Origin of the sequence: Nakamurella sp. (assembly GCF_044224575.1) — a bacterium.
Classification (GTDB): domain Bacteria; phylum Actinomycetota; class Actinomycetes; order Mycobacteriales; family Nakamurellaceae; genus Nakamurella.
The window spans coordinates 113,938-171,608 of the sequence record NZ_JBGAKE010000006.1 but is presented as its reverse complement, the minus strand read 5'-3'; the positions used below and the strand labels follow the sequence as shown (position 1 = coordinate 171,608).

The window sequence follows — 57,671 nt, the reverse complement described above, 5'->3', positions numbered from 1 at the left end:
CCGTGACCCGGTCGTTGTGCGCGACGATCTCGCGCAGACTCGCGCTGATCGACTGGCTGGTGGCCGCGCCGACCACCTTCAGTAGTCCGCCGATCAGGTCGTACGGCTGGTCGACATCGTCGGCCGGCGCCGCCACCTCCAGGTCCGGCGACGGGCCCGCGGACGGCACGACGAACATCAAGACCCGGCGCACCGGCCGGCGCGCCGGCCGCTGGAACACGCGCTGCAGCAACACGTCCAGCGGCTGGTTGTTCAGCACTCCGCCGTCGACCGCCCAGTGGCTCCGGGTGATGTCGGCGTACTCGTGCATGGGCGGCCGCGCCGGAACCTCGCCGATCTTCTTGACCGCCGTGTCGTACGGCACGAAGGACGGCTCGAACGCACCGGGAAACGACGCCGAGCTGCGGGCCGCGAGGGCCAGCGCGGCGCCGGCCTCGGGCCTGCGCAGATCGTCCTGGGTGAAGGTGAACAGCGCGCGCTGGTTGCTGTCCTGGACGACGGTGCCAAGCGCATCGGTGAATCGGCTCGATTCGCCGGTCAGCAGGGTGGTGGTGATGTACAGGGTGGTCGAGGGAGACCGGCTCGGGATCTTCTTCGGAACGAGAGCGCCGATCTGCTCGTTCAAGTGCTTCAACATGCGCCGATCGCCGTACAGCAGCGACGTGACATCCGGGTCGGACGGATCGCGCAGCAGGTCCTGCAGCGAGCCCAGTTCGAGCCACATGTCGCGCAGCGGGCCGAGATCGCCGTCGTGGACGCGGGCATGCGCGAGCAGGGCCGCGTTGATGCCACCGGCGCTCGTCCCGGAGAGCACGTCCTGCTCGACCACCTGGTCGAGCAGATCGAGCAGGCGACGGTACAGCAGCCGGAGCGGCCCGTCGTTCGTACCCTCGCGACCCACCTCGGGCTCCGTGGCGCCGGACCGGCGTCGGTTCGACGCCTGCCGGAGCAGGTCCATCTCCCGCGCCACTCCACCCATCCACACCGCCAGACTGACCCCACCGGTCATGGTGGTTGCCAGTCGAACCTCCTGCGTCTCCGGCGAGACCGCCTGCCAATCAGGCTGGTTCATATCGCGACACCTCCGGCTTTCACGCGCCACGCCCTTCCGTTGAGCAAACTCGTCCGACTGTCGGATGAATGTCGCGTTCGAGCAGATACGTCCGGTTTCGCTGCGGGTCGCCGGCGAGGTGCACGGGCCGCCTCGAGGAGGGCTCGCCCGGCACGCTTGTGCCCGAGGGGGTGCGACGGGATCGCGGCCCCGTCAAGGTTCAGTCGCCGGCGCGGACCGGACCTCGGAACAAGCCCCGCCGCCGGTAGTGCTGCGGGCCAAGGACGGGCTGTCGACATGGCGATCGGCTCGGTCGCCTGAACGGCCAGCGGCGCCGGCTCGATCGTCCCCTGATCACGACGACCGCCGGCGTCGCGATCAGGTCAGATCGAGGTGGCCGGACCGACGATGAACCGGTCCATGCGGGGCGAATGTCAGCCGCGGTTCCGGTCACCGATAGGTCGTCCAGCTCGCCCTCGTTGCGCGATTCGATGATCGTCTGCGATACCCTGAACGGGTGTAAACCACCCGTTTGACCCGTTCGGATGATATCACTCGGACGAGTTGGCCGGCTGTGACTCCACGTAAGCGGGGGCAGGAGATCAGATGACCGGCGACGTGGACGCGCCCACGCAAGCCATCCCGACGAACCCGGCCGGACCGAAGCGGCAACGGGGATCAGACATCCGGGACAAGCCACTACCGCCCGTGGCGCCACCGGCCAGCGACGGGTTGATCGCCATCGGCCGGATCGCGATCATCTTCACGATCCTGGCCTGGCTGGCCTACGTGTTCGGGTACTTCATCACCGGCATCATCAACAGCTCGTACCAGAACAACATCGACTTCCTGGTGGAGACGATCGTCTATGTCGGGATCACCTCGGTGCTGGCGCTGTCCGCGCTGCTGTACCTGGTGGCCCGGCAGGGGGCCCTCTACCGGAGCCGGGCGCATCGCCGGGTTCCGCGGGCCGTCATCGACGGCTTCTTCGACACGACACTGCCGACCATGACCGTGCTCGTGCCGTCCTACCGCGAGGAAATCGCGGTGGTGCGCAAGACGCTGCTGTCCGCGTTGCTGCAGGAATACCCGTTCCTGCGGGTGGTGCTCCTGCTGGACGATCCGCCGAACCCGACCTCGGCCGCGAACAAGGCGCTGCTGGAGGGCGCCCGGCGGCTGCCGGCCGAGTTGGAGGAGTGGCTCAACGAGCCGCGGGAGCGCTTCGCCCGCACCCTCGAACACTTCGAGATGTCGGAGCTGGAAGACCCCGAGCCCGGGCAGGTGCTGGCCCAGATGCGCGCGCTGGCCGCCGAATTCGGCTGGGCGGTGGACTGGCTTCGGGTCCGGATGGACGAGGAACTCATCGAGGATCACGTCGACAAGTTCTTCGCCGAGCAGGTGCTGGGCGCCCTGGCCGATGACTTCGCCGCGGTCGGCGCGGCGCTCACCGCGGCGGCCGCCGAGGAGAGCCCGCTGCCCCGGGCCCGGATGCTGCAGCTGCACCGGCGGCTGGCCTGGACGTTCCGGGGCGAGGTGACCTCGTTCGAGCGCAAGCTCTATTCCTCGCTCTCGCAAGAGGCAAATAAGGCCATGAACCTCAACAGCTACATCGGGCTGATGGGGCACAGTTTCGAGGTGCAGGACACCCCGCGGGGGCAGGTGCTGTCCGCCGCCGGCGCATCCGGATCGCTGGTCATCCCGGACGCCGATTTCATCCTCACCCTGGACGCGGACAGCATCGTGCTGCCTGAGTACTGCCTGCGCCTGGTGTACGTCATGTGCCAACCGGAGAACGCCAAGCTGGCCGTCATCCAGACCCCGTACTCGGCGTTTCCGGGGTCGCCGACCCGGATGGAGCGGCTCTCCGGGGCGACCACGGACCTGCAGCACATCGTGCATCAGGGCATGAGCTACTACGGGGCCACCTTCTGGGTCGGCGCCAACGCCGTCATCCGCAAGCGGGCGCTCGACGACATCGTCGAGATCGAGCACCAGGGCGGCTTCGAGATCCGCCGGTACGTCATGGACCGCACCGTGATCGAGGACACCGAGTCCAGCGTCGACCTGGCCATTCACGGCTGGTGGTTGCTGAACTACCCGGAGCGGCTGAGCTACTCGGCGACCCCGCCGGACTTCGGCTCCCTGTGCATCCAGCGTCGTCGCTGGGCGAACGGCGGGCTGATCATCATGCCCAAGCTGTGGACGCTGCGGCAGTCCCGGAGCAAGCGGGCCCAGAACAACCGCGCGATCGAGACCCTTTTGCGGGTCAACTATCTCGCTTCTACCTGCTGGAGCAGCTTCGCCCTGGTGCTGCTGCTGGTCTACCCGTTCAACAACCGGCTGCTCAGCCCGCTGGTGCTGCTGGCGGCGCTGCCGTACTTCGCCGCGATGTCCTCGGACCTGAAACGCTGCGGCTACAAACGGATGGACATCTTCCGGGTCTACGGCTTCAACCTGATCCTGTTGCCGGTCAACCTGGCCGGCGTGTTCAAGTCGATGCAGCAGGCGATCACCGGCCGCCGGATCCCGTTCGCCCGGACCCCCAAGGTGGCCAACCGGACGGCCACCCCGCTGCTGTTCGCGTTCAGCCCGTTCCTGATCATCGGCTGGTCGGTGTGGACGGCCTGGCGCGGCTACGTGAACGGGTTCTGGGGCAACTTCGTCTTCGGCGCGTTCAATGCGTCGACCGCGGCCTACGCCCTGGTCGCGCTGGTCGGCGTGCGGTTCGCGCTGGTCGACGTCTGGCTCGGGTTCGTCGAGCGGCTGTACGTGTCCGACAAGCCGCGGGAGGTGGTCCGTGTGCGCCGGCGCCGGGCCGCTCCGGAGCCGGTGTCGCCCGGCTGGCGTGACGTGCTGTACCAGGGTGCCCCGGCCACGGCCACCGGCGAGTACGTATCGGAAAGCGCCGGCATGTTCCGGATTCTCGCCGACGTTCCGGAGGCGCCGGTGAATTACGGCCGGCGGGCGTCCGACCGTGCGCCGCAGGGCTACGGCCGGCGGGCCACCGACCGGGTCGACGGCCCGGCGGACGGGGCCGGGCGCCGGGAGGGCGATCAGGTCAACGCCGGTCGGCGGGCGAGCGACCAGGTCAATTTCGGTCGGCGGGCCGGCGACCAGGCCGGCTTCGACCGCCGGGCGGGCGACCGGGCCGGCGATGCGACCGGCCGAAGGGAGAGCGACCAGGGCGGCTCCGGCCGGCGGGGGAGCGACCAGCGGGGCCGCGCGGACGGGGAACGCGCGGTCGATCAGTCGTGAACCAATGGCAGTCGTGAACCAGTGGCAGTCGTGAACCAGTGGCAGTCGTGAACGAGGGGCGATCGTGAACGAGGGGCAGACGTGAACGAAGGGGACGTGCTCGACGCCGAGGCGACCGAGGCGCCGGCGGCGCACGACGACGGGCGGCACCTGTCGTGGTTCCGGGTGTTCCTGGTGGTCGCGGTGGTGGCGGCGGCGGTCGGCGGGGGTTGGTACTACTTCCGGCAACAGGAGGAGGCAGCGGTGGCGGCGGCCGGCGTTCCGTCCTGGTTCGCGCCGTACGTCGACGTCACCTCGACGCCGAGCTACGCCTTCGAGGATGCGACCAGCACGTCGGCGGTGCTGGCCTTCATCGTCAGCGCGAAGGACACGCCGTGCGACCCCAGTTGGGGCGGGGTGTACTCCATGGACCAGGCGGCCGACCAGCTCGACCTGGATCGCCGGGTAGCCCGGCTGCGCCAGCTCGGCGGCACGGTGTCGGTCTCCTTCGGTGGAGCTGCCAACTCCGAGCTGGCGATCGGCTGCACCGATGCGACGGCCTTGACGGCCGCGTATGCGTCCGTCGTCGACCGGTACGACCTGACCGACATCGATCTGGACATCGAAGGCCAGGCCTCGATGGCCCCCGAGGTCAACCAGCGGCGGGCCCAGGCGATCGCTGCGCTAGCCGCGCAGCAGCAGGCAGCCGGCAAGACCCTGAACGTGTGGCTGACCCTGCCGGTGATCTCCACCGGGCTGACCGCCGAGGGACAGGCCGTGGTCACCTCGATGCTGACCGGAGGCGTGCGGCCGGCCGGCGTGAACGCCATGACGATGGACTACGGCGAGCCGTTCCCGGAGGGCCGCACCATGGCGGCGCAGGGCGAGCTGGCGCTGACCGCCCTGCAGCAGCAGATCCAGGACGCCTACACCGCCGCCGGTCTCGACTTGAGCGACTCACAGGCCTGGAACCTGATCGGGGCGACCCCGATGATCGGGCAGAACGACATTCCCGCCGAGGTTTTCACCCTGGACGACGCATCGCAGACGCTCGCCTTCGCCCAGCAGCACAAGCTGGCCCGGCTCTCGATGTGGTCGGCCAACCGGGACCAGTCGTGCGGGCCCAACTACCCCGACGTCAAGGTGGTCTCCGACGTCTGCAGCGGCATCCAACAGCAGCCGGGGGCGTTCGGCGCGATCTTCGACCAGTTCGGCAGCGGGCAGGGACCCCGGGCCACCACAACCGACGCGCCGACGACCGGCAGCGCCGCGGCCACCACGACGCCGGCCGGGGTGCCGGCGCGGGCTACGACGACGGAGATCGTCGACGACCCGGCCTCGTCGCCGTACCAGATCTGGAACGAGAACCAGGGCTACCCGAAGGGCACCAAGGTGGTCTGGCACAAGAACGTCTACCAGGCCAAGTGGTACACCCAGGGCGACCAGCCGGACCTGCCCGTGGCCAGCGCGAACGAATCCCCGTGGACGCTGATCGGGCCGGTGCTGCCCGGCGATACCCCCATTCCGACACCGACCCTGCCGGCCGGCACCTACCCGGAGTGGAACGCGACCGACGTCTACGTCGCCGGCAGCCGGGTGCTGCACGACGGCATCGGCTGGCAGTCGCGGTTCTGGTCGCAGGGGGACGTCCCGGGCGCACCGCCCACCAGCCCGGACAAGCCATCGCCCTGGGAGCTGATCACCCAGCCGAACTGACCGTGCGGGCCGGCGGTGCCGACCGCCCGGGCTCCAACCACGCTGCCCTCACCACCTTGCGAGCCCGGCCGTGGTGACGGAACTCCCGGTGCGGGATCCGGGCGTCCGGTCGACCGGGAATTGCGTTCCCCCGATGGGGAGTTCGGCGGCGCGGCGTGCGAGCGCGGGGGGTCGCTGGCCACGGGTTGTCAGTGCGCCCTCGCGACCGGCGCGCGGCCGCCCCGTGCGACTGTGCCCTGGGGTTCAGAACGGTGGTGGGTCGGGGTCTTCCGGTGGCGGTGGGTCCGGGGGGTTTTCGGGTGGGGGTTGCCAGAGGCGGGTGTGCGGCCGGGTGTAGGTCCGGTCGAGTGGGGTGGTCCATTGGTAGCCGGCCGGGGTGTGGTCGAGGTGGTAGCCGCCGCCGTCTTTGGTGCGGTGGTGGTGTTTGCAGGCCGGGGCGAGGTTCGTCGCGCTGGTCGATCCGCCGGTGGCCTGTCCGGGACGGAACGGTTCGGTGTGGTCGAGTTCGCAGCGGTGGGCGGGCTGCCGGCAGCCGGCCATGACGCAGGTCTGGTCCCGGACCAGGACGTGGTCGGCCAGGGACGCCGGGGGTTGGTAGGTGGTGCGGCCGTAGTCGAGCAGCGTCCCGGTCAGTGGGTCGCAGACCAGGCGGCGCAGGGTGGCGTCGGCGGCGATCTGCCGGGCCTGGGCGGGGGTGATCGGCCCGTAGCCGGTCAGCTGGGCGACGTCCCCGGTGGGCGGCCCGGGCAGCAGCGCGGTGATCGGCAGGTGACCTGCACGTGCGGGCGGCGCCGCTGCCGGACCGGTAGGTCCCGGCCCTGCCAGGTCCCGGTGTCCAGGACGTCGGTGCACAGGTCCACCAGGACGTCGACCCGCCGGTTGTCCGCGGTGCGGTCGTCGTCGGGGGTGCGGGCGGCGTCGCTCATCGCGGTGAGCGCGGCGTGGATGGTCGCGATGTCGGGCAGGGTGGAGAACACCTTGAGGGTGGCCATGCCGTCGGGGTCGCTGTGGCGGGTGATGCCGCGACGTTCCCGGGCCTGTTCGTGGCGGTCCTGCGCGCCGTGCGGGTCGCGGCGGATCACCGCGGCCGCGATCAGGTCGTGCACCTGCGGCATGGTGCTGGCCGGCAGGTCGGGCAGCACGTCCCGTTCGACCTGGGCGGCGACCTCGTCGGTGACGTCACCGGTGCCCTGGTGCACGGCGCGGGCCTTGCGGTCGCTGATCTGGCCCGCGTGCAGGGCGGCGAACGTGGCCGGCAGGCGGGTGGTGAACGCTTCGGCTTCCAGGAGTTTGCGGGTGGCGGTGGTTTCCGCGACGCCCAACGCCAACGCGATCTCGGTGGGCAGGAACTCACGCAGCCCGGGGTAGTTGCGGGACAGTTCGGCCAGGTCGGCGATCTGGCCGCCCTGGAGGTGGGCGATGACCCGTTCCCGGGCCCGGATGGAATCGACCAGCACGTTGGCCCACACCGATTCCTGCCCCGGCAACCCGAGCTCGTCGGCGGGGCGGGCCGGCCGGTGTTGCAGGAACCGGGCCAACGCCCCACCGGCCGGGGTGGTGCCGATCCGGTGCCGGTACTCGGCCAATTGCACCGCGGCGTCGTCGACGGTCCGCGGTCGCAGCAGTTGGTGGATGGTGAACTCCGGCGCCCACTGCGGTCCGTCCGACGGGTGCCGCTCGGCCGTGCCCGGCGCCCAGAGTTCGTGGGGTGGCGGCGACGCGGGCGGAGCGGACCGCCACACCAGGGCACGGTCCCCGTGCTGCCGCTCCGCTACAAACATACCTGATCATAGCATCATTTAAGAACACATGTCCAAAGGCGATCGTTCGTCACCGGAAGGGTGTCGATCATTGTGTCGCGCGGGTCTGACAGGCGTGGTCGAGCAGGTCGGTCGGGCCCGGGCGACGCCGCGTCCGGCCACCGCCGTCTGTTCAGCAGTGTCGCGGCAAGCGATCTCGCCCGCGATCGACCCGACAGTGATCTCCACCAGCTGTGACCCCAATAGGGACTTTCGGCCGTACTCTCCGGGTCGGATCGTTCGTATGGTCTTACCAATAGGAACCATCACGGCACGGCGCGTCCCACAAGGAGCCGAACGACAATGACCACTCTGGAAACCGGAACTGCCATCCGCCCGACCGGCATCGACGCCTGGGCGGGCTTCGTGCCCGGCCCCTGGGCCGCCGGCGTCGACGTCCGCGACTTCATCCAGCGCAACTACACCCCGTACGAGGGCCACGACACCTTCCTGGCCGGCCCGACCGAGCGCACAGCCCACATCTGGCAGACGCTGGCCGGCATGTTCCCGGAGGAACGCGCCAAGGGCATCTACGACGTGGATGCCGCCACCCCGTCGACGATCGTCTCGCACGCGCCCGGCTACATCGACAAGGACAACGAGATCATCGTCGGCCTGCAGACCGACGTCCCCCTCAAGCGCGCGATCATGCCCAACGGTGGCTGGCGGATGGTCGAGGACGCGCTGAAGACCTACGGCTACGAGCCGGATCCGATTGTGAAGAAGATCTTCACCACCTACCGCAAGACCCACAACCAGGGCGTCTTCGACGTGTACCCGCCGGACGTCCGGGCCGCTCGCAAGTCGCACATCATCACCGGCCTGCCGGATGCCTACGGCCGCGGCCGGATCATCGGCGACTACCGCCGGGTCGCGCTGTACGGCGTGAACAAGCTGATCGCCGCCAAGCAGGCCGACCGGGCCGAGCTGGACGCGCTCGCCTCGGTCGAGGACGTCATCCGCGACCGCGAGGAGAACACCGAACAGATCCGCGCCCTGCAGGAACTGGTGCAGATGGCGGCAAGTTACGGCTTCGACGTCACCCGACCGGCGGTCACCGCTCAGGAGGCCATTCAGTGGCTGTACCTGGCCTACCTGGCCGCGGTGAAGGAGCAGAATGGCGCGGCCATGTCGCTCGGCCGGACCGCCACCTTCCTGGACATCTACCTGCAGCGTGACCTCGAGGCCGGCCTGATCACCGAGACGCAGGCGCAGGAGATGATCGACGACCTGGTCATCAAGCTGCGCATCGTGCGCTTCCTGCGCACCCCCGAATACGACGCGCTGTTCTCCGGCGACCCGACCTGGGTGACCGAGACGATCGGCGGCATGGGTGAGGACGGGCGTCCGCTGGTCACCAAGAACTCCTTCCGGATGCTGCAGACCCTGAACAACCTGGGCCCGGCTCCCGAGCCGAACCTGACCGTGCTGTGGTCGGACAAGCTGCCGTTCGGATTCAAGGAGTTCTGCGCCAAGGTGTCCATCGACACCTCGGCCATCCAGTACGAGTCGGACGATCTGGTCCGGACCAACTGGGGCGACGACGCCGCCATCGCCTGCTGCGTGTCGGCGATGCGGGTGGGCAAGCAGATGCAGTTCTTCGGCGCGCGGGTCAACCTGGCCAAGACCCTGCTGTACGCGATCAACGGTGGCAGGGATGAGATCTCGGGCACCCAGGTCGTCCCGCCGGCCGTGCTGCCGGTCGGTCCGGTGACCGGGGACACCCTGGTGTTCGAGGACGTGCAGGCCCGGTTCGACACCATGATGGACTGGCTGGCCGCCACCTACGTGGACGCGCTGAATTGCGTGCACTACATGCACGACAAGTACGCGTACGAGCGGCTGGAGATGGCGCTGCACGACAAGTCGATCCTGCGCACCCTGGCCTGCGGCATCGCCGGCCTGTCGGTGGTCGCGGACTCGCTGTCGGCCATCAAGTACGCCAAGGTGCACCCGGTCCGCGACGAGAACGGTTTGATCACCGACTATCTGGTGGACGGCGACTTCCCGACATTCGGCAACGACGACGACCGGGTCGATGAGATCGCGGTCGAGATCGTGCGCGAGTTCATGGCCAAGGTCCGCCGGCACCCGTCGTACCGCGGCGCCGTGCATACCCAGTCGGTGCTGACGATCACCTCGAACGTGGTGTACGGCAAGGCCACCGGCAACACCCCGGACGGCCGGCGCAAGGGCGAACCGTTCGCCCCCGGGGCCAACCCGATGAACGGGCGGGACAATCACGGCATGCTGACCAGCGCGCTCTCGGTCGCCAAACTGCCCTACGACGAGGCGCAGGACGGCATTTCGCTGACCTCGACCGTCGTGCCGAGCAGCCTGGGCCGGGACAAGGGTGAGCAGGTGCAGAACCTGGTCGGCCTGCTGGATGCCTACATGGTTTCCCAGGGGTTCCATATGAACGTCAACGTGCTCAACCGGGAGACCCTCGAAGACGCGATGGAGCACCCGGAGGACTACCCGCAGTTGACCATCCGGGTCTCGGGTTATGCGGTCAATTTCGTCCGGCTGACCCGCGAGCAGCAGCTGGACGTGCTGTCGCGGACCTTCCACGGAACTCTGTGACGTCATGACCATCGTGTTGGGATCGCCGACGGTGGGTCGCCGGCACTCGGCCACCCACGATGACCCGGCCCGGGATGCCCGGCTGGCCGCCGTCCGCGACGGTGCACTGGGCAGCGTGCACTCGTGGGAGCTGGTCACCGCCGTCGACGGTCCCGGCACCCGGTTGACCTACTTCCTCTCCGGCTGCGCATTACGCTGCCTGTACTGCCAGAACCCGGACACCTGGAAGCTGCCGGACGGGGTGCCGACCACCATCGACGAGGTCAAGGCAAGGATCTTCCGGTACGCGCCGGTGCTGCGAGCCACGCACGGCGGGTTGACCGTGTCCGGCGGCGAGCCCTTGTTGCAGACCGCGTTCCTGGGCCGGATGCTCTCCTACGCCAAGGATCTCGGCCTGCACACGGCGGTCGACACCTCCGGCTTCCTCGGTGCCCGGGCCTCCGACACGCTGCTGGACAACACCGATCTTGTCCTGCTGGACGTGAAGTCCGGCCTGCCGGAGACCTACCGGATGGTCACCGGCCGGAACCTGGCGCCCACGTTGGCGTTCGGTCGCCGCCTCGCCGATCGGGGGAACAGGATCTGGATCCGCTACGTGCTGGTGCCCGACCTCACCGACGCCGTCGAGAACGTCGACGCCGTCGCCGATTACGTCGCCGAGCTCCAGCAGCGTGGGCCCGGCGGCGTGATCGAGCGGGTGGAGATCCTGCCCTTCCACCAGATGGGCAAGGACAAGTGGCACCAGCTCGGGATCACCTACCCGCTGGAAGACACCGAACCACCCGGCGCCGAGCTGACCGAGCGGGTGCGCGCCCAGTTCCGGGCCCGCGGGCTGACGGTCTACTGAGCCACCGGGCCGTCGTCGGTCAGCAGCGTGACGATCTGCTGCAGACCGGCGGCGTTCTGGTCGAGCTTGCCACGCATCTCGGTGAAGCCTGCGTTGATGTCGGACTCAAGCTTGTTGAAACGATCGTCCATCCGGTCCAGACGGCCGTCCATCCGGTCGAACCGGGCGGCCGTCTGCACGCCGAGCGCGTTGATGGCCGCCCGGTGCGCGTCGACCTGCACGCTCAACGACGACAGGTCGCGGTCGTTCGCGGCGGCCAGGTGCCGGGCCGCCGCCGCGTCCGCGGCCACCTGCCGCATCTGGGCCTCCAGTGCGCTGACCCGCGCCTCGAGGTCGGGCCCGTTCGCCATGCCGGGAGCATGCGGCGCCGACGTCGACCGCCCAAGAGTTATCCACAATCCGTCCACACGGCCGGCCGCCCGGTCATGGTGAGCAGGATGCCCGCGATCGGCGCCCGGACCGGCGGGCCGTCGCCGACCTCGAATTCGACATCGGTGGCCACAAAACGGGTCCCGGCGTGATCGCGCTGCGCGTGGTACGGAAACCCCCGCGTCCAGACGAATTCCGCGGCCTCCCGCGCGGCGTCGACCGGCATGGGATGGGACCGGCCCAGCGGGATCGCGATGTCCTGGCTGTGCACCAGCACGTCGACCAACGGATCGGCCGGCTTGGTGCCGGGCGGCCGCCGCCGGGACGTGGCCTGCCGCTCGTACCGGGCCATGATCTGCTCGACCGGCCGTGACCCCTGCTCGCGGGCCAGCCGGTCCATCAACCGGTTGAAGTCGCCCCGCGCCCGGACCATCCCGATCAGCGTGCCGGGGACGGAGTAGTCGCTGCCGGAGATGGCGTGCGCGGCCACGTCCCGTACCCGCCAGCCCGCGCACAGCGACGGACGGTCCCACTCGGCGTCATCGAGTGACCGCAGCAGGTCCAGCAGCCGGGCGCGCTCGTGGTGGATCGTGACCCAGAGCTGATCGGTGTCCATTCGGCTCAAGGTACCGACGCGGCCGGAGCCACCTGGTGGCCGCGGGCACCGGGAACGGCACCGATCCCACGAACGCCCGGCGCCGATCCGGTCGGATTCAAAGGGTGATGAGGTGGGCACAGTGCGTGGCATGTCCTCGCCCACCCAGGCGCCGGTGAGCACGCACCGGGCGATCCTGAACACCGTCAAGGGCTCCGCCGGGAACCTCGTCGAGTGGTACGACGTGTACATCTACACAGTGTTCGCCGCGTACTTCGAGAACCAGTTCTTCGACTCGGCGGACAAGAACTCGACGATCTATATCTACGGCATCTTCGCGGTCACCTTCGTCATGCGGCCCATCGGGTCGTGGTTCTTCGGCCGGTTCGCCGACCGGCGGGGGCGGCGCGCCGCCCTGACCGTCAGCATCACGCTGATGTCGGCGTGTTCGCTGGTCGTCGCGGTGATGCCCACCCGGGAGTCGATCGGGGTGTGGGCGGCGGTCATCCTGATCGCGGCCCGGCTGGTGCAGGGGTTCGCCACCGGCGGTGAGTACGGCACCTCGGCGACGTACATGTCGGAGGCGGCGACGGCGAACCGGCGCGGCTTCTTCTCCTCGTTCCAGTATGTGACCCTCGTCGGTGGCCACGTGCTGGCCCAGTTCACGCTGCTGATCCTGATCAGCACGATGTCCACCGACGCGATCAAGGACTGGGGCTGGCGGATCGGGTTCCTCATCGGGGCGATCGCCGCGCTGGTGGTGCTCTGGATGCGCCGCACCATGGACGAGTCGCTCTCGGCCGAGCATCTGGCCGCCGTGCGGTCCGGGCAGGACACGTCGTCCGGCTCGCTGAAGTCGCTGTTCACCACCTACTGGCGGCAGCTGCTGTGGGTCTTCCTGGTCACCGCGGGCGGCACGATCGCGTTCTACACCTACAGCGTCAACGCGCCGGCGATCGTGAAGAAGGCCTTCGGTGAGGACGGCGCGACCGCCGCGACCTGGGTCAACCTGCTCAGCCTCATCCTGCTGATGGCCATCCAGCCGATCGGCGGGCTGATCAGCGACCGCGTCGGGCGCAAGCCGCTGCTGGTGTTCTTCGGCGTCGGCGGCGTGCTCTACACCTGGGTGCTGATCACCTACCTGCCGCAGACCACGTCGGCGGTGACGGCGTTCCTGCTCACCGCGGTCGGCTACGTCATTCTCACCGGCTACACCTCGGTCAACGCAATCGTCAAGGCCGAGGTGTTCCCGGCGCACATCCGGGCGCTGGGGGTCGGACTGGGGTACGCCCTGGCCAACTCGATCTTCGGCGGCACCGCGCCGGTGATCTACCAGGCATTCTCGGCGGCCGACCGGACCACCCTGTTCATCGTCTACGTCACCGCGGTCATCGCCGTGAGCCTGGTCGTCTACGTCTTCTTCATGCGCAACCGGGCGGTGACGGCGCTGGACCGCGAGCAGGGCGACGCCTGGGCCCGGGCGTCGGTGCCCACGCGCTGACCGGTCGTCTCGTTCGTTACGACCGTTAGTTCCATAAGGCAGACACCGCACTCGGCGACCGGCAGGCTCATGGACAGAGCGGTTCGGACGCCCCGGATCGCGACAAGTGAAGACAGGCCAGCCGGCACGCCGCCGGCCCGGGCATCCAGCGAAGAACCCCGAGACGCACGCCGCGCACCGGGGTTCTTGCTTATCCGGGGTCAGCCGGCGAAGCGCTCGAGTCCGTCCAGAATGCGCTCGAGACCGAACTCGTAGGCGTTGTCGGTCGCCCGACCGGCCGTCGCATCGGCAAAGGCGCCGGCCGTCAACGGGTACTCGTTGGCCCGCCGCCCCAGCGCATCGAGGAGCAGGGTGCCGATCGTCAGTTCGGGATGCGGGGTGGACTCCTGCGCCACGATCCCGCGGACGTGGAAGCTGACCAGCGCGAGCGTGTCCAGCCGGCCGGCCGGCGTCAGCGAAAGGCCCTCCAGGGCGCCGAGGCCGGCCTCGATCCAGCCCGCCTCGATCGGTCCGATCAACCGGCCGCCCGCGGTGGCGACGGCCAGCCAGGGATGCCGGGTGGCGGCGACGCGCATCGCGTCGGCCCACGCCCGCAGGCCGTCCCGCCAACCGGCGGGCAGCGTCGGCGGCGGGGCGAACGCTGCCTCGACCATCAACGCGACGAGTTCGGCGCGACCCGGAACGTGGCGGTAGAGAGCCATCTTCGTCACGCCGAGCGCCTCGGCGACCCGCTGCATCGAGGCCGCCTCCATGCCGTCGGCGTCGGCAACCGTGACGGCGGCGGCCACGATCCCGGCCAGCTCGATCCGCGGTCGGGGACCGCGACGGGGTGCGCGGGGTGCCGACCAGAGCAGGTCCGCGAGCGTCGGTTCCGGCATGACGAACCCTCCTCGTGCGCAACTGTGTCTATCAGACGCTAATATGTGTCGGGTAGACACAGTTTCTCTGCGAAGGGAGCGGGCATGAAGGTCTTGATCTCGGGGGCCAGCATCGCCGGACCGGCGGTCGCGTTCTGGCTGGCCCGGGCCGGGTACGAGGTGACCGTCGTCGAGCGGGCGACGGCGGTCCGGGCGGGGGGCCAGGCGGTCGACTTCAAGGGCAGCACGCACCGGACGGTGCTGGACCGGATGGGCTGTTGGGACGACGTCGAACGGATCCGGACGACGCCGACCGACCAGCACGTGGTGGACGCCGCCGGCCGGCTGCGGGCGGTGATTCCGGCCGAATTCATCGGCGGCGACCTCGAGGTGCTCCGCGGCGACCTCGGACGTCTGCTGTACGAGCGGACCCGGGACGTGGCCGACTACCGGTTCGGGGACCGGATCGTGACGCTGGTCGATGGCGCCGACGGCGTCGACGTGGAGTTCGGTGGCGGCGGCCGTGGTCGGTACGACCTGGTCGTCGGCGCCGATGGCATCCACTCCGGGGTCCGGCGGCTGGTCTTCGGCCCGGAGGAGGAGCACGTGCGGTACCTCGGCCACTACTACGCGGTGGCCGGCACCACCACCGGTGTCGAGGCCGGCCGCCAGCCCGCCTCGGCGTCCGGCCGCGGCATCGGGTTCTGGTTCAACGAGCCGGGGCGGCTGGCGGCGATCGGTGGACCCAAGGCGCCCGATCTGTTCGTGTTCGCGTCCGGGCCGCTGGACTTCGATCGGGACGACGTCGAGCGGCAGAAGGATCTGGTGCGGCAGGTGTACGCGGAGCGGCCATGGCGGGTGCCGGAGATGCTGGACCGGCTGTCCGCGCCCGGCGAGTTCTTCCTCGACGGGATCAGCCGCGTCCGGATGCCGCGGTACACCCGCGGCCGGGTGGCGCTCGTCGGGGACTCCGCCTACGGCAACACCCTGGGCGGTTTCGGCACCGGGCTGGCCATCGTCGGTGCGTATGTGCTGGCCGGCGAGCTGGCGACGGCCGGGGGTCGGGAGCACGCGCTCGAGCGGTACGACCAGCTGATGCACCGGTACGCCAAGGTCGCCCGGTCCGGCAACGCCGGGCCGTTCCTGGCCCCGCGAACCGGAATCGGGATCCGGCTGCGGAACCTGATGTTCACCAACCGGCTCGCCTACCGCACGTTGATGGGGATGACGAACACGTTCGCCACCGACATCGCCCTGCCGGACTACCGGTTCCCGCCGTCACCGAGCGCGCGCGGTCGCCACCCCGGCGAGCTCGACCAGCCGGGCCCGCACCGGATCGGGCAGCCCCGGACCGGCAGCGTCCAGCGCGGCCAGCCCGGACCGGACGAGCGAGGTGATCCGGGCCTCCACGGCGTCGACGGCCCCTGACCCGGCGATGACGCCGGCGAGCCGGCCGGCGTCCACGCCCGGTCGGCCCACGCCGTCGTCGAGCTCGGCCAGCGCGGCCGGGTCGGCCGCCAGCGCCGCCCGGGCGGTGGCCAGCAGCACCGTGCGCTTGCCCTCGGCCAGGTCGTCGCCGGCCGGCTTGCCGGTGACCGCGGGGTCGCCGAACACGCCGAGCAGGTCGTCGCGCAGCTGGAAGGCCACCCCGATGTCGGCGCCGTAGCCGCGCAGCGCCGCGACCATCGCCGGCGACGCCCCGGCCAGGGCCGCCCCGAGATGCAGGGGGCGCTCCACGGTGTAGGCGGCCGTCTTGTACCGGTTGACCCGCAGCGCGTCGCGCTCCTGGACGGCCGGGTCACCCTCGGTCGACGCGGCCACGGCGAGGTCGAGCAACTGCCCGGCCAGCACCTCGGTGCGCATCACCCGCCACACCGGCGCGGCCGCCGGGACGGCGGCCAACTCGGCCGCCCCGCCCAGGAATACGTCGTCGGCCCACGCGAGCGCCAGGTCGCCGAGCAGCACCGCCACCGAGACCCCGTAGTGCTCGGCGTCGCCGGCGAGTCCCTCATCGACGTGCTGCTTGGCCACCGCGCGGTGGGTGGCCGGCCGCCCGCGTCGCCGTTCGGAACGGTCGATCACGTCGTCGTGGACCAGGGCGCAGGCCTGCAGCAACTCGACCGCCGCGCCCACCCGGAGCACCGCTTCTGCGTCCGGTCCGGAGCTCGCGCCGCCGCCGGCCAGCCAGCCGCACCACAGGAACTCCGGGCGCAACCGCTTCCCGCCGTCCGAGACGAACTCGACCAGCAGGTCGATCGAACCGGCCAACCGCCCGTCGACGGCCACCACGTCGGCCCGGCACCGGTCGAGCTCGCGGGCGATGACCTCGTGCAAACGGTCGGCGTCGATCACCGGACCAGTGTGCCGCTTCATCGGACGGTCATCGGGCCCGGATAGGCTCACAGGATGCCGACGGTTCCCGACAGACTGGCCGCGCCGGGGCCCCACTTCTCGGTCGAGTTCATGCCACCGCGCAGCGACGCGGACGAGGACGTGTTGTGGCGGTCGGTGCGCCGCCTGGAACCGCTGCGCCCGGCGTTCGTCTCCGTCACCTATGGGGCCGGCGGCTCCCGCCGGGAACGCACGATCCGGATCACCCAGCGGATCGCCGAGGAGACCACGCTGCTGCCGGTGGCCCACCTGACCGCGGTCGGCCACTCGGTCGCCGAACTGCGCCAGGTCATCGGTTCCTATGCCGCGGTCGGCGTCAACAACATCCTGGCGTTGCGGGGCGACCCGCCCGGTGATCCGAACGGCGAGTGGGTCGCCCATGCGCAGGGCCTGGAGTACACCGGCCAGCTGGTCGCGCTGGCCCGATCGCTCGGGAATTTCAGCGTCGGCGTCGCCGCCTATCCGGACAAGCATCCCCGCTCGCCCGACCTGGACTCGGACACCAGGTTCCTGGTCGACAAGATCAACGCCGGGGCCGACTACGCGATCACCCAGATGCTGTTCTCCACGGCCGACTATCTGCGGTTGCGGGACCGGATGCACCGGGCCGGCGCCACCGTCCCGGTGTTGCCCGGCATCATGCCGGTCACCTCGCACACCCGCCTGATGCGCATCGTCGAGCTGTCCGGTCAGCGGATCCCCGAGGAGCTCGCGGATGCGTTGTACGCGGTCCGGGACGACCCGGCGGCCGGGCGGGCGATCGGCATGGAGCATGCGGTGCGGATGAGCGAGGAGCTGCTCGCCGAAGGCGCACCGTGCCTGCACTTCTACACGTTCAACCGGTCGAAGGCGACTATCGAGGTGCTCGCCGCCATGGGCATGACCCCAGCGCTGCGCCGTTGATCGTCACCGTCGATGGATCTCGGTAGCCCCGAAGCGGTCTTCGCGATCGCGTCCCTGGTCCTGCTGCTCTCGGTCATCGCGGTCCGGCTGTCCCGGCGGTTCGGCACCCCGACCCTGCTGCTCTACCTGGGCATCGGCATGGTGCTGGGCGTCGACAGCCTGGGCATCGACCTGGACAACACGCTGCTCACCGAGCATCTCGGGTTCGTTGCGCTGGTGTTCATCCTGGCCGAGGGCGGCCTGACCACCCGCTGGGAGAACGTCCGGCCGGCGCTGGGCCTGGGTATTTCGCTGGCCACCGTGTCGGTGGTGGTGTCGATCGCGGTCGCCGGCGCCGGGGTGTTCCTGTTGATGGGCTTCGACTGGCGGACCGCCCTGCTCTGGGGGGCGGTGCTGTCCAGTACGGACGCCGCGGCGGTGTTCTCCGTGCTGCGTGGGGTCGGAGTCAAGCCCCGGATCTCCTCCGCGCTGGAGCTCGAATCAGGTCTCAACGACGCCCCGGTCGTCATCGCGGTGGTGCTGCTGGCCGGTACCTCCGAGATCACCTGGCTCGACCCGCTGCTGGTGGTGTACGAGCTGGTCGCCGGCGCCATCATCGGCGCGGCGATCGGATTCGGCGGCGCCTGGGTCATGCGCCGCGAGGCGCTGCCCGCGGCCGGCCTCTACCCGCTGGCCACCATCGCCCTGATCGGCGGCGCGTACGCGGTCGGCGTGTTCACCCACGCGTCGGGCTTCCTGGCCTGTTACGTGGCCGCCGTGGTGCTGGGCAACGCCCGGGTCCCGCACCGCTCGGCCACCCTGTCCTTCGCCGAGGGCCTGGGCTGGGTCGCGCAGATCGGCCTGTTCGTCATGCTGGGCCTGTACGTCGACCCGACCAGCCTACTGCCGGCGCTGGTACCGGGCCTGCTGATCGGATTGTGGGTGCTGCTGGTCGCCCGGCCGCTGTCGGTGGTGGCAGCCGCGCTGCCGTTCCGGCTGCCCTGGCAGGAGCAGGTGTTCCTGTCCTGGTCCGGACTGCGCGGTGCGGTGCCCATCGTGCTGGCGATGATCCCGCTGATGAACGGGATGGAGTACTCCAACCTGCTGCTCGACGTGATCGTGGTGGTCGTCGTCACCTACACGTTGCTGCAGGGCACCACCCTGCCCTGGGTGGCCCGCACCCTGGGCGTGGTCCAGTCCGGTCAAGCCCTGGAGATCCAGCTCGAGGCCGCCCCGCTCGACGAGATGAACGCGCACGTGCTGCAGGTCACCATCCCGGACAAGTCGAAGATGCACGGCGTCTACATCTCGCAGCTGCGCCTGCCGATGCCGGCCACCATCTCGCTGCTCATGCGGAACGGGGAACCGGTGCACCTCAACCCGAATATCCGGCTCCAGTCCGGGGATCAGCTGCTCATCGTCGCCCCCGAACCGGTCCGCGCCGCCACCGAGCGCCGGCTGCGGGCCGTCGGTCGCGGTGGTCCGTTGGCCACCTGGTTCGGCGACCGCGGCGACCGGGCCGACTGACCCGTCGGATCGGGCAGCCGACTCTGGGACAATGACCCGGTGATCCAGGCTTGCCGAACGAGAGATCAATACCGAGCCGGCACCTTCGGGAGGACCGTGCTTGCGAGGTCTCCCGGAAAGGTGGCGGCGTGACCGACCAGCCCGACGACGCCGCTCCCGAGACCCAGGAGGAGTCGGTCCCGGCCCCGCCGCTGCCGCCGCGCAAGGTCGGATTGCTCGCCGCGATCGCGGCGACGGTCGTCATCCTCGACCTGATCAGCAAGATCGTCATCGTGGCCACCGTGCAGCCGGGCGAGCCGGTCCGGGTCCTGGGCGGGCTGGTCTACCTCTCACTCATCCGCAACCCGGGCGCGGCGTTCTCCATGGCCACCGGCATGACGTGGGTGCTGGCGCTGGTCGCGATCGGCGTGGTCATCTTCATCATCCGGATGGCGCCGCGGCTGCGGTCGACCCCGTGGGCGGTGTCCCTGGGGCTGGTGCTGGGCGGGGCGATGGGCAACCTGATCGACCGGATCTTCCGGGCGCCGGGCTTCCTGCAGGGCCACGTCGTCGACTTCGTCTCGGTGTTCGGGCCCAACGCGCAGTACTTCCCGGTGTTCAACGTCGCCGACTCGGCCATCACCATCGGCGGCATCAGCCTGGTCGTCACGGCGCTGCTCGGCATTGATTTCGACGGCACCCGCACCAAGTCCGGAAAGGCGAAAAATGCCTGACGTCCGCCGGCTCCCGGTGCCCAACGGGCTGGCCGGCATGCGGCTGGACGCCGGCGTCTCCCGGCTGCTGGGCCTGTCCCGGACGGCGGTTGCGGACATGATCGACGCCGGTGACGTGCTGGTCGACGGCGCCCCGGCCGCCCGGTCCAGCAAGATGACCGTGGACAGCTGGCTGGAGATCACCCTGCCGGAACCCGATCGGCCGGCCGCCGTGGTGCCGCAGATGGTCGACGGACTGACCGTGCTCTACCGCGATGCCGACATCGTGGTGGTGGACAAGCCGGTCGGGGTCGCCGCCCACCCGTCGCCCGGCTGGACCGGGCCGACGGTGCTCGGTGCGCTGGCCGGCCTGGGCATCGCGGTGGCCACGAGCGGGGCGGCCGAGCGGCAGGGCATCGTGCACCGGTTGGACGTGGGCACCACCGGGGCCATGGTCGTCGCGCTGTCCGAGCGGGCCTACACCGCACTCAAGGCGGCGTTCAAGGAGCGGACCGTCGAGAAGGTCTATCACGCGCTGGTCCAGGGCCACCCGGATCCCAGCGCCGGCACCATCGACGCGCCGATCGGCCGGCACCCGACGTCGGACTGGAAGTTCGCCGTGGTCGCCGGCGGCCGGGAGAGCGTCACCCACTATTCGACGCTGGAGGCGTTCCCGGCCGCCAGCCTGCTCGAGGTGCATCTGGAGACCGGCCGCACCCATCAGATCCGGGTGCACTTCGCGGCCATGCGGCACCCCTGTGTCGGGGACCGCACCTATGGTGCCGATCCGACGCTGGCCGACCGGCTGGGCCTGCAGCGGCAGTGGCTGCACGCGCGAACCCTGGGCTTCGCCCATCCCGACGACGGGCGATGGGTGGAGTTCACCAGCCCCTACCCGGCCGACCTGGCGCACGCGCTCGAGGTGCTGGGCGGCTGACCCTGGACAGGCAAGCATCTGCTTGCCTATTGTGGTGAGGTGTGGCCGAGTCCGCTGCTTCCGACGCCCTGTTCCGGGCGCTCGCCGACGCCACCCGCCGGATCATCCTGGACGAGCTGGCGCAGCGGGACGGCCAATCGCTGTTCGAGATCTGCACCCGGTTGGCGATGCGGCATGAGATCGGCTCGTCGCGCCAGGCCATCTCGCAGCACCTGGCGCTGCTCGAGCAGGCCGGGCTGGTCCGCACCGAGCGGGCCGGCCGCACCAAGCTGCACCACCTGACCACCGCGCCGCTGGGCGAGATCGCCCGGCGGTGGCCCGTCGCGCCCGTCAACCACGAGTCCACCCACGAGAAGGAGAACTGATGCTCCGGATCAGCGTCACCAGCGTGTTCGTCGACGACCAGGCCAAGGCCTTGGCGTTCTACACCGACAAGCTCGGCTTCCGGCCGGGCTATGACGTGCCGGCCGGCGAATACCGGTGGTTGACCGTCGGCGACGACCATTCGGACGTCCAGCTGCTGCTGGAGCCGGACGCCCATCCCGCCGCGAAGGCATTCAAGGCGGCCCTGGTCGCCGACGGCATCCCGGCCACCCAGTTCGCCGTCGACGACGTGGCCGCCGCCCATGCCGAACTGTGTGAGCGGGGAGTGGTGTTCGCCCAGCCGCCGACGGTGCTGGGGCCGGTGACCACGGCGGTTCTGGACGACACCTGCGGCAACCTCATCCAGATCGTGCAGATGAACGGCTGACCAACTCGCGGCCTCCGGCACGCCATCGACTGCGTCCGTCGGGGCGTCCCGGTAGGTTCTGAAACCATGACTTACTCCGTCCCGGCACCGCTTCGTCAGCGCCCGGCGTTCCAGGCCCTGCAGCAGCATTTCGAGAAGCTGCGTGACGCCACCCTGGCCGAGCTGTTCGCCGCCGACGCCGAGCGCGGCACCAGCCTGTCGCTGCAGGCCGAGGGCATCTATCTGGACTATTCCAAGCACCGGATCACCGCCGAGACGATCGAGTTGCTGGTCGCGCTGGCGGAGGAATCGAACCTGGCCGACCTGCGGGCGGACATGTTCGCCGGCGAGCACATCAACATCACCGAGGACCGCGCGGTGCTGCATGTGGCGCTGCGCGCCCCGGCCGGTGCGGTGATCGAGACCGACGGGGCCGACGTCGTGCCGGACGTGCACGAGGTGCTCGGCCGGATGGGCGCGTTCGCCGACAAGATCCGGGCCCGCGAGTGGACCGGGCACACCGGCAAACCGATCGTCAACATCGTCAACATCGGCATCGGCGGCAGCGACCTGGGCCCGGTGATGGCCTACGAGGCGCTGCGGCACTACTCCGACCGGGGCCTGACGTTCCGCTTCGTCTCCAATGTCGACGGCACCGACTTCGCCGAGAAGACGCACGACCTGGACCCCGCGGAGACCCTGTTCATCGTCTCCTCCAAGACCTTCACCACCCTGGAGACGATGACCAACGCGCACACCGCGCGGGACTGGTCACTGGCCGCCCTGGGCGACGAGGCTGCGGTGGCCAAGCATTTCGTCGCGGTCTCCACCAACGCCGAAGCGGTCGGCGCCTTCGGCATCGACACGGCCAACATGTTCGGCTTCTGGAACTGGGTCGGCGGCCGGTACTCGATGGAGTCCGCGATCGGCCTGTCCACCATGATCGCGATCGGCCCGGAGAACTACGCCGACCTGCTGGCCGGCTCACACGCGATCGACGAGCACTTCCGGTCCGCGCCGCTGCCCGAGAACCTGCCGGTGCTGATGGGCCTGCTCACCTTCTGGTACACCGAATTCTTCGGCGCGCAGACCCAGGCCGTGCTGCCCTACGACCAGTACCTGTTGCGCTTCCCGGCCTACCTGCAGCAGCTGACCATGGAATCCAACGGCAAGCACGTCACCCTCGGCGGGGTGAAGGTCGACTACAGCACGTGCCCGGTCTACTGGGGTGAGCCCGGCACCAACGGTCAGCATTCCTTCTACCAGCTGATTCACCAGGGCACCCTGCTGATCCCGGTCGACTTCATCGCCTTCGCGCACTCGCTGAACCCGCTGGGCGACCACCACGACTACCTGACCTCGAACGTCTTCGCGCAGGGCGAGGCGCTGGCCTTCGGCAAGACCGCCGAGCAGGTTCGCGCCGAGGGTGTCGCCGAGGATCTGGTGCCGTTCAAGGTGTTCGACGGCAACCGGCCGTCGTCGACCTTCCTGATCGAGAAGCTGACCCCGTACGTGCTCGGCCAGCTGGTGGCGCTGTACGAGCACAGCGTGTTCACCCAGGGTGCGGTGTGGTCGATCGGGTCGTTCGACCAGTGGGGCGTCGAGCTGGGCAAACAGCTCGCGCAGCGGGTGATTCCGGAATTACAGGCGAAGGACGAGCCCGATCTGGGACACGACAGCTCGACCAACGAGCTCATTCGCCGGTACCGCGCGGCTCGGGGCTGATCGCATGCCTCCGCGCGCGAAGAAGCCGGTCGAGAGCCCCGAGTCCGTCCCCGCGGCTGCGCCCACCCCCGCGACCGCGACGAAGCCGAAGGCCCCGGCCAAGCCCCGGGCGCCCCGGGCCCCGCGCAAGCCGGCGGCCCCGAAGGCCGCACCGGTCGTCGAGGCCGCGCCGGTCGCCGAGGCCCCGCCGCCGAAGCGGGTTCCGCCGACGGTCGGCTCCCGGCCGCTGGGCCGAATCCCGGTCGCCGACGTGTTCCCGCTCGTCGACGACGGCACCCGGCCGTCGAAGTCGGTGGTGGGGGAGGAGTTCGACATCACCGCGACGGTGTACCGGGAGGGCCACGACGCGGTGAACGCCAACGTTGTCCTCACCGCGCCCGACGGGGCGACGACCACGCTGCCGATGCGGTGCATCAACCCGGGCCTGGATCACTGGACCGTGACGGTCAGTGCACCGGCCGAGGGGCTGTGGAGCTACCGGGTGGAAGGCTGGTCCGACCCGTACGGCACCTGGCATCACGACGCGACGATCAAGGTCGCCGCCGACGTGGACACCGAGGTGATGCTGGAGGAGGGCGCCCGGGTACTGGAACGGGCGCTGGCCTCGATCGAGCACACCCCGGAGCAGGCCGCGGTATTGCATGACGCGATCTGGAAGCTTCGCGACGTCAGCCATTCGCCCGGTAACCGGCTGCGCGGCGGCGTGTCCACCGCGGTGGAGCAGGAGATGGCGGCCCGCCCACTGCGCGACTACGTGACCGCCAGCCCGGACTACCCGTGGCTGGTGGAACGGGAACGGGCGCTGTACGGGGCCTGGTACGAGTTCTTCCCCCGTTCGGAGGGCTGCCGGTTCGACGAGGCGACGGGACTGTGGCAGACCGGTACCTTCGCCACCGCCGCCGAGCGGCTGCCGGCCGTCGCCGAGATGGGTTTCGACGTCATCTATCTCACGCCGATCCACCCGATCGGCCGGGTCAACCGGAAGGGCCCGAACAACACGCTGATCGTCGACGAGCACGACCCGGGTTCGCCGTACGCGATCGGCGCCGCCGAGGGCGGACACGACGCCATCCATCCCGAGCTCGGCACGTTCGCCGACTTCGACGCGTTCGTCGCCCGGGCCCGCGAGCTGGGCCTGGAAGTGGCGCTGGACATCGCGCTGCAGTGCGCGCCGGACCACCCCTGGGTGGCCGAGCATCCCGAATGGTTCACCACCCGCAACGACGGCACCATCGCCTACGCGGAGAATCCGCCCAAGAAGTACCAGGACATCTACCCGCTGAACTTCGACAACGACCCCCAGGGCATCTACGCCGAGGTCCGTCGGGTCATCCAGGTCTGGCTGGACCACGGCGTCCGGATCTTCCGGGTGGACAACCCGCACACCAAGCCGGTCGAGTTCTGGGAGTGGCTGATCGGCGACGTGGCCCTGGACTATCCGGAGACCATCTGGCTGGCCGAGGCCTTCACCCGGCCGGCGATGATGCACGGTCTGGGCAAGATCGGCTTCCAGCAGTCCTACACCTACTACGCGTGGCGCAACGAGAAGTGGGACCTGGAGAGCTACTGCCAGGAGCTGGCGCGGGATTCCGCGCACTACATGCGGCCGAGCTTCTGGCCGACGACGCACGACATCCTCACCCCGTACATGACCAATGGCGGCCCGGCCGCGTGGAAGCTGCGGGCCGCGTTGGCCGCCACCCTGGTGCCGACGTACGGCATCTACGCCGGCTACGAGTTGATGGAGGCGGAGCCCCGGCCGGGTGCGCAGGAGCAGATCGACAACGAGAAGTACGAATTCAAGAACCGGCACTGGGAGGACTACGAGCAGTACGGGCCCAAGGCCGGGCAGTCGATCGGTTGGTGGCTGGCCCTGGTCAACCGGATCCGGCGGGAACACCCGGCGCTGCACTGGCTCCGCAACCTGCGGTTCCACAACGCCGAGAACTCCCACGTGATGGTGTTCTCCAAGCGCCGGGTGCTGCCCGACGGCACCGACGACACCATCATCGTGGTGGCCAACCTGGACCCGCACCACAACCAGGCGTCCTGGTTCCACCTGAACATGCCCGAACTCGGGCTCGGCTGGGACGACTCGTTCCCGGCGCACGATCTGGTCACCGGCGCGACGTGGCACTGGTCGCAGCACAACTGGAGCTACCTCGGACCGGACAACGAGCCCATTCATATCGTGCGGGTGGGACGATACTGATCATGTCCGAATACAACACCGCGCCGGAGAAGAAGGGCGGTGGGCTGTCCGGTCGGGCGATCGGCGGGATCGTCATCGCCGTCCTCGTCATCGTCTTCATCGCCATCAACCGCGACCAGGTCGAGCTGTCCCTGCTGTTCTTCACGCTGAACACCTCGTTGTGGGTGGCGCTGACCATCGCCGCGGTGGGTGGGCTCCTCGCCGGGTTCCTGATCGGGCGCAAGAAGTACAAGCCCTAGCGGATGGCTGATTCCCGGATCGCCGTGCTGTTCGTGCACGGCGTGGGCATCCGCGAGCCGGACTACGCCCGGACGGCGATCGCTCAGCTCCGCCGCCAGTTCCGGGCGGCGACCGGGTACCCGGACGCCGACGACGACCTGATCATCGAGTCCGCGTACTGGGCGCCGGCGGTGGTCGAGCGGGAGGACCGGCTGGAGCGGCGGGTGGTGCCGGGATTCGCCGCCGGCTGGTTCGGTGCGATGAACAAGCTGACCCAGAAGGTGGCCACCGGCTCCACCCTGGCCCTGGTGCCGCTCGCGTTGTCCGGACTCGTGCGGCACGTGCCCGGCATTCCCCGGATTCACTGGCCCACCCTGCGGTGGGCGGTGACCAACTTCGTCGGCGACGTCGTGTCCTACCAGGTGTCCCCGCACAGCCGCGAGGTCTACGACGCGGTGCACGGGCGGGTGCGGGAGGCGTTGGACCGGCTGGCCGAGCAGGCGCCGGACGCACCGCTGTTCGTCGTCGCGCACAGCCTGGGCAGCGTCATCGCCGCCGACCACTTCTACGACCTGAGCAAGGGCCGCCGGCAGGCGGCGACCGCGCTGGCCGGCGGGCGGACGCTGACCGGTTTCTACACGCTCGGCAGTCCGATCGCGCTGTGGACCCAGCGGGACGGCGACTTCGCCACGCCGCTGCAGATCCCGGCCCGGGTCAGCGCGGACCCGGTGCTCGCCGCGGCCGCCGAGTGGATCAATTTCTACGACGCCGACGACGTGCTGGCCTTCCCGCTCAAGGGCCTGTCCGACGAATGGGACCGGGCGGTGGACGAGGACCGGTCGGTCTCGGTCGGCGCCCTGATCATCGGCATGTCCCCGGTCTCGCACGTCGCCTACTGGAACGACGCCGCGGTGATCCGGCCGATCGCCAACAGCATCGCCTGGCTGTGGAACGCGCGTCGGGACGGGGCCGGCCGCCCGGCCCGGTGACGCCCGACTCACAGGTCGAGCCGCGCGATCACCGCCGTCCCGCCGCCCGCCGGGCTGTCCACCGTCAGGTCGCCCCCCACCGCGGCCCACCGATCCATCAACCCGCGCAGCCCGGTGCCGTCCGCGACCCGCGCCCCGCCCGGCCCGTCGTCGGTCACCGAGAGCACGAGATGCCTCTGATCACCGAAGGTCCGGACGTCGTGCACGACGACCTCGACCCGGGCCCGCCGGGCGCCGTGCTTGGCCGCGTTGGTCAGCGATTCGGCCAGCACGTAGTAGGCGGCCACCTCGACGTCCGGCGGTAACCGGCCCGGTTCGAGATCGCCGATCTCCACCGTGATGCCGGACCGGCGGGCGAGATCGGGCACCGCTGCGGACAGCCCGCGCCGGGACAGGATGTCCGGGTGCAGCCCGCGGGCCAATTCGCGGAGCTCGGCGATGGCCTCCTGGAGCTGGTCCCCGGCCCGCCGGATGAGCTCCCGGGCCGCCGGTGGATCGTCGTCCAGCGCCGTGCGGGCGGCGGCCACGGTGATCGCGGTGGCGACCAGCTGCTGCTGGGCGCCGTCGTGCAGATCGTGTTCGAGCCGGCGCCGGGTCTCGTCCGAGACCGTCACCAGGCGTCGCCGGCTGTCCCGAAGCTCGGCGATCGCGCGGCGGCGTTCGGTGATGTCCCGCAGGTAGCCGACGAACAGGGTCCGGCCGAGGCGTTCAACCCGGGTCACCGTCAGCTCGACCGGCACGGACGCACCGTCCGGCGCCAACCCCGCCACCTCGAACCGGCGACCCAGGATCGCACCGGGGCGGCCGGCGGCCGCCCGGGCCAGACCGACCCGGTGCCGTTCCCGCTGATCCGGGGGAATCACCAATTCGGCGAGGTCGCGTCCCACCACCCGGTCGGCCGGCAACCCGAACAGGCGCTCCGCGGCCGGGTTCCAGTAGAGGACCCGACCGTCCCCGTCCATGATGATGACGGCGTCCATGGCGGCCGCCAGGATGTCGGTGGCCATCGAGGTCGGCTCCATCAGTGGTCGGCCAGGTACATCAGCACCGCCCGGACGCGATGGTGGTAATCCTGGTGCCCGGTCAGGTCGAGCTTGGCGAAGATCGCGTTGATGTGCCGTTCGACGCCCCGCACGGTGAGGAACATCCGCTCGGCGATGACCGTGTTGTTCGCGCCCTCGGCCATGCCGGCGAGCACCTCGGTCTCCCGCGGACTGAGCCGGCGCAGCGGTGACTCCGCCGGCCGCCCGGCCTGCAGGAGCCGCTGCACCACCTGCTGGTCGACGACCGAGCGTCCCGCCGCCACCTCGCGGACGGCGTGCACCAGCTCCCCGGGCTGGGCCACCCGCTCCTTGAGCAGGTAGGCGCGTCCGCCCGTCCCGCCCTCCATCAGGGCCAACGCGTAGTCCGGGTCGTCCCGGCTGGACAGCACGACCACCCCCACCCGGGGTCGCTGCCGGCGTAGCTCGACCGCGACGCGGACGCCGTCGTCGTCCAGGCCGGGTGGCATCCGGATGTCGGTGACCACCACATCGGGGTCGTGCGCGGTGATGGCCTGTCGCAGGCTGTCGGCGTCCGGGCAGGCGGCCACCACCCGGATGTCGGGCGCGGCCCGCAGGAGGGCCGCGACGCCCTCCCGGACCAGCAGGTTGTCCTCGGCGAGCACCACCGACAGGACCATCGGTCAAGTAGACCATCCGGCGGGTGGTGCTGGCATCCATCACGCCCGTGGTGCCGGCCATCTGTCGACCCGGCCGGCCCGTGACGATGCTGGAGGTCATGAGAACAGGCCACCGGACAACGCTTCTCGCCACCGTCTGCGGGCTCGCGGTGCTGGCCTCGTGCACGACCGGGCGACCCGCGAGCGACGTGGGGAGCACCACCGGCAGTAGCCCCGGCAACGGGCCGGTCGACGGTCTGGTGGACATCGGGGGCGGCCGCAGCATCTATGCCACCTGCGCCGGTGCGGGGTCGCCCACCGTGGTGCTCATCGCCGGCAAGGGCAACGGCGCGCAGGACTGGCAGGACGTGCTCGCCCCCGGTGACCCCGCGCACGACGCCCCCGGCGACGACCTGCCTTGGGGGATGGGCACTCTCGTGCCCAGCGAGGCTGCCGTCCTGCCGTCGGTGGCCCGGTTCACCCGGGTGTGCACGTACGACCGGCCGGACGTCCGGGTCGAGGGCACCGACATCAGCACGCCCCGACCCCAGCCGCACACCGTCGATCTGGACGTGAGCGATCTGCACGCCCTGCTGACCGCGCTCGGCGAACCCCCGCCCTACGTCCTGGTGCCGCACTCCTACGGCGGCCTGATCGCGACCCTGTACGCCCGGACGCACCCGGGGGCGGTCGGCGGGCTGGTGATGGTCGACACCGCCACCCCGCGCATCGAGGACGTCACCAGCGCGGTCCGGCTCGTCAACTGGGATGCGGCCAACGCCGCGACGTCGCCTCAGGTCCGGGAGGGCGTCCGGCTCATCGACGCGTTCGAGAAGATCGCCGCGGCGCCGCCGCCGCCCCCCGTGCCCGCGGTCGTGCTGTCGGCCGACAAGCCGTGGCGCACCGATCTGGTGCCCGCCGCGGCCGCCGCGACCGAGACGGTCACCTTCGGGCAATGGCTGGCCGCGCTGGATCTGCTCGCCCGGGACCTGCACGCCGAGAACATCACCGCGACCGGCAGCGGGCACGACATCTACCTCTACCACCCGGCCCTGGTCACCGACCAGATCCGCCGGATCGTCGACGACGTCAGGAGTTCGACATCATGACCCACCACCGGCTTTCCCGACCCACCGCACTGCTCGCCGCGACCGCCGTCCTCGCCTCGACGGTGCTGGTTGCCTGCTCCGGATCGCCGGCCGCGCCCGCCGCGCCGGCCGCGCCCGCCGCGCCCGCCGCGCCCGCCGCGCCCGCCGCGAGCCAGCAGGATCTGGCCGGTCCGGTCGACATCGGTGGCGGCCGGATGATCTATGTCGAATGCCGCGGCACCGGGTCACCCACCGTCGTGCTCGAGTCCGGACTGGACGTGGCGGGCGACCTGTGGGACAGCCCGTTGGGCCCGGCCCCCCACGTGTTCCCGACGATCGCCGAGCGGACGCGGGTGTGCACCTACGACCGACCGGGCACCACCCGGGCGATCGAGGGCGGCGGGAACAGTCGCAGCGACCCGGTGCCCCAGCCGACGACGACCGCCGATGCGGTGGCCGATCTGCGTGCGTTGCTGACCGCGCTCGATCAGACGGAACCGGTGGTGCTGGTCGGCCATTCCTACGCCGGTGTGGTCAGCCGGCTCTACGCCGCCACCTATCCCGCCGACGTCGCCGGGATGGTGCTGGTCGACGCGCTCGCGCCGGAACTGCGGGCCGCGATGTCCGCGGAGCAGTACTCGGCGTGGAAGACGATGAACGAACGGACCCCCGAGCAGATCGCCGACTACCCGGACCTGGAGCGCATCGAATTCGACGCCTCGCTCGACCAGCTCGACCAGGCACCCCCGATCCGCCAGATGCCGCTGGTGGTGATCACCGCCGACCATCCGATGGCCCCGGACAACCCGTGGATCGACCAGGCCCACCAGGCCGCTCAGGCCGCGATGGCGGAGCTGGTCCAGGGGGCCGAGCACGTCACCGCACACAGCGGGCACAACGTGATGATCGACGACGCGCCGGCGGTGATCACGGCCATCGACCGGGTGGTCGACGCCGTCCGCGCCGGCCGGTCCACGGTGACCGCGGACACCGACGGGATGCGCGACGAGCTGACCCCGCTGGTGACCACCGCACAGGGCGCCGACCCGGTCCCGTTCCTCGGCAGCGATGGCAAATATCATGTGGCCTATGAGCTGTCGGTACTGAATGCATCGCCCCGGCCGGCCACCATCACCCGGCTGCAGACCCTGGCCGAGGGTGCCGACACACCCGTGGCGGCCCTCGACCAGGCCCAGGTCGCCGCCCGGACCGTGCTGGTCGGCGACTACTCGACGGCGGCCGGGGCGATCGGCGAGATACCGGCCGGGCGCACCGTCGTGCTGACCCTGGAGACCGTCTTCGCCGACGCCGGCGCCGTCCCGGTCGGGCTGACCCACCGCGTCACGGCCACGTTCGGCCCGGTCCCGGCCGGCCAGGGCGGAACGGCGACGAAATATCCGGACCAGGTCACCCAGACCGGCGGGCCGGTCACGATCGACGCGGCGGCACCGGTGGTGATCGGGCCGCCGCTGGTCGGCGACGGCTGGTCGGTGAGCAACGGCTGCTGCGGGCTCAACGCGCACCGAGGCGTGATCCTGCCGGTGGCCGGGCAGCTGAATGCGGCCGAGCGGTTCGCCATCGACTGGGTCAAGTTCGATCTCGCCCGGCGTCCGCTGGCCGCCGACGGGGTCGAGTTCACCTTTGTCGGCGATCCGGCCAGCAACGAGAGCTACCTGGCGTTCGGCCAACCCACGATCGCAGTCGCCGACGCGACCGTCGTCGCCGTGGTCCGGGACGAGCCGGACGTGCCGCCCCGCACGATCGTTCCCGGCATCCCCTTCGACAAGCTCATCGGCAACCACGTGATCCTCGATCTCGGCGGCGGTGTGTACGCCCTCTATGCCCATCTGGAGCAGCACACGGCCACCGTGCGGATCGGCGACCGGGTGACCAAGGGGCAGCAGATCGGGCGGGTCGGCAACTCGGGGAACACCACCGAGGCGCACCTGCACTTCCAACTGATGCGCTCGCCGCTGCCGCTGTCCTCGGACCAGGTGACCTGGGTGATCGACGACTTCTCCGTGGCCGGCACCGTGACCGTGGCCGGCGTGGCGAACGACCCGGCCCCGGGGCCGCGAACCGACACGTTCCCGTTGGCCGACACGATCTGTGATTTCGCGATGTGAGTTGGCGCACCCGGGACGTATTACCCTGGGTGCGCGTATTCGAGGTGGTCACACTGTGACTTGATCGTCGTCGGAGCCGATCCAGACCGGTGATTGGTGAAGGGACGGCGGACGATGGACATCATCGAGTTGCAGCGCAGGATCGACGCGGTGGAGTCCGCGGTCGCGACCAACCGGGCCAGCGAGAAGAAGCTCTCCGACGAACTCGACCGGCTGGCCGAGCATCTGATCGGCGAGAACGCGCCCGAACTGCACCAGTACAAGCAGCGGATCCAGTCCCTGGCGGTCCGGATCGACCCGGGCACGCACGCCGCGTCCGAGGTCGAGATCTACCTCGAGACCTACTGCCACTATCGCTGACCGACACGGTTCCGCGGGCGGCCCCGACGCGCCGAGCACTGTCGGAAGCCCGTGCTAAGAACTAGGGCGTGAGCAACACCGACTCCTTCGTTCACCTGCACGTGCATACCGAGTACTCGATGCTCGACGGCGCGGCCAGGCTGGGGGAGTTGTTCGCCCGGACCGCTGAGCTGGGGATGCCCGCGTTGGCGATGACCGACCACGGCAACGTGTTCGGCGCCCACGACTTCTACCGGCAGGCCCGCGCGGCCGGGGTGAACCCGATCATCGGGATGGAGGCCTACCTCACCCCGAACACGTCCCGGTTCGACAAGACCCGGGTCCGGTGGGCCGACGGCGGCGACGACGACGTGTCCGGGGCCGGCGCCTACACCCACATGACCCTGCTGTCCGAGACCACGCAGGGCATGCACAACCTGTTCCGGTTGGCCTCCCGGGCGTCCCTGGAGGGCTTCTTCTACAAGCCGCGGGCCGACCGGGAACTGCTGTCCGAGTACGCATCCGGCCTGATCGGCACCACCGGCTGCCCGTCCGGCGAGGTGCAGACCTGGCTGCGGATCGGCAACTACGACAAGGCCAGGGCCTCCGCCGCGGAATTCCGGGACATCCTGGGCAAGGAGAACTACTTCCTGGAGCTGATGGACCACGGCCTGTCCATCGAGACCCGGGTCCGGGACGGGTTGATCCGGCTCGCCCGCGACCTGCAGCTGCCGATGATCGCCACCAATGACCTGCACTACACGAACAAGGCCGACGCGAGCGCGCACGAGGCCCTGCTGTGCGTGCAGTCCGGCAAGACCCTGGACGACCCGAACCGGTTCAAGTTCGACGCGGACGACTTCTACCTCAAGTCGCCGGCCGAGATGCGTGCGCTGTGGGCCGACAAGTACGACCTGCGCGAGGCCTGCGACAACACGCTGCTGATCGCCGAACGCTGCTCCGTCGCCTTCGACGAGTCGTCCTCGTACATGCCGCGCTTCCCGGTCCCGGACGGCGAGACCGAGCAGACCTGGTTCGTCAAGGAGGTGGAGAAGGGCCTGACCATCCGGTTCCCGGATGGCATCTCGCCCGAGGTGCGCAAGCAGGCCGACTACGAGGTCGGCGTCATCACCGCGATGAACTTCCCCGGCTACTTCCTCGTCGTCGCCGACTTCATCAACTGGGCCAAGGACCACGGCATCCGGGTCGGCCCGGGCCGCGGCTCCGGCGCCGGCTCGATGGTCGCCTACGCGATGCGCATCACCGACCTGAACCCGTTGGTGCACGGGCTGATCTTCGAGCGGTTCCTCAACCCGGACCGCGTCTCCATGCCCGACTTCGACGTGGACTTCGACGAACGCCGGCGCGGCGACGTGATCCGGTACGTCACCGAGCGGTACGGCGACGACCGGGTCGCGCAGATCGTCACCTACGGCACCATCAAGGCCAAGCAGGCGGTCAAGGACTCCGCCCGGGTGCTGGGCATGCCGTTCTCCGTCGGCGACCGGATCACCAAGGTGATGCCGCCACCGGTGATGGGCAAGGACGTGCCGCTGGCCAAGATCTTCGAACCGTCGGACTCCCGGTACGCCGAGGGCGGCGAGTTCCGCACCCTGGTCGACACCGACCCGGACGTGCGCAAGGTGGTCGACACCGCCCGCGGGCTGGAAGGGCTGAAGCGGCAGTGGGGGGTGCACGCCGCCGGCGTCATCATGTCGTCCGCCCCGCTGCTCGACCTCATCCCGATCATGAAGCGGGAGCAGGACGGGGCGATCATCACCCAGTTCGACTACCCGACCTGCGAAAAGCTCGGCCTCATCAAGATGGACTTCCTGGGGCTGCGCAACCTGACCATCCTGGACGACGCGGTGGGCAACATCCGCGCCAACCGCGAGGTCGACATGGTCCTGGAGGACCTGCCGCTGGACGACAAGCCCACCTACGAATTGCTGTCCCGCGGCGACACCCTGGGCGTGTTCCAGCTCGACGGCGGCCCGATGCGGGCCCTGCTGCGGTCGATGCGGCCGGACAACTTCGAGGACATCTCCGCGGTCATCGCCCTGTACCGGCCGGGTCCGATGGGCGCCAACTCGCACAACGAGTACGCCGACCGCAAGACCGGCCGCAAACCGGTGGTGCCGATCCACCCCGAGCTGGCCGACGCGCTGGCCGACCTGCTGGGCGACACCTACGGGCTGATCGTCTACCAGGAGCAGGTGATGGCGATCGCCCAGCACCTGGCCGGCTACACGTTGGGCGCGGCCGACCTGCTGCGCCGGGCGATGGGCAAGAAGAAGAAGGCCGAGCTGGACGCCCAGTACGAGACCTTCTCGGCCGGCATGGCCAACCGCGGCTACGGCCCGGCCGCGATCAAGACGCTGTGGGACATCCTGCTGCCGTTCTCGGACTACGCCTTCAACAAGGCGCACTCGGCGGCCTACGGAATGCTGTCCTACTGGACCGCGTACCTCAAGGCCAACTACCCGGCCGAGTACATGGCCGCGCTGCTCACCTCGGTCGGCGACGACAAGGACAAGATGGCCATCTACCTGGCCGAATGCCGGGCCATGGGGATCAAGGTGCTGCCACCGGACGTCAACGCCAGCGTGCAGAACTTCGCCCCGGTCGGCACCGACATCCGGTTCGGGCTCGGCGCGGTGCGCAACGTCGGTACCGGTGTCGTCGCCTCCATCGTCGCCTGCCGCAAGGACAAGGGCGCCTACACCGACTTCTATGATTTCCTGGACAAGGTCGACGCCACCGCCTGCAACAAGAAGGTGGTCGAGTCGCTGATCAAGGCCGGCGCGTTCGATTCGATGGGACATCCGCGCAAGGGCCTGCTGATGGACCATGTGCGGGCCGTCGACGAGGTGCTGGGCCTGAAGAAGGCCGAGGCGATCGGCCAGTTCGACCTGTTCGGCGAGATGACCCAGGAGGAGAAGGGCGACACCTTCCGCGGGCAGGTCCCGGACACCGAGTGGGACACCAAGCTGCGGCTCGGGTTCGAGCGGGAGATGTTGGGGCTCTACGTGTCCGGGCATCCGCTGGCCGGAGTGGAACACATCCTGTCCGCGCAGTCCGACGCGTCCATCCCGGACATCCTGGACGGCACCGTCCCCGACCGCGCGATGGTCACCGTCGGCGGGATCCTGACCAACCTGCAGCGGCGGTTGACCAAGAAGGGCGATCCCTGGGCCTCGGCGACGTTGGAGGACCTGGCCGGCGGCGTCGAGGTCGCGTTCTTCCCCAAGGTCTACCTGGAGACCGCGATGCTGCTGGCCGAGGACGCGATCGTGCTGGTCAAGGCGCGGGTGGCGCGGTCCGACGACCGGCTGTCCATTCACGCCCAGTCGGTGGTGGTGCCCGACCTGTCCAACGATCCGGCCAAGGGTCCGGTGCAGGTGTCGATCGCCGCGCAGCGCTGCACACCGCCGGTGGTGGACCGGCTCAAGGACGTGCTGCAGGCCCATCCGGGGACCACCGCCGTGCACCTGCGGCTGCTCAACGGGTCCCGCTGCACCACGCTGAAGCTGGACGACGGGCTGCGGGTGACCCGCACGTCGGCGTTGATCGGGGACCTCAAGGCGCTGCTCGGCGCGGACTGCATCGCGTCGTGACCCGGGTCCTGATCGCCTGCGGCGCCGCCGGCGTGCTGCAGGGCCTGATCTGGGCGTTCCTGGCGCCGGGCATGCCGTACAAGGTGCTCGCCGACGGCCGGTCCGCGCCCCTGCCGACCACCAGCAGTTACCACTTCGTCGGCCTGGCCCTGTTCTGCTGGCTCGGCATCATCGCCGGCGTGCTCATCGCGCTCGGCGCCTGGCGGATCCGGTCGGCCCGCGGCGCTCGGGTGCTGCTCGTGGTGGTCGGCGGCTCGGCGGCCGGGGCGTTGATCGCCTGGGGAGTCGGCCTGCTCGTCGCGCCGGGCATCGATCCCACGTCGGTCGGGGCGTCGTCGGCCGACTCGATCGTGACCGCGCCGCCGACCACCGGCACGATCCTGGCCGTGCTCGCCCAGCCCGCGATCGCCGCGCTGGTCTACACCTTCCTGGTCGCCTGGAACGGGCAGCCGGACCTGGAGGTTCCTACCCTGGCGGTCGGAACGCCGCGAACGGATCCGTGACCCGGTACTCGCCGACGCTGAAGCGGTACATGGCCGCCGGCCGGCCGCCGCTGGGGCCGGGGGGAGCGGTCGATCCGGTCGGCTCGAGCATGCCGCGGCGGGTCAGGATGCGCTGCAGGTTGGTGACGTCGACGTCGTGGCCCAGGGCCGCAGCGTAGATCCGGCCGAGCTCGGCGAGGGTGAAGCTGGCCGGGGCCAGGGCGAACCCGATGTTGGTGTAGGACAGCTTGGCCTGCAGCCGCTGCAGCGCCCGGTCGGCGATACTGGCGTGGTCGAACGCCATCTCGGGCAGTGCGTCGACCGGGTGCCAGGCCGTGTCGGCCGGCAGGGTCGGGTGCGCGTCCATCGGCACCAGGCCCAGGAATCCGGTGGCCACCATCCGCACGTCGGGCATCCGCTGCGGGTCGGAGAACACGCCGGTCTGCTCCAGGTGGGTGACCTGCCGCAGGTCGACCTTCTCGGCCAGTTGCCGCCGGGCCGAGGCGTCGACGTCCTCGTTGTCCCGGACCACCCCGCCGGGCAGGGCCCACCGGCCGACGTCCGGTTCCTTGGTCCGCCGCCACAGCAGCAGCTGGAGGCGGGGCTTCGGGCCCCGGTGGACGGTGAACACGGCGGCCAGCACCTCGAGCAGGCTGGCGCTCTTGCGGCCCGTTGGTGAGCCCGACCCCCCGGGAAGCATGTTCCCGATTGTAAGTCGATAACCCAGCTGATAAACTCAGGGCGTTTTCGATCAGTAGTCGAAAACCTGGCTTCCGGTGGAGGACACATGACCGCGACTCTCGATGATCACGCCGATCTCGCTCGTGACTTGCCCGCGAACTGGGCCGCCCGGGTCCGAGAGCTGGCCGAACAGCGCGACGCCGTCATCCTGGCGCACAACTACCAGGTCGGCGCCATTCAGGACATCGCGCACCACGTCGGCGACTCGCTGGCGCTGTCCCGCATCGCGGCGACCGCCCCGCAGAGCACCATCGTGTTCTGTGGCGTCCACTTCATGGCCGAGACCGCCAAGATCCTGTCGCCGGACAAGACGGTGCTGATCCCGGATGCGGACGCCGGCTGCTCGCTGGCCGACTCCATGACCGCCGACCAGCTGCGCGAGTGGAAGGCGGCCAATCCCGGCGCCGTCGTCGTCTCGTATGTCAACACCACCGCCGAGGTGAAGGCCGAGACCGACATCTGCTGCACCTCGTCGAACGCCGTCGAGGTCGTCCGGTCCATTCCCGCGGAAACGCCGGTGCTGTTCGGCCCGGACCAGTTCCTCGGCGCGCACGTGCGCCGGATCCTGGGCCGGGACAACATCCAGGTGTGGGGTGGCGAGTGCCACGTGCACGCCGGCATCAACGGTGGCCAGCTCACCGCGCAGGCCAAAGCGCACCCGGACGCCGACCTGTACATCCACCCGGAGTGCGGCTGCGCGACCAGCGCGCTCTACCTGGCGACCGCCGGCGCCGTGCCGGCCGAGCGGGTCAAGATCCTGTCCACCGGTGAGATGGTCGACGCCGCGAAGGTGGGCCGGAGCAAGCAGGTGCTGGTGGCCACCGAGATCGGCATGATCCACCAGCTCAAGCGCGCGGCTCCCGGTGTCGACTTCCTGGCCGTCAACGACCGGGCGTCGTGCAAGTACATGAAGATGATCACCCCGGCCAAGCTGTTGCGGTCCCTGGAGGAGCTGCGCGACGAGGTCGTGGTCGACCCCGACATCGCCGCCCGGGCCCGCGGCGCGGTCGAGCGAATGATCGGCATCGGCATGAGCGGCGGTGGGGAATGAGCATCTCGGCGGCCGGCGCGCTGCTGCCGGATTGGGAGGCGACGGCGGACGTCGTCATCGTCGGGACCGGGGTCGCCGGGTTGACCTGCGCCCTGGACCTGGCCGGCCTGCGGGTGCTGGTCGTCACCAAGGGCGCCCCGGACGAGGCGAACACGACGTGGGCGCAGGGCGGCGTCGCCGTCGTCCGCGACGAGCACGACGCCGGTGATTCGGTCGCCGCGCACGTGCGGGACACCCTGGTCGCCGGGGCGGGGCTGTGCGACCCGGCCGCGGTGTCGCTGATCCTGGCCGAGGGTCCGGACGCGATCGCCCGGCTCATCGCCCGGGGCGCGCACTTCGACGCCGGGACCGGCGGGCTGCTGCGCACCCGGGAGGGTGGGCACACCGCGAACCGCGTCATCCACGCCGGCGGTGACGCGACCGGCGCCGAGATCGAGCGCGCCCTGCTGGCCGCCGTCGGCTCGTCGGCCGGGGTGCCCCCGGTGCTGGCCGACCACCTCGCGCTGGACGTGGTGCTGGACGGCACCGGGCGGGCCCGTGGTCTGTCGGTGCTGGCGCCGGACGGCCGGATCGGTCTGGTCCGAGCGACCGCGGTCGTGCTGGCCACCGGCGGCGCCGGCCACCTGTACGCCGCGACCACCAATCCCGGCGTGGCCACCGCCGACGGCCTGGCCATGGCCCTGCGGGCCGGCGCCGCGCTGGCCGACGTCGAGTTCATGCAGTTCCACCCGACCGTGCTGTGGACCGGCCCGGGTGATCTTGGCCACCGGGCGCTGGTCACCGAGGCCGTCCGCGGCGAGGGCGCGGTGCTCATCGACGCCACGGGGGCGCGGGTGATGCGCGGCGTGCATCCGCTGGCGGACCTGGCGCCGCGGGACATCGTGTCGCTGGCCATCACCCGCCGGCTGGCGACTGCCCCCGGCGGGGTGACCGACCACGTCTACCTGGACGCCACCTCGATCCCGGCGCCGGTGTTCCGGCGCCGTTTCCCGACCGTGTCCGCGGCCTGCCTGTCGGCCGGCATCGATCCGACCCGGCAGCCGATCCCGGTCGCGCCGGCCGCGCACTACCACTGCGGCGGGGTGGTCACCGACCTGGACGGCCGGACCACGATCCCCGGTCTGCTGGCCATCGGCGAGGTCGCCCGCACCGGGCTGCACGGGGCCAACCGGCTGGCCTCGAATTCGCTGCTCGAGGGCCTGGTCATGGGGGAGCGGGCGGCGGTCGCGGTCCGCGGAGACGTTTCCGCGGCAACGTCCCGGCCCGCCGAACTCATCATGATGCCGCCGCCGGGCGCCGACCCGGCCGGCCGGCTCGAGCTGCAGGCGACCATGAGCAGCTCCGCCGGGATCGGCCGCGATCTGCCCGGTCTGCTGGCCGCGCAGTCGGCCGTCGCCTCGCTCGGCGACGCTCCGGCCGGGAACGTTCCCGCGGAAACGGTCGACCGCGCGTCGGTGGAGATGGCGAACCTGGTTGCCGCTGCCGGAGCGCTGCTGACCGCCGCGGAGCTGCGCACCGAGTCGGTCGGCTGCCACGTGCGCACCGACCAGCCCGTCCCGGCGGTGGCCCGATGATCGAATCCCTGATCGATCAGGCGGTGATCGACCGGGCGCTGGCCGAAGACCTGATCGACGGTCCCGACGTCACCACCACGGCCACCGTGCCGGCCGACCAGGTCGCCCGGGCGCAGCTGACCCCGCGCCAGACGGGGGTGCTGGCCGGTGGGCCGATCGCCGCCCAGGTGTTCCGCACCGTCATCGGGCCGGCGGTCTCCGTCGAGCAGCTGGTGGCGGACGGCGACCCGCTGGTGCCGGGCGAGCCCGCGTTGGTGGTGCACGGCCCGACCGCCGGTCTGCTGACCGCCGAGCGGACGGCGTTGAACCTGTTGACTCACCTGTCCGGCATCGCATCGGCCACCCGGGCCTGGGTGGACGCGGTGGCCGGCACCGGTGCCCGGATCCGGGACACCCGCAAGACCCTGCCCGGCCTGCGGGCCCTGGAGAAGTACGCCGTCCGCTGCGGCGGCGGGGTGAACCACCGGATGAGCCTGGGCGACGCCGCCCTGATCAAGGACAACCACGTGGCCGCGGCCGGGTCCGTGACCGCGGCGATCAAGGCGGTCCGGGCGCTCGATCCGGACATCGCCCTGGAGGTGGAGGTCGACACCCTCGCGCAGTTCGACGAGGCGATCGGCGCCGGCGCCGAACTGGTGCTGCTGGACAACTTCTCGTTGGCCGACACGGTCGAGGCGGTGCGCCGGGCCCGGGCCCTGCCGCGGTACGTGCAGTTGGAGGCGTCCGGCGGGTTGACCCTGGACCGGGCCCGCTCGGTGGCGGAGACGGGCGTCGACTTTCTCGCGGTGGGCGCGCTGACCCACTCGGCCCCGGCGCTGGACATCGGTCTCGACCTGGTCGGCTGACACCCTAGGCTTGATCCATGCTTCAACGGATCGACCTGCGCGCCGGGCTGCCTCGCGTGCTCGGTGATGTGCTGCCCCGGGCGGCCGTCGACATCGGCACCGCGACCGCCGTGGTCGCACCGCTCATCGACGACGTGCGGGTCCGCGGCGCGCAGGCCGTCCTGGACGCGTCCCACCGGTTCGATGGGGTGCGGCCGGCCGCTTTGCGGGTACCGGCGTCAGCGATCGAGGCGGCCGCCGGTGCCATCGCCGGGCCGGTGCGGGACGCGCTGGTCGAATCCATCGCGCGGGCTCGGGCGGGTCACCGGGCCCAGCTGCCCACGGAAACGGTCACCGAACTGGCGACCGGCGGGGTCGTCCGGCAGCGCTGGGTGCCGGTGCGCCGGGTCGGTCTTTACGTGCCCGGTGGCCGGGCGCTGTACCCGTCGAGCGTCGTGATGAACGTCGTTCCGGCGCAGGTCGCCGGCGTCGATGCCATCGCCGTCACCTCGCCGCCGCAGAAGGACAACGACGGGTGGCCCGACCGCAACGTGCTGGCCGCGTGCGCGCTGCTGGGCATCGACGAGGTCTACGCCGCCGGCGGTGCGCAGGGGGTGGCGCTGCTGGCCCTGGGTGCGGAGGGCGTCGAACCGGTCGACGTGATCACCGGGCCGGGGAACGTCTACGTCACGGCGGCCAAGCGGCTGCTGCGCGGCGTCGTCGGCATCGACTCGGAGGCCGGTCCCACCGAGATCGCGGTGATCGCGGACGACAGTGCGGTCCCGGAGTTCGTCGCCGCCGACCTGATCTCGCAGGCCGAGCACGATCCGCTGGCGGCATCGGTGCTGATCACGACGTCCGAGGCGCTGGCCGACGCGGTGGATGCCGCGCTGCCGGCGCGGGTCGCCGCGACCAAGCACGCCGAGCGGATCACCGAGGCGCTGACCGGTCCGCAGTCCGGGGTGGTGCTGGTCCGCGATCTCGACGACGCCTTGGCCGTGTCCGACGCCTACGCCGCCGAACACCTGGAGATCCAGACCCGGGACGCCGCCGGCGTCGCCGCCCGGGTGCGCAACGCGGGGGCGGTGTTCGTCGGGTCGTACTCGCCGGTGTCGCTGGGGGACTATTGCGCCGGCTCGAACCACGTCCTGCCGACCGGCGGGTCGGCCCGGTTCTCCGCCGGCCTGGCCGCCACCACGTTTCTGCGGCAACAGCAGGTCATCGACTACACGCAGGAGGCGCTGCGCCAGGTGGCCCCTCATGTGGCCGCGCTGTCGGCGGCCGAGGACCTGCCGGCGCACGGCGAGGCCGTGACCGCGAGGTTCGGTTCATGAACGAGGTCACCCTGGCCGACCTGCCGCTGCGCGAGGACCTGGTCGGCAAGTCGCCCTACGGTGCGCCGCAGCTGGACGTGCCGGTGCGGATCAACACCAACGAGAACCCGCACCCGCCGTCGGTGGCGCTGGTGCAGGACCTGGCCGCGTCGGTCGCCGCCGCCGCGGTCGACCTGAACCGGTACCCGGATCGGGATGCGGTCGCGCTGCGGGAGTCGCTGGCCGACTACCTGTCGCGGTCCACCGGCGTGCCGCTGACCGGCGCGAACGTGTGGGCGGCGAACGGGTCCAACGAGATCCTGCTGCAGCTGTTGCAGGCGTTCGCCGGCCCCGGGCGGCTGGCCCTCGGGTTCGAGCCTTCGTACTCGATGCACCCGATCATCGCCTCCGGCACCCGGACCACTTGGCTGGCCTGCCCCCGGCGGCCCGATTTCACCGTCGACGTCGACGCCGCCGTGGAGCTCGTCGCCGAGCGGCGGCCGGACGTGCTGTTCATCACCAGCCCGAACAATCCGACCGGCGGATCGCTGCCGCTCGCGGACGTGGCCCGGCTAGCCGAGGCGACCCCCGGCATGGTCGTGGTGGACGAGGCGTACGCCGAGTTTTCGTCCCGGCCGTCGGCGATCGAGCTCATCGGGACGTTCCCGCGGAAACTCGTCGTCGTCCGGACCATGTCCAAGGCGTTCGCGTTCGCCGGTGGCCGGCTGGGCTACCTGGCCGCGGCGCCGGCCGTCATCGACGCGTTGTTGCTGGTCCGGCTGCCGTATCACCTCTCGACGCTGACCCAGGCCGCCGCGCTGGCCGCGCTGCGGCACGCCGACGACACCCTGGCCTCGGTCGCCCATCTGGTCGCCGAGCGGAACCGGGTCGCCGCGGCCCTGACCGACTTGGGCCTGCGGGTGATCGAGTCCGACGCCAACTTCCTGCTGTTCGGCGAGTTCGCCGACGCCAAGGCGACGTGGCAGCAATACCTGGACGCCGGGGTGCTGGTCCGCGACATGGGCATTCCCGGGTACCTGCGCACCACCATCGGCACCGACGCCGAGAACGACGTCCTGATCAAGGTGACCCGATCCTTGACCTCGTTGAAGGAGAACTGATGGCCCGGCGGGCGCGCATCGAGCGCACCACCAGCGAATCTTCGGTGCTGGTGGATCTTGACCTGGATGGCACCGGGCAGGTGGAGATCTCCACCGGCGTCCGGTTCTACGACCACATGCTGATCGCGTTCGGCGTGCACGGCAGCTTCGACCTGACCGTCCGGTCCGTCGGCGACATCGACATCGACGCCCACCACACCGTCGAGGACACCGCCATCGTGCTCGGCCAGGCGATCGGCCAGGCCGTCGGGGACAAGAAGGGGATCCGCCGGTTCGGGGACGCGTTCGTGCCGATGGACGAGACGCTCGCGCACGCCGCGGTCGACCTGTCCGGCCGGCCCTACAGCGTGCATCTGGGTGAGCCGGAGAACATCTTCGGCGCGGTGGTCGGCAACAACTACCCGGTGGTGCTCAACACCCACGTGTTCGACTCGCTGGCCTTCCATGCGCGGATGAACCTGCACGTCCGGGTGCTGTACGGGCGGGACCCGCACCACATCTGCGAGGCCCAGTACAAGGCGATCGCCCGCGCGCTGCGGGTGGCGGTGGAGCCGGACCCACGGGTGAGCGGCATCCCATCAACCAAGGGCGTGCTGTGACCCAAGTGCTCCCGATCGCGTTGATCGGGCTGGGCGGGTTCCTGATCGGCGGGGTGATCTCGCTGTCGCGCAAGTCGGTGCCGGCGGCGGTCATCCTCGGGGTGTTCGCGGCGGGCTGCATCGTCGGCGGGATTGCGTGGTTGGCGTCATGACCGAATTGGTGGTGCTCGACTACGGGTCGGGCAATCTGGCCTCGGCCGAACGGGCCCTGCGCCGCACCGGGGCGTCGGTGACGGTCACGTCCGACTTCGATGCGGCGCTGAACGCGGACGGCCTGGTGGTTCCCGGCGTCGGCGCCTACGAGGCGTGCATGCAGGGGCTGACTGCGGTGCGCGGGCAGCGGATCATCGACCGGCGAGTGGCCGGGAACCGGCCGGTACTGGGCATCTGCGTGGGCATGCAGATCCTGTTCGAACGGGGCGTCGAGCACGGGGTGGAGACGGCCGGGGTCGGGGAGTGGCCGGGCACCGTGGAGCGTCTGCAGGCGCCGATCGTTCCGCACATGGGCTGGAACACCGTCTCCGCGGGAACGGGTTCGGTGCTGTTCGACGGGCTGGACCCGCAGACCCGGTTCTACTTCGTGCACTCCTACGCGGTCCGGACCTGGGAGCTCGAGGTCACCGAACCGTTCACCCCACCGGTGGTGACCTGGGCCGAGCACGGCGGCGACCGGTTCGTCGCCGCGGTGGAGAACGGCCCACTGTCGGCGACCCAGTTCCATCCGGAGAAGTCGGGAGATGCCGGCGCCGAGGTGTTGCAACGCTGGGTGGCCTCGATCTAGCATCGAACGCATGTTCGATGGACCGGCTGTGCTGCCCGTTGCTGCCCCGTTGGCGGCGGCGTTGCCGCGCGGCGGTCTGACCCGGGGCTCGGTGGTCAGCGTCCTGGGTCAGGGGGCGACCAGCCTGCTGTACACCCTGCTCGCCGGGCCGGTGGGGTGCTGGTCGGCGCTGGTCGGCATGCCGGGACTCGGGTTGGCCGCGGCCGCCGAGCTGGGCGTCGACCTGAACCGGGTGGCGCTCATTCCCGACCCCGGGGCTGATGCGATGCAGGTGGTGTCCATCCTGATCGACGGGGTGGATCTGGTGGCGGTCGCGCTTTCTCCCTCGATTCGGCCGGCCGCGTCGCGGCAGCGGGTCATCGGCGGTCGGCTCCGGCAGCGTGGGTCGGTCCTGCTGGTGCTCGGTCCGTGGCCTGGTGCCGATCTGGTCCTCACCGCCCGAGGAATCGGTTGGCACGGCCTCGGCCGGGGGCATGGCCGGCTCCGGGACCGAGAACTGGCGGTGCAGGTGGGCGGACGACGGGCGGTCGGCCCCGGTTCCCGGGTCGAGTTGGTGCTGCGGGCCGATCGCGGTGCGGTGCGGATCGAGCCCACGGCTCCGGCGGTGCCGGCTGCGGTTCCGGCGGTCGCCCGGGTGTCCTGACGTGCGGATCGGTGACTGTCAGACCCTCTTCCTAGTGTGTGGACACCCGTTCTGGACGGGTGGTGAACAGAGGGGTGACGTGATGACAGACCTGGTGGACGACCTGACCGAGGCCGATCTGGCCGCGATGTGGATGAGCCGCCCGAACCGGTCGGTGGGCTCCCCGGCGTCGGCGCCGTGGTTCGCGAATCCGTTCGCCGGGGTGCCGCCGGAGCAGGACGATGCACCCTTCGACGTGCCCATCAAGTCTCAACCTGGACTTGAGGTTGATGGCAAGGAAGAGCCTCTGACGGAGCTGGAGGGGCGGATCACGTCGATGGCGGCCCGGCTGGCTGCCGAGACGCGGGAGTGGTTACGGCTGGTGGCCGAATTCAACCGACGCAAGGGGTGGGTGCAGTGGGGCATGCGGTCCATGGCCCACTGGCTGTCGTGGTCCTGTTCCGTCGGTCCGGGGGTGGCCCGGGAGTACGTGCGGGTGGCGACTGCGCTGACGAAGCTCCCCCAGGTGGACGAGGCGTTCGCGCAGGGCACGCTGTCGTACTCGAAGGTGCGAGCGGTCACCCGGGTCGCGGACCGGGTGGACGAGGAGACGCTGCTGGAACAGGCGAAGGTGCATTCCGCGGCTCAGCTGGAAAAGGTGGTCCGCGGGTACCGCAAGGCCGATCGGGTCGACCGGCCGGTGGAGGAGCGGCGCAGGGCCCGCTGGTTCTACGACGACGACGGCATGCTGGTGCTGTCCGCCCGGTTGACCGCCGAGGAGGGGGCACTGTTCATCGCGGCGCTGGAGCAGGCGCGGACCGGTGAGCTGGAACCGGCCGGGTGCCCCGACGAGGCCGTCGATCCGGCGCAGCTGCCGTCCGATGTGGATGCCCTGGTGGCCCTGGCGACGATGGCCCAGGCCGCCGGGCCGGTCGATTCCTCCGGGGACGATCGGCACCTGGTGGTGGTGCACGCCGATGCGCTGGTGCTGGCCGGGGAGCAGGATCCCGGGCCGGACGCGCAGTGCCGGATCGAGCACGGCCCCGGCCTGACCGCGGTGGCGGCCCGGCGGCTGGCCTGCGATGCGGCACTGGTCGCCTGGGTGTCCTCGGCGGTGCATCCGGGCGAGAAGCTGAAGCTGGGCCGCAAGACCCGCAAGATCTCGGCGGCGTTGCGGCGGGCGCTGCGGTTCCGGGACGGCGGGTGCCAGTTTCCCGGTTGCCCCCGCAAGCGGTTCCTGGACGCTCATCATGTCGTGCACTGGGCGGACGGCGGCCCCACCAATCTGCGCAACCTGATCCTGCTCTGCCAGCGACACCACCGGGCGGTGCACGACGACGGGTTCACCCTGAACCCGTTACCCGAGCCCGGCCGGTGGGTGTTCCATCGACCGGACGGCACTCCGGTCCCGGCTGCGCCGACCCCCGAGGCCGTTCCCGCGGAAACGTCCGAACAGGCACCCGACCGCGACCCGGATCGCCTGCGCCCGGCGCAGCACGGCGAACCGTTCAGCCTGCGCGACAGCGTCGACGTGTTCTGCCGCAACGCAGCGCCATGACCAGGACCATCGTCGTCTGGTGCCCGGACTGGCCGGCGGTGGCGGCCGCGCGGCAGGCGGGCCGGTCGGCGGCCGATCCGGTCGCGGTGTTCCACGCGAACCGGGTGCGGGCCTGCTCCGCGGCGGCGCGAGGCGAGGGGGTGCGGGTGGGTCAGCGGCGCCGGGACGCCCAGGCCCGCTGCCCGGAGCTGCTGGTTGCGGCCGTCGACCAGGACCGGGACGCGCGGATGTTCGAACCGGTCGCCGCGGCGGTCGAGGAGCATGCGCCGGGGGTGGAGGTGCTGCGCAGCGGGGTGGTGGCCTGCCCGGCCCGGGGTCCGTCCCGCTACTTCGGATCGGAGGCGGCCGCCGCCGAGCGGATCGTGGACGCGGTCGAGGCGTTGGACGTCGAATGTTGCGTCGGCATCGCCGACGACCTGGAGGTGGCGGTGCTGGCCGCGCACCGGACGGCCATCGTCCCGACCGGCGGATCGGCCGCCTTCTGTGCCGGTCTGCCGATCATCGACCTGTCCCGTGATCCGGCGATCTGCCCGCCCACCCGGGTCGAGCTCACCGACCTGCTGATCCGGCTCGGCATCACCACCGTCGGCGCATTCGCCGCGCTGCCGCCGGACAAGGTAGCGACCCGGTTCGGCGCCGACGGGGTGCGGGCCCACCGGCTGGCGCTGGGCCGACCGGAGCGGGGACTGTCCCGCCGACAGATCCCCGAGGAACTTGTCGTCGAGCAGGAATGCGATCCGCCACTGGACCGGGTGGACGCCGCCGCCTTCGCCGCGCGGGCGTTGGCCGAACGGTTCCACGCCCGGCTCGCCGACGCCGGCCTGGCCTGCACCCGGCTGGTCATCACCGCGGCCACCGACCGGGGCGCCACCCTGTCCCGGACCTGGCGGTGCGCCGCGCCGCTGACCGCGGCCGCCACTGCCGACCGGCTGCGCTGGCAGCTCGACGGCTGGCTCACCCACCGGCGGGAACCCGGTGCGATCACCCGGCTGGTGTTGGAACCGGTGGAGGCGGTCGGCTCCGGGCACATCCAGTACGGCCTGTGGGGATCCGACGGGCAGGACGACCAGCGGGCCGGGTGGGCGTTCGCCCGGGTGCAGGGGCTGCTCGGACCGGAATCGGTGCTGTCCCCGGTGCCCGCCGGTGGTCGCAGCGCGCAGGACCGGGTGACGCTGGTGCCCTGGGGTGACGAGCGCGTCAGTCCGCGCGATCCCGCGGCGCCGTGGCCCGGCGCGATCCCGGCGCCCTCCCCGGCCCGCCTGGCCGACCCGACCCCGATCACCGTTCTGGACGAGGCCGGCGGGCCGGTGCGGCTCACCGACCGCGGCCTGCTCACCGGACCGCCCGCCCGGCTGGACGGCAAGCGGGTCGACGCCTGGGCCGGGCCGTGGCTGCTGGACGAGCGCTGGTGGGCCGGTGGGGAGGTAGCGGCCCGGCTGCAGCTGGTCACCGACGACGGCGCTGCGCTGCTGGTCCGCTCGACCGGCGGTGGCGACGGCGGCTGGCGGATCGAGGGGGTGTACGACTGATGGGCTGGAACAACCCGAACGTGCCATGGAGCGAGCTGGAACGGGCCCTGTCCGGCCGTGCCCCCGGGCCGGGAAAGCGGCCGTTGAAGGCGATCCAGCACTGGCAGCGGCACCGGCCCGACCCGCCCCCGCCGCCCGAGCCGCTGCCGGGACAGAGCACCCCATACGCAGAACTGCACTGCCACTCCGCGTTCAGCTTCCTCGACGGTGCGTCCACGCCCGAGCAGCTGGTCGCCGAGGCGGTCCGGCTCGGGCTGAGCGCGCTGGCCATCACCGACCACGACGGCCTCTACGGCATCGTCCGGTTCAACGAGGCGGCCCGGGAGGCGGGGCTGCGCACCCTGTTTGGCGCCGAGCTGTCCCTGGGCCTGCCCGAGCCGCAGCTGGGCGTGGCCGACCCGGTCGGCGAGCACCTGCTGGTGCTGGCCCGCGGCCAGGAGGGCTACCACCGGCTGTCCACCGGGATCAGTCACGCCCAGCTGGCCGGCCGGGAGAAGGGCCGGCCGGTCTACGACCTGGACGAGTTGGCGAACGCGGCGCAGGACCAGTGGCTGATCCTCACCGGCTGCCGCAAGGGTGCGGTGCGGCGCGCCCTGGCCGGAGGCGGCCCGGACGCCGCCCGCCGGGCGCTGGGCGAGTTGATGGACCGGTTCGGCCGCGGCAACGTCGTCATCGAGCTCACCACCAGCCTGCTGCCGACCGACGACGAGAACAACGACGCCCTGGCCGCCCTCGCGCACGAGCTGAGCCTGCCGATCGTCGCCACCACCGCCGCGCACTACGCCACCCCCGCCGACGGCCGGATCGCCGCCGCGATGGCCGCGGTGCGGGCCCGGCGCAGCCTGGACGAGGCCGACGCGTACCTGCCGCCGGGGCCCGGGGCGCACCTGCGGTCGGGCGCGGAGATGGCGCGGCTGTTCGCCCGGTACCCGGCCGCGGTGCCCACCGCCGCAGCGATCGGCGAGCAGTGCGCGTTCGACCTGCGGCTGGTCGCCCCGAAACTGCCGCCCTACGACGTGCCCCCCGGCCACGACGAGAACTCCCACCTGCGGCAACTCACCCTGGCCGGCGCCGCGCGGCGGTACGGCACTCCGGAGCAACGGCCCGACGCCTATGCGCAGATCGAGAAGGAGCTGGCGATCATCGCCGGCCTCGACTTTCCCGGCTACTTCCTGATCGTCAACGACATCGTCGGTTTCTGCCGCGGCGCGAACATCATGTGCCAGGGCCGCGGCTCGGCGGCCAATTCCGCGGTCTGCTACGCGCTGGGCATCACCGCGGTCGACGCGGTCAGTTACGAATTGCTGTTCGAGCGGTTCCTGGCCCCGGAACGGGACGGCCCGCCGGACATCGACGTGGACATCGAGTCCGACCGGCGGGAAGAGGTGATCCAGTACGTCTTCCGCAAGCACGGCCGGGAGCGGGCGGCGCAGGTCGCCAACGTCAACACCTACCGGCCGCGGATGGCGGTGCGGGACATGGCCAAGGCGCTGGGGCACTCGCCGGGCCAGCAGGACGCCTACTCCAAGCAGTTGGACGGCTGGACCCCGTTGGCCGGTCAGGATGCCAGCGGTGTCCCGACCGACGTCCTCGCGCTGGCCCAGCGGATCCAGGACTACCCACGGCACCTGAGCATCCACTCCGGCGGCATGGTCATCTGCGACCGGCCCGTCTCGGAGGTCTGCCCGGTGGAGTGGGCCCGGATGGAGAACCGGTCGGTCCTGCAGTGGGACAAGGACGACTGCGCCGCGATGGGCCTGGTCAAGTTCGACCTACTGGGCCTGGGCATGCTGTCGGCGCTGCACTACGCGGTCGACCTGATCCGGGCGTACGAGGGCGTCGACGTCGACTTCGCCCGGCTCGACCTGGAGGAACCCGCGGTCTACGAGATGCTGCAACGGGCGGACTCGGTCGGCGTGTTCCAGGTCGAGTCCCGCGCGCAGATGGCCACCCTGCCGCGGCTCAAACCCCGCACGTTCTACGACCTGGTCGTCGAGGTCGCGCTGATCCGGCCCGGCCCCATCCAGGGCAATGCGGTGCACCCGTACATCCGCCGTCGCAACGGCGAGGAGAAGGTCACCTACGACCATCCGGTGATGGAGAAGTCGCTGGCCAAGACGCTGGGCATCCCGTTGTTCCAGGAACAGTTGATGCAGCTGGCCGTCGATGTCGCCGGGTTCGACGCCGGTGAGGCCGACCAGCTGCGAAGGGCGATGGGCGCCAAACGATCCACCGCGCGGATGGAGAAGCTCAAGCAACGGCTGTACGACGGGATGAAGAGCCATCACGGCATCGAGGGACCGATCGCCGACCGCATCTACGAGCGGCTGCTGGCGTTCGCCAACTTCGGGTTCGCAGAGTCGCACGCCCTGTCGTTCGCGTCGCTGGTCTTCTACTCGTCCTGGCTCAAGCTGCACCACCCGGCGGCGTTCTGCGCCGCGCTGCTGCGGGCTCAGCCGATGGGGTTCTATTCGCCGCAGTCGTTGGTCGCCGACGCCCGGCGGCACGGCGTGACGGTCCGCCGGCCGGACATCAACGCCTCCAATTTCCATGCCGACCTCGAGCCCTGCACGCACAGCCGGCCCGCGGTTCGGCTGGGGCTGGACGAGGTCCGCAGCATCGGCGCCGAGCTGGCGGAGAAGATCGTCGCCAACCGGCCGGTTGGCGGGTACCGCACGCTGGACGAGCTGACCCGGGCCGTCACCATGACGGCGCCGCAGGTCGAGGCGCTGGCCACCGCCGGCGCGCTGGACGGGTTGGCCGGCACGAGACGGCAGGCGTTGTGGGCGGCCGGCGCCGCGGCGGGGGAGCGGGCCGGCACCCTTGACCTGCCCGAGCCGGAGGCCCCGGCGCTGCCCGGGATGAGCGATATCGAGCTGACCGTCGCCGACATCTGGGCCACCGGCATTTCCCCGGAGTCGTACCCCACCGAGTTCTCCCGGACGCAGCTCGACCGGTGGGGGGTGAAGACGGCCGGCGACCTGAAGGGCGTCGAGCACGGGACGCGCGTGCTGGTCGCCGGGGTGGTCACCCACCGGCAACGACCGGCCACCGCGTCCGGGGTCATCTTCGTCAATCTGGAGGACGAGACCGGGATGCTCAACGTCATCTGCTCGGTGGGCCTGTGGGCCAAGTACAAGCAGGTGGCCCGGGGCTCGGCGGCGCTGCTGGTGCGGGGGGTGGTGGAACGGTCCGGCGGGGCGATCTCGATCGTCGCCGACCGGATCGCCCGGGTGACCCTGATCGCCAGCACCCCCTCCCGAGACTTCCGCTGACGACGACTGGCACGATCGACCCAATGAGCGAGGTCTACGAGAATGCCGCGGTGTCGCTGATCCTGGCCGACTTCGCGGTCGCCGATCAGCTGGGCAAACTACAGATGGTCGGCGGCGGGCTGCAGCTCATCGGCCGCGACCACAACACCGGGGTGTCCGCGGCGTTCGCGCTGGTGGTGAGCCTGACGTTCCCGCCGGCGCTGTTCAACGAGCAGTACGCGTTCGAGGTCGTCCTGGAGGATGCGGCCGGCAATCCGCTGGAGCTGGCCGAGTCCGCCGCCGTGCCCGGCAGCCGGGTCATGCGCTTCGGGCAGACCCTGCAGATCGAGGAGCCGAACTTCCGCGGCAGCGGCGTGCCCCGTCGTGCCCTACCGACCCGCTCCCATGTCGTCCTCTACTTCAACACCGGGCTGCCGTTGCCGCCCGGCCGGGTGCTGGTCTGGCGGGCCCGCATCGACGGTGAATCCAAGCCCGATTGGACCGTCCCGTTCTTCGTGCCGGCGCCGCCGCCGGCGCCGGTGCTCGGCTGAACCCTCAGCGCCGGCCGGCCTGCCACAGCAGGTGCATCGCCAGGTCGGTGGCGCGCTCCCGGATCTGGGCCCGGTCGCCACGCAGCACCGGGTCGCGGGCCAGCACGGCGCCGTCGTCGGTGGTGACGCACAGGCAGACGTAGCCGACCGGTTTGTTGGCGGTGCCGCCGTCCGGGCCGGCGATGCCGGTGATGCCCACCGCGACGGCGGCGCCGAACCGTTGCCGCGCCCCGTCCGCCAGCGCCCGCGCGACCTGCGGCGACACCGCGCCGTGGGCCGCGAGCGTTTCCGCGGGAACGTCCAACTGGCTCACCTTCGCCGCGTTGGAGTAGGCGACGGTGCCGCCGGCCACATAGGCGGACGACCCGGGCCGCTCCGTGAGCCGGGCGGCGACCAGCCCGCCGGTGCACGACTCCGCCGTTGCGACGAACCAGCCCCGGTCCAGCAGCACGCGGGCCAGCGCCTCGTCGGTGGTCGTGCCGTCGGCACTGACCAGCTGATCGCGGTGCCGGGCGACGATCTCGTCCGCCAGGACGGCCGCCCGCGATTCGAGACCGGGCGCGGGCCGGATGTCGACCTCCAGTTCGGACCGGCGCAGGCAGGTGATCACCTCGATATCGGCCGGTACCGCCAGCTCCCGCAGCGTCTGCGCGATCACCGGCTCCGGCAGGCCGAAGAACCGCAGCGAGCGGGCCGCCGCCGCGGGCACCCGGGTCAGCAGCTCGGCGACGGGGGCCGCCGACAGCACGGACGGCCACATGCCCTGCAGTTCGGACGGCGGCCCCGGCAGCACCACGATCAACGGGCCGCCGGGCCGGCGCAGCACCAGCCCGGGGGCGGTGCCGACCGGGGGCAGCGCGAGTGCGCCCACCGGCAGCATCGCCTGCTTGCGGACGCCGGCCTCCAGCGCGGCGTCGAGCGGGGCGTCGAGCGGGGCGTCGGCGACGTTCCCGCGGAGTCGCGCCCACTCCGCCACGGTCCGGTTGACCTGCGCATACATCTCGGGATCGAGTTCAACGGGCACCCCGGCGAACCGGGCAACGCACTCCACGGTCAGATCGTCGGCGGTCGGCCCCAACCCGCCGCTGGTCACCACCAGCGCGCAGCCCGCGGCGGCGGCCAACGCATCGGCAAGGTCCGCCGGCCGGTCGCCCACCACGAGCAGCCGGCCGACCTGGAACCCCAGTTCGGTCAGTTGCCCGGCCAGCCATGGCCCGTTGCGGTCGGCGATGGTTCCGGTGAGCAGCTCGCTTCCGGTGACCACGATGGCCGCCCGCGGGCGGGCAGCAGCGGGCTCAACGGTGTCCATGGCCCGAACCCTAAGCGGGTCTGGCACGATCGGGGGAATGCGTCTGGCGACCTGGAACATCAACTCGATCCGCGCCCGGCACGACCGGGTCCTGGCCTGGCTCGAGCGCAGTGACATCGACGTCCTGGCCTTCCAGGAGACCAAGATCGACGACGCCCGCTTCCCGGTCTCCTCGTTCGAGAAGCTGGGATACCAGGTGGCCCACCACGGCACGAACCAGTGGAACGGGGTGGCCATCGCCTCCCGGGTCGGCCTGGACGACGTGCAGGTCGGGGTGCCCGGGCTGCCGCCGTTCGGGGACGACGCCGAGGCCGAGGCCCGGTCCATCGGGGCGGTCTGTGCCGGCGTGCGGGTGTGGAGCCTGTACGTGCCCAACGGGCGGGTCGTCGACGACCCGCACTACCACTACAAGCTGCACTGGCTGGCCGTGCTCCGCGACTACGCCGAGAAGGTGCTCGCCAACGAGCCGCACGCGCCCGTCGCGCTGTGCGGTGACTTCAACATCGCGCCCACCGACGACGACATCTGGAGCGTCGAGTACTACCAGGGCTCCACCCACGTCACCGGGCCGGAGCGGCAGGCGTTCGCCAACCTGGTTGACGCCGGCTACACCGACGTGGTCCGGCCGTTCCACCCGGGCCCGGGGGTTTACACCTACTGGGACTACACCCGGCTCAGCTTCCCCAAGCGGCGGGGCATGCGGATCGACTTCGCGCTGGCCAGCCCGGCGCTGGCGGCCCGGGTCACCGGCGCGCAGATCGACCGGGAGGAACGCAAGGGCAAGGGCTCGTCGGACCACGCCCCGGTGATCGTCGAGTTCCGGGACGCCTGATGCCCACCATCCTGGTGCTGGAACACGACGAGTCCGACCCGGTGCAGCGGCTGGGCGACTGGCTCGTCGAGGCGGGCGCCGAGCTTGTGGTCTGCCGGTTGCACGCCGGCGACCGGATACCGGACACGTTCGACGGCCTGGTCTGCCTGGGTGGGCGGATGAACGCCTGGGATGACGACGCCACGCCGTGGCTCGCCGACACCAAGGCGCTGCTGCGCCGGGCCGTCGCCGCCGGCACCCCGACGCTGGGTATCTGCCTGGGCGCCCAGCTGCTGGCCGCCGCGGAGGGCGGCACGGTCGAACGCGGGACGAACGGCCCGGAGATCGGCGCGTACCTGGCGGCGAAGCGGGACGCCGCCGCGGACGACCCGTTGTTCGGACCGGTGCCGATGACGCCCGACGTCATGCAGTGCCACGACGACGTGGTCACCGCGCTGCCGCCGGGCAGCACGCTGTTGCTGTCCGGCACCGGCTACCCGCATCAGGCGTGGCGGCAGGGCCGCGCGGCCTGGGCGCTGCAGTTCCACCCCGAGCCCACGGCCGACGCGGTGCGGGAGTGGGCCCGCGGTCACGGCGTCACCGACGGGCCGCGGCTGGGACCGATGCTCGACGAGGCGGCCGACGCGGCGGCCGAGGTGTGGCGGGACCTGGCCCACCGGTTCGTAGCCGTCATCGCCACGCCGCCGGTGGGGCGCGCCACGCTCGCGCTGGTGCCGCGATGACCCGCCCGGCGCTGCGGACCCCGGCCCGGTACGGGCTGCCGGACACCGAGCGGGTGCGTGCCGACCTGGCCGAGACCGGACTGTGGGGGGCGGACGGGCCGGTCGCGGCGAACGAGAATGTCCTGCTCGCGCTGGCTCGCACCGGACGCCCCGAGCTGGCCGCGTACGGCCTGGCCCGCCTGCACGAGGCGGACGGCAACCCGGCGCTGATCATGGAGGCGCTGCGCACCCAGCCACGGTTCCGGGGACGCCTGTTGGGGCTGCTCGGCGCTTCCACCGTGCTGTCCGAGCATCTGGCCGCCTGGCCCGAGGACTGGCACAACCTGCTGCCCGAGGCACCGGCCGAGGAACTCGTCTCCGCCGAGAGCATGCGGCGGGTGCTGTCCGCGGCGGTCGGCGTCGACCCCGACGCGCCGCCGTGCACCGGTTCCGACGGGGCCAGGGCCACCGTCACCGGGGCCAAGGCGATCGCCGCCCTGCGCCGCGCCTACCGCTCGCAACTGTTGATCATCGCCGCGCACGACCTGGCGCCCGCCGTCGAGTCGTCGCTGCCGACCACCGCGCTGCCCGCGGTCTGTCAGGCACTCACCACGCTGGCCGACACCACGCTGCAGGTCGGGCTGTCCGTCGCCGCCGGCGAGCTGGGCGCGGCCCCGACGCCCTTTCGGCTGAGCGTCATCGCCATGGGCAAGGCCGGCGCCAAGGAGCTCAACTACCTGTCCGACGTGGACGTGATGTTCATCGCCGACCAGGCCGAGGCGGCGGTGCCGCTGGCCAGCCTGATGATGCGCATCTGCGGCGGCGCCGCCTGGGAGGTGGACGCGGCGCTCCGGCCGGAGGGCAAGGCCGGCGCGTTGGTGCGGACGCCCGCCGGCTTCAGCAGTTACTACGAGCGGTGGGCGCACACCTGGGAATTCCAGGCCCTGCTCAAGGCCCGGCCGGCCGCGGGCGATCCGGCCCTGGGCGAGGTATTCATGGAGATCACCCGCCCCGGGGTGTGGTCGGCGGCGAGCCGGGAGTCGTTCGTCGACGACGTGCAGGCGATGCGCCGCCGGGTCGAGGACAACATTCCGGACAAGCACCGCGATCGCGAGCTGAAGCTCGGCGCCGGCGGACTGCGCGACGTCGAGTTCGCGGTGCAACTGCTGCAACTGGTGCACGGCCGGTCCGACCCCGCGCTGCGCCTGCCGGGCACCCTGATGGGGCTGCGGTCGCTGATCCGCGGCGGCTACGTCGGCCGCACCGACGGTGCCGAGATGGCCGCGGCCTACACGTTCCTGCGCCGGGCCGAACACCGGCTGCAACTGCAGCGGCTGCGCCGCACCCACCTGCTGCCCGACGACGGCGCCGACATGGAGTGGCTGGCCCGGGCCGACGGGTACCTGGCCACCGGTACCTCCAGTGCGGCCGACGTGTTCGTCGCCGAACGGACCCGGCACGCCACCACCGTCCGCCGGCTGCACGAGAAGCTGTTCTACCGGCCGCTGCTGCACGCCGTCGCCGCGGTCGAGATGGACGAGTCGCGGCTGTCCGCAGAGGCGGCCCGCGAGCGGCTCGCCGCCCTCGGCTTCATGCGGCCGGACGCGGCCATGCGGCACCTGGCCGCGCTGACCCAGGGGGTCAGCCGGCGCGCCGCCATCCAACGGCACCTGCTGCCGGTGCTGCTGGACTACTTCTCGACCAGCCCGGACCCGGACGCCGGCCTGCTCGCCTACCGGCACGTCTCCGAGGCGCTGGCCGACACGCCCTGGTACCTGCGGCTGCTGCGCGACGAGGGGTCGGTGGCCAGCCGGCTCGCCGGACTGCTCGGCGGGTCCCGGCTGGTCGCCGACCTGCTGCCGCGGGCCCCCGAGGTGCTCAAACTGCTCGTCGACGACAAGGACCTGCTCGCCCCGGAGCCGGAGGCCGTCGCCACCGCGCTGATGGCCCGGGCCGGCCGCGCGGCCCGGGCGCAGGATGCGGTCGACGTGGCCCGGTCCGGCCGGCGGCACGAGATGCTGCGGCTGGCCTGCGGCGACATGCTCGGCCTGATCTCGGTGCAGAACATCGCCCGCGGCCTGAGCAGCGTCGCCGAGATCACCGTCGAGGCCGCGTTGCAGGCGGCGATCAAGCAGGTCACCAAGGATCGCGGCGGGTTCCGGGCCGCCTTCGCGGTGATCGGGATGGGCCGGCTCGGCGGGGGAGAGCTGGGGTACGGGTCCGACGCCGACGTGATGTTCGTCATGCAGACGCTGCCCGGGCAGGACGAAACGGAGGCCCGGGCCGACGCCAACGCGGTCGCCGACCTCATGTCGCGGTTGCTGGGCCGGCCGTCACCCGACCCGCCGCTGGAGATCGACGCCAACCTGCGGCCGGAGGGCAAGAATGGGCCCCTGGTCCGCCCGCTGGCCGGATATCAGGCGTATTGGACCCGCACCGCGGCGGCCTGGGAACGGCAGGCGCTGCTGCGGGCCCGGCCGGTCGCCGGGGACCGCGCGCTGGGCGCGGCGTTCGTGCAGGCGGCGGACGCGTTCCGGTACCCCGATGGCGGCCTGTGCCTGCGCGACGTCGTGGAGATCCGCCGCATCAAGGCGCGGGTGGACGCCGAGCGGCTGCCCCGCACGGCCGACCGGACCACGCACACCAAGCTCGGCCGCGGCGGCCTGGCCGACGTCGAATGGACGATTCAGCTGCTGCAACTGCAGCACGCCCACGACGTGCCCGATCTGCGTACGCCGAGCACCCTGCCGGCCATCGCGGCGGCCGCCCGGGCCGGGCTGATCAGCGACGAGGACGCCGAGGCGCTGACCAACGGCTGGCTGACCGCGTCCCGGACCCGCAACGCGATCATGCTGGTGCGGGGCAAGCCTGACGACCAGATCCCGCGGCAGGGCCGCGAGCTCGCGGCCATCGCCCGGGCCTGCGGATACCCGCCCGGCGGCGACCCCGGCGAGTTCGTCGACGACTACCGGAGGGCCACCCGGCGGGCCCGCAAGGTGGTGGACCGGGTCTTCGACGAGGGCTAGTTCTGCGAGGATGGCCCCGTGCCAACCTGGATCTGGATCGTCATCGCCGTCGTCGTCGTACTGGCCCTCGCGCTGGTGCTGGGGACCGTCCGCGCCCGCGGCCGCCGCATCTCGCTC

Annotated in this window: 47 protein-coding genes and 1 pseudogene (2 of these 48 only partly in view); 38 read left to right on the top strand and 10 right to left on the bottom strand. The window is 71.1% G+C overall.

Annotated elements, in window-relative coordinates:
- A protein-coding gene (locus tag ACILSK_RS09075) for a patatin-like protein (protein ID WP_395726825.1) crosses the window boundary here: on the bottom strand, nt 1-1,072 show its start. It extends 2,141 nt beyond the left edge of the window; only the first 1,072 of its 3,213 coding nucleotides appear in the window; the start codon lies at nt 1,070-1,072; its stop codon lies off the left edge, out of view.
- Between the two features lie 585 nt (nt 1,073-1,657).
- Between ACILSK_RS09075 and ACILSK_RS09070 the strand changes: the two genes are divergently transcribed.
- Complete coding sequence (locus ACILSK_RS09070) at nt 1,658-4,306, top strand: glycosyltransferase family 2 protein (protein ID WP_395726824.1); 2,649 nt, start codon at nt 1,658-1,660, stop codon at nt 4,304-4,306.
- Nucleotides 4,307-4,387: 81 nt separating this feature from the next.
- A complete protein-coding gene (locus tag ACILSK_RS09065) occupies nt 4,388-6,001 on the top strand; it encodes a chitinase (protein ID WP_395726823.1) in 1,614 nt (537 codons plus the stop codon).
- A 713-nt stretch (nt 6,002-6,714) separates the two neighbouring features.
- On the opposite strand, the gene ACILSK_RS09060 is transcribed toward ACILSK_RS09065, so the two are convergent.
- Nucleotides 6,715-7,782, bottom strand: a complete 1,068-nt coding sequence (locus ACILSK_RS09060; protein ID WP_395726822.1) for a DUF222 domain-containing protein — start codon at nt 7,780-7,782, stop codon at nt 6,715-6,717.
- Between the two features lie 321 nt (nt 7,783-8,103).
- Here ACILSK_RS09060 and pflB point away from each other — a divergent pair, with 321 nt between their 5' ends.
- Nucleotides 8,104-10,383: a formate C-acetyltransferase gene (gene pflB, locus ACILSK_RS09055; protein WP_395726821.1), complete on the top strand. Its 2,280-nt coding sequence runs from the start codon at nt 8,104-8,106 to the stop codon at nt 10,381-10,383.
- Nucleotides 10,384-10,387: 4 nt separating this feature from the next.
- The gene (gene pflA, locus ACILSK_RS09050; RefSeq protein WP_395726820.1) at nt 10,388-11,230 is read left to right on the top strand and encodes a pyruvate formate-lyase-activating protein; all 843 of its coding nucleotides are present in this window, start codon (nt 10,388-10,390) and stop codon (nt 11,228-11,230) included.
- Here pflA and ACILSK_RS09045 read toward each other — a convergent pair.
- Both ACILSK_RS09045 and ACILSK_RS09040 read right to left on the bottom strand, forming a co-directional pair.
- A complete protein-coding gene (locus ACILSK_RS09045; RefSeq protein ID WP_395726819.1) occupies nt 11,224-11,580 on the bottom strand; it encodes a hypothetical protein in 357 nt (118 codons plus the stop codon). The genes pflA and ACILSK_RS09045 overlap by 7 nt on opposite strands.
- 38 nt (nt 11,581-11,618) lie before the next feature.
- A complete protein-coding gene (locus tag ACILSK_RS09040) occupies nt 11,619-12,215 on the bottom strand; it encodes a maleylpyruvate isomerase family mycothiol-dependent enzyme (RefSeq protein WP_395726818.1) in 597 nt (198 codons plus the stop codon).
- A 130-nt stretch (nt 12,216-12,345) separates the two neighbouring features.
- Between ACILSK_RS09040 and ACILSK_RS09035 the strand changes: the two genes are divergently transcribed.
- Nucleotides 12,346-13,695, top strand: a complete 1,350-nt coding sequence (locus ACILSK_RS09035; protein ID WP_395726817.1) for an MFS transporter — start codon at nt 12,346-12,348, stop codon at nt 13,693-13,695.
- A gap of 200 nt (nt 13,696-13,895) precedes the next feature.
- On the opposite strand, the gene ACILSK_RS09030 is transcribed toward ACILSK_RS09035, so the two are convergent.
- Nucleotides 13,896-14,573 (bottom strand): TetR/AcrR family transcriptional regulator C-terminal domain-containing protein, encoded by a 678-nt coding sequence (locus tag ACILSK_RS09030; RefSeq protein WP_395726816.1) that lies wholly within the window; start codon nt 14,571-14,573, stop codon nt 13,896-13,898.
- A gap of 84 nt (nt 14,574-14,657) precedes the next feature.
- Between ACILSK_RS09030 and ACILSK_RS09025 the strand changes: the two genes are divergently transcribed.
- Nucleotides 14,658-15,980, top strand: a complete 1,323-nt coding sequence (locus ACILSK_RS09025; protein WP_395726815.1) for an FAD-dependent monooxygenase — start codon at nt 14,658-14,660, stop codon at nt 15,978-15,980.
- 108 nt (nt 15,981-16,088) lie between these two features.
- Here the strand turns inward: ACILSK_RS09025 and ACILSK_RS09020 are convergent.
- A pseudogene (locus ACILSK_RS09020) lies at nt 16,089-16,925 on the bottom strand (polyprenyl synthetase family protein); the annotation flags it as partial.
- Between the two features lie 33 nt (nt 16,926-16,958).
- Between ACILSK_RS09020 and metF the strand changes: the two are divergent.
- The 10 genes from metF to ACILSK_RS08970 all read left to right on the top strand — a co-directional run bounded on the left by metF (nt 16,959) and on the right by ACILSK_RS08970 (nt 26,856).
- Complete coding sequence (metF, locus tag ACILSK_RS09015) at nt 16,959-17,846, top strand: methylenetetrahydrofolate reductase [NAD(P)H] (protein ID WP_395726814.1); 888 nt, start codon at nt 16,959-16,961, stop codon at nt 17,844-17,846.
- A 12-nt stretch (nt 17,847-17,858) separates the two neighbouring features.
- On the top strand, nt 17,859-19,352 hold the full coding sequence (locus tag ACILSK_RS09010) for a potassium/proton antiporter (protein ID WP_395726813.1): 1,494 nt from the start codon (nt 17,859-17,861) through the stop codon (nt 19,350-19,352).
- Nucleotides 19,353-19,480: 128 nt separating this feature from the next.
- Entirely contained in the window at nt 19,481-20,065 is a 585-nt protein-coding gene (lspA, locus tag ACILSK_RS09005) for a signal peptidase II (RefSeq protein ID WP_395726812.1), read from the top strand.
- Nucleotides 20,058-20,981 (top strand): RluA family pseudouridine synthase, encoded by a 924-nt coding sequence (locus ACILSK_RS09000; RefSeq protein ID WP_395726811.1) that lies wholly within the window; start codon nt 20,058-20,060, stop codon nt 20,979-20,981. The genes lspA and ACILSK_RS09000 overlap by 8 nt, the downstream gene beginning before the upstream one ends.
- 41 nt (nt 20,982-21,022) lie before the next feature.
- Nucleotides 21,023-21,346, top strand: a complete 324-nt coding sequence (locus tag ACILSK_RS08995) for an ArsR/SmtB family transcription factor (protein ID WP_395726810.1) — start codon at nt 21,023-21,025, stop codon at nt 21,344-21,346.
- Nucleotides 21,346-21,732, top strand: coding sequence for a VOC family protein (locus ACILSK_RS08990; RefSeq protein ID WP_395726809.1), 387 nt, complete (start codon nt 21,346-21,348; stop codon nt 21,730-21,732). Before ACILSK_RS08995 ends, ACILSK_RS08990 begins: the two co-directional genes overlap by 1 nt.
- 66 nt (nt 21,733-21,798) lie before the next feature.
- Nucleotides 21,799-23,436 (top strand): glucose-6-phosphate isomerase, encoded by a 1,638-nt coding sequence (gene pgi, locus ACILSK_RS08985; RefSeq protein WP_395726808.1) that lies wholly within the window; start codon nt 21,799-21,801, stop codon nt 23,434-23,436.
- A gap of 4 nt (nt 23,437-23,440) precedes the next feature.
- Nucleotides 23,441-25,648 carry a maltotransferase domain-containing protein gene (locus ACILSK_RS08980; protein ID WP_395726807.1) on the top strand — a complete coding sequence of 736 codons (2,208 nt, stop codon included), beginning with the start codon at nt 23,441-23,443 and terminating at the stop codon, nt 25,646-25,648.
- A 2-nt stretch (nt 25,649-25,650) separates the two neighbouring features.
- Nucleotides 25,651-25,887 carry a LapA family protein gene (locus ACILSK_RS08975; protein ID WP_395726806.1) on the top strand — a complete coding sequence of 79 codons (237 nt, stop codon included), beginning with the start codon at nt 25,651-25,653 and terminating at the stop codon, nt 25,885-25,887.
- Nucleotides 25,888-25,890: 3 nt separating this feature from the next.
- A complete protein-coding gene (locus ACILSK_RS08970) occupies nt 25,891-26,856 on the top strand; it encodes a hypothetical protein (RefSeq protein ID WP_395726805.1) in 966 nt (321 codons plus the stop codon).
- A gap of 8 nt (nt 26,857-26,864) precedes the next feature.
- Here ACILSK_RS08970 and ACILSK_RS08965 read toward each other — a convergent pair whose 3' ends face one another.
- Entirely contained in the window at nt 26,865-27,863 is a 999-nt protein-coding gene (locus ACILSK_RS08965; protein WP_395726804.1) for a PAS domain-containing sensor histidine kinase, read from the bottom strand.
- Between the two features lie 14 nt (nt 27,864-27,877).
- Nucleotides 27,878-28,537, bottom strand: a complete 660-nt coding sequence (locus tag ACILSK_RS08960) for a response regulator (RefSeq protein ID WP_395726803.1) — start codon at nt 28,535-28,537, stop codon at nt 27,878-27,880.
- Between the two features lie 98 nt (nt 28,538-28,635).
- Here ACILSK_RS08960 and ACILSK_RS08955 point away from each other — a divergent pair, with 98 nt between their 5' ends.
- The 5 genes from ACILSK_RS08955 (at nt 28,636) to ACILSK_RS08935 (ending at nt 36,189) form a co-directional block, all read left to right on the top strand.
- On the top strand, nt 28,636-29,625 hold the full coding sequence (locus tag ACILSK_RS08955) for an alpha/beta fold hydrolase (protein ID WP_395726802.1): 990 nt from the start codon (nt 28,636-28,638) through the stop codon (nt 29,623-29,625).
- Nucleotides 29,622-31,730 carry an alpha/beta fold hydrolase gene (locus ACILSK_RS08950; RefSeq protein WP_395726801.1) on the top strand — a complete coding sequence of 703 codons (2,109 nt, stop codon included), beginning with the start codon at nt 29,622-29,624 and terminating at the stop codon, nt 31,728-31,730. Before ACILSK_RS08955 ends, ACILSK_RS08950 begins: the two co-directional genes overlap by 4 nt.
- A 114-nt stretch (nt 31,731-31,844) precedes the next feature.
- Nucleotides 31,845-32,090: a hypothetical protein gene (locus ACILSK_RS08945; RefSeq protein ID WP_395726800.1), complete on the top strand. Its 246-nt coding sequence runs from the start codon at nt 31,845-31,847 to the stop codon at nt 32,088-32,090.
- Between the two features lie 68 nt (nt 32,091-32,158).
- On the top strand, nt 32,159-35,686 hold the full coding sequence (gene dnaE / locus ACILSK_RS08940; protein WP_395726799.1) for a DNA polymerase III subunit alpha: 3,528 nt from the start codon (nt 32,159-32,161) through the stop codon (nt 35,684-35,686).
- The gene (locus ACILSK_RS08935) at nt 35,683-36,189 is read left to right on the top strand and encodes a DUF2567 domain-containing protein (RefSeq protein WP_395726798.1); all 507 of its coding nucleotides are present in this window, start codon (nt 35,683-35,685) and stop codon (nt 36,187-36,189) included. Before dnaE ends, ACILSK_RS08935 begins: the two co-directional genes overlap by 4 nt.
- Here the strand turns inward: ACILSK_RS08935 and ACILSK_RS08930 are convergent.
- Complete coding sequence (locus ACILSK_RS08930) at nt 36,152-36,868, bottom strand: NUDIX hydrolase (RefSeq protein WP_395726797.1); 717 nt, start codon at nt 36,866-36,868, stop codon at nt 36,152-36,154. The two genes, ACILSK_RS08935 and ACILSK_RS08930, sit on opposite strands and share 38 nt — an antisense overlap.
- An 87-nt stretch (nt 36,869-36,955) precedes the next feature.
- Between ACILSK_RS08930 and nadA the strand changes: the two genes are divergently transcribed.
- From nadA to ACILSK_RS08865, 13 genes are all read left to right on the top strand, one after another.
- Nucleotides 36,956-37,960: a quinolinate synthase NadA gene (nadA, locus tag ACILSK_RS08925; protein WP_395726796.1), complete on the top strand. Its 1,005-nt coding sequence runs from the start codon at nt 36,956-36,958 to the stop codon at nt 37,958-37,960.
- A complete protein-coding gene (gene nadB / locus ACILSK_RS08920; RefSeq protein WP_395726795.1) occupies nt 37,957-39,534 on the top strand; it encodes an L-aspartate oxidase in 1,578 nt (525 codons plus the stop codon). Before nadA ends, nadB begins: the two co-directional genes overlap by 4 nt.
- A complete protein-coding gene (gene nadC, locus ACILSK_RS08915; protein ID WP_395726794.1) occupies nt 39,531-40,379 on the top strand; it encodes a carboxylating nicotinate-nucleotide diphosphorylase in 849 nt (282 codons plus the stop codon). Before nadB ends, nadC begins: the two co-directional genes overlap by 4 nt.
- 17 nt (nt 40,380-40,396) lie before the next feature.
- Complete coding sequence (gene hisD, locus ACILSK_RS08910; protein ID WP_395726793.1) at nt 40,397-41,692, top strand: histidinol dehydrogenase; 1,296 nt, start codon at nt 40,397-40,399, stop codon at nt 41,690-41,692.
- Entirely contained in the window at nt 41,689-42,792 is a 1,104-nt protein-coding gene (locus tag ACILSK_RS08905) for a histidinol-phosphate transaminase (RefSeq protein ID WP_395726792.1), read from the top strand. The genes hisD and ACILSK_RS08905 overlap by 4 nt, the downstream gene beginning before the upstream one ends.
- On the top strand, nt 42,792-43,391 hold the full coding sequence (gene hisB, locus ACILSK_RS08900; protein ID WP_395726791.1) for an imidazoleglycerol-phosphate dehydratase HisB: 600 nt from the start codon (nt 42,792-42,794) through the stop codon (nt 43,389-43,391). The genes ACILSK_RS08905 and hisB overlap by 1 nt, the downstream gene beginning before the upstream one ends.
- Nucleotides 43,388-43,543 (top strand): hypothetical protein, encoded by a 156-nt coding sequence (locus tag ACILSK_RS08895; RefSeq protein WP_395726790.1) that lies wholly within the window; start codon nt 43,388-43,390, stop codon nt 43,541-43,543. Before hisB ends, ACILSK_RS08895 begins: the two co-directional genes overlap by 4 nt.
- Nucleotides 43,540-44,172, top strand: a complete 633-nt coding sequence (gene hisH / locus ACILSK_RS08890; RefSeq protein WP_395726789.1) for an imidazole glycerol phosphate synthase subunit HisH — start codon at nt 43,540-43,542, stop codon at nt 44,170-44,172. The genes ACILSK_RS08895 and hisH overlap by 4 nt, the downstream gene beginning before the upstream one ends.
- Nucleotides 44,173-44,182: 10 nt before the next feature.
- Nucleotides 44,183-44,815: a hypothetical protein gene (locus tag ACILSK_RS08885; RefSeq protein ID WP_395726788.1), complete on the top strand. Its 633-nt coding sequence runs from the start codon at nt 44,183-44,185 to the stop codon at nt 44,813-44,815.
- An 82-nt stretch (nt 44,816-44,897) separates the two neighbouring features.
- Nucleotides 44,898-46,352 (top strand): DUF222 domain-containing protein, encoded by a 1,455-nt coding sequence (locus ACILSK_RS08880; RefSeq protein ID WP_395726787.1) that lies wholly within the window; start codon nt 44,898-44,900, stop codon nt 46,350-46,352.
- Nucleotides 46,349-47,881 (top strand): DNA polymerase Y family protein, encoded by a 1,533-nt coding sequence (locus ACILSK_RS08875; RefSeq protein WP_395726786.1) that lies wholly within the window; start codon nt 46,349-46,351, stop codon nt 47,879-47,881. The genes ACILSK_RS08880 and ACILSK_RS08875 overlap by 4 nt, the downstream gene beginning before the upstream one ends.
- The gene (locus tag ACILSK_RS08870; RefSeq protein WP_395726785.1) at nt 47,881-51,156 is read left to right on the top strand and encodes an error-prone DNA polymerase; all 3,276 of its coding nucleotides are present in this window, start codon (nt 47,881-47,883) and stop codon (nt 51,154-51,156) included. The genes ACILSK_RS08875 and ACILSK_RS08870 overlap by 1 nt, the downstream gene beginning before the upstream one ends.
- A gap of 23 nt (nt 51,157-51,179) precedes the next feature.
- Complete coding sequence (locus tag ACILSK_RS08865; RefSeq protein WP_395726784.1) at nt 51,180-51,686, top strand: hypothetical protein; 507 nt, start codon at nt 51,180-51,182, stop codon at nt 51,684-51,686.
- A 4-nt stretch (nt 51,687-51,690) separates the two neighbouring features.
- Here the strand turns inward: ACILSK_RS08865 and ACILSK_RS08860 are convergent, their stop codons facing one another.
- Nucleotides 51,691-52,995, bottom strand: coding sequence for a competence/damage-inducible protein A (locus tag ACILSK_RS08860; RefSeq protein ID WP_395726783.1), 1,305 nt, complete (start codon nt 52,993-52,995; stop codon nt 51,691-51,693).
- A 37-nt stretch (nt 52,996-53,032) separates the two neighbouring features.
- On the opposite strand from ACILSK_RS08860, the gene ACILSK_RS08855 reads away from it, so the two are divergent.
- The 4 genes in view from ACILSK_RS08855 to ftsY are tightly spaced (at most 18 nt apart) and all read left to right on the top strand, a layout consistent with a single transcriptional unit that may run on beyond the window.
- Nucleotides 53,033-53,827: an exodeoxyribonuclease III gene (locus ACILSK_RS08855; protein ID WP_395726782.1), complete on the top strand. Its 795-nt coding sequence runs from the start codon at nt 53,033-53,035 to the stop codon at nt 53,825-53,827.
- The gene (locus tag ACILSK_RS08850) at nt 53,827-54,549 is read left to right on the top strand and encodes a type 1 glutamine amidotransferase (RefSeq protein ID WP_395726781.1); all 723 of its coding nucleotides are present in this window, start codon (nt 53,827-53,829) and stop codon (nt 54,547-54,549) included. The genes ACILSK_RS08855 and ACILSK_RS08850 overlap by 1 nt, the downstream gene beginning before the upstream one ends.
- Nucleotides 54,546-57,554 carry a bifunctional [glutamine synthetase] adenylyltransferase/[glutamine synthetase]-adenylyl-L-tyrosine phosphorylase gene (locus ACILSK_RS08845; RefSeq protein ID WP_395726780.1) on the top strand — a complete coding sequence of 1,003 codons (3,009 nt, stop codon included), beginning with the start codon at nt 54,546-54,548 and terminating at the stop codon, nt 57,552-57,554. The genes ACILSK_RS08850 and ACILSK_RS08845 overlap by 4 nt, the downstream gene beginning before the upstream one ends.
- A gap of 18 nt (nt 57,555-57,572) precedes the next feature.
- Nucleotides 57,573-57,671, top strand: partial view of a signal recognition particle-docking protein FtsY gene (gene ftsY / locus ACILSK_RS08840; protein ID WP_395726779.1) — the beginning only. It continues 1,368 nt past the right edge of the window; 99 of the gene's 1,467 nt are visible here — the first part of the coding sequence; its start codon is at nt 57,573-57,575; its stop codon lies beyond the right edge, outside the window.

Bases quoted from the DNA above. Each gene is read 5' to 3' on its own strand.
- ACILSK_RS09070 (WP_395726824.1), top strand. From the start codon at position 1,658: ATGACCGGCGACGTGGACGCGCCCACGCAAGCCATCCCGACGAACCCG.
- ACILSK_RS09060 (WP_395726822.1), bottom strand. From the start codon at position 7,782: ATGTTTGTAGCGGAGCGGCAGCACGGGGACCGTGCCCTGGTGTGGCGG.
- pflB (WP_395726821.1), top strand. From the start codon at position 8,104: ATGACCACTCTGGAAACCGGAACTGCCATCCGCCCGACCGGCATCGAC.
- pflA (WP_395726820.1), top strand. From the start codon at position 10,388: ATGACCATCGTGTTGGGATCGCCGACGGTGGGTCGCCGGCACTCGGCC.
- ACILSK_RS09045 (WP_395726819.1), bottom strand. From the start codon at position 11,580: ATGGCGAACGGGCCCGACCTCGAGGCGCGGGTCAGCGCACTGGAGGCC.
- ACILSK_RS09040 (WP_395726818.1), bottom strand. From the start codon at position 12,215: ATGGACACCGATCAGCTCTGGGTCACGATCCACCACGAGCGCGCCCGG.
- ACILSK_RS09035 (WP_395726817.1), top strand. From the start codon at position 12,346: ATGTCCTCGCCCACCCAGGCGCCGGTGAGCACGCACCGGGCGATCCTG.
- ACILSK_RS09030 (WP_395726816.1), bottom strand. From the start codon at position 14,573: ATGCCGGAACCGACGCTCGCGGACCTGCTCTGGTCGGCACCCCGCGCA.
- ACILSK_RS09025 (WP_395726815.1), top strand. From the start codon at position 14,658: ATGAAGGTCTTGATCTCGGGGGCCAGCATCGCCGGACCGGCGGTCGCG.
- metF (WP_395726814.1), top strand. From the start codon at position 16,959: ATGCCGACGGTTCCCGACAGACTGGCCGCGCCGGGGCCCCACTTCTCG.
- ACILSK_RS09010 (WP_395726813.1), top strand. From the start codon at position 17,859: ATGGATCTCGGTAGCCCCGAAGCGGTCTTCGCGATCGCGTCCCTGGTC.
- ACILSK_RS09000 (WP_395726811.1), top strand. From the start codon at position 20,058: ATGCCTGACGTCCGCCGGCTCCCGGTGCCCAACGGGCTGGCCGGCATG.
- ACILSK_RS08990 (WP_395726809.1), top strand. From the start codon at position 21,346: ATGCTCCGGATCAGCGTCACCAGCGTGTTCGTCGACGACCAGGCCAAG.
- pgi (WP_395726808.1), top strand. From the start codon at position 21,799: ATGACTTACTCCGTCCCGGCACCGCTTCGTCAGCGCCCGGCGTTCCAG.
- ACILSK_RS08980 (WP_395726807.1), top strand. From the start codon at position 23,441: ATGCCTCCGCGCGCGAAGAAGCCGGTCGAGAGCCCCGAGTCCGTCCCC.
- ACILSK_RS08975 (WP_395726806.1), top strand. From the start codon at position 25,651: ATGTCCGAATACAACACCGCGCCGGAGAAGAAGGGCGGTGGGCTGTCC.
- ACILSK_RS08970 (WP_395726805.1), top strand. From the start codon at position 25,891: ATGGCTGATTCCCGGATCGCCGTGCTGTTCGTGCACGGCGTGGGCATC.
- ACILSK_RS08965 (WP_395726804.1), bottom strand. From the start codon at position 27,863: ATGGCCACCGACATCCTGGCGGCCGCCATGGACGCCGTCATCATCATG.
- ACILSK_RS08960 (WP_395726803.1), bottom strand. From the start codon at position 28,537: ATGGTCCTGTCGGTGGTGCTCGCCGAGGACAACCTGCTGGTCCGGGAG.
- ACILSK_RS08955 (WP_395726802.1), top strand. From the start codon at position 28,636: ATGAGAACAGGCCACCGGACAACGCTTCTCGCCACCGTCTGCGGGCTC.
- ACILSK_RS08950 (WP_395726801.1), top strand. From the start codon at position 29,622: ATGACCCACCACCGGCTTTCCCGACCCACCGCACTGCTCGCCGCGACC.
- ACILSK_RS08945 (WP_395726800.1), top strand. From the start codon at position 31,845: ATGGACATCATCGAGTTGCAGCGCAGGATCGACGCGGTGGAGTCCGCG.
- ACILSK_RS08930 (WP_395726797.1), bottom strand. From the start codon at position 36,868: ATGCTTCCCGGGGGGTCGGGCTCACCAACGGGCCGCAAGAGCGCCAGC.
- nadA (WP_395726796.1), top strand. From the start codon at position 36,956: ATGACCGCGACTCTCGATGATCACGCCGATCTCGCTCGTGACTTGCCC.
- nadB (WP_395726795.1), top strand. From the start codon at position 37,957: ATGAGCATCTCGGCGGCCGGCGCGCTGCTGCCGGATTGGGAGGCGACG.
- nadC (WP_395726794.1), top strand. From the start codon at position 39,531: ATGATCGAATCCCTGATCGATCAGGCGGTGATCGACCGGGCGCTGGCC.
- hisD (WP_395726793.1), top strand. From the start codon at position 40,397: ATGCTTCAACGGATCGACCTGCGCGCCGGGCTGCCTCGCGTGCTCGGT.
- ACILSK_RS08905 (WP_395726792.1), top strand. From the start codon at position 41,689: ATGAACGAGGTCACCCTGGCCGACCTGCCGCTGCGCGAGGACCTGGTC.
- hisB (WP_395726791.1), top strand. From the start codon at position 42,792: ATGGCCCGGCGGGCGCGCATCGAGCGCACCACCAGCGAATCTTCGGTG.
- hisH (WP_395726789.1), top strand. From the start codon at position 43,540: ATGACCGAATTGGTGGTGCTCGACTACGGGTCGGGCAATCTGGCCTCG.
- ACILSK_RS08885 (WP_395726788.1), top strand. From the start codon at position 44,183: ATGTTCGATGGACCGGCTGTGCTGCCCGTTGCTGCCCCGTTGGCGGCG.
- ACILSK_RS08880 (WP_395726787.1), top strand. From the start codon at position 44,898: ATGACAGACCTGGTGGACGACCTGACCGAGGCCGATCTGGCCGCGATG.
- ACILSK_RS08875 (WP_395726786.1), top strand. From the start codon at position 46,349: ATGACCAGGACCATCGTCGTCTGGTGCCCGGACTGGCCGGCGGTGGCG.
- ACILSK_RS08870 (WP_395726785.1), top strand. From the start codon at position 47,881: ATGGGCTGGAACAACCCGAACGTGCCATGGAGCGAGCTGGAACGGGCC.
- ACILSK_RS08865 (WP_395726784.1), top strand. From the start codon at position 51,180: ATGAGCGAGGTCTACGAGAATGCCGCGGTGTCGCTGATCCTGGCCGAC.
- ACILSK_RS08860 (WP_395726783.1), bottom strand. From the start codon at position 52,995: ATGGACACCGTTGAGCCCGCTGCTGCCCGCCCGCGGGCGGCCATCGTG.
- ACILSK_RS08855 (WP_395726782.1), top strand. From the start codon at position 53,033: ATGCGTCTGGCGACCTGGAACATCAACTCGATCCGCGCCCGGCACGAC.
- ACILSK_RS08850 (WP_395726781.1), top strand. From the start codon at position 53,827: ATGCCCACCATCCTGGTGCTGGAACACGACGAGTCCGACCCGGTGCAG.
- ACILSK_RS08845 (WP_395726780.1), top strand. From the start codon at position 54,546: ATGACCCGCCCGGCGCTGCGGACCCCGGCCCGGTACGGGCTGCCGGAC.